Source organism: Agarivorans sp. DSG3-1 (genome assembly GCF_046774965.1).
Lineage (GTDB): Bacteria > Pseudomonadota > Gammaproteobacteria > Enterobacterales > Celerinatantimonadaceae > Agarivorans.
The window spans coordinates 4,261,366-4,319,036 of the sequence record NZ_CP177241.1; the positions used below are offsets into that span (position 1 = coordinate 4,261,366).

The following is a 57,671-nucleotide window of genomic DNA, read 5'->3' on the forward strand; positions in this document are numbered from 1 at the left end:
CCTGACATTTGCCAGTACTTGAGTGTATTGCGCCAAAAGTACCATTTTCGTTTTCAAGGTTTTAACGATATGAATGTTGCAGAAGTGCAACTTAACACTGGCCTACCTAAATACGATGCCCAATTAGCGAAACAAAGGATGGCCTCTGAGCCTTTGTTATGGAACGACAGCGACGAACAACTCGCCTTGTTTATTAAAAAGCTCGAAGCCCACAACTTAGCGGTGGTTAAAGGTGGGCGCTTTTACCACGTAAAAGCCAAGTTTGATAAAGCCGACGCCATGTTATGGCTAACCAGCACCTACCAGCAACATTACCAACGCAAATTTACCAGCATTGCGCTTGGCGACAGCGACAACGACCGTAGCATGTTAGAGCAAGCCGATGTGCCGGTGGTTATCCCTAAAAAGCACTCATCTGCGTTAATGATCAATCACCCAAATTCAAGCCTAGCGCCCTACCCAGGCCCTTATGGCTGGCATCAATCGATGCAACAGATTTTACATTCCATGATAAACGGAGCATAACCATGGCTGATTTCTATCAAAACGGTATTGTGACAACCTTACATAACTTAACCGATCGCCCACTCGAAGAGTTAGAGCAGGAGCTTATAGCGTTCTCAAAAGTTAGACCGATGAGTTTGGTACTTCCCTCCTTATTCTCAGAATTGGAGCGCCCAGCGCTAGCCACTATTGTGGAAGAGTTGGCTAAAGTACCTTATCTCAATGAAATCATCATTGGTTTGGATTGCGCCACCGAAGAACAATTTGCCTACGCCAAAGAGTACTTCTCAGGGCTGCCACAACATGTTCGTATTTTATGGAATGACGGCCCACGCTTACGCGCCCTAGACGCCCAATTAGCCGAGCACAACCTTGCCCCCAAAGAAGCTGGCAAAGGCCGTAACGTGTGGTACTGTTTTGGGTATGCGCTTGCCTCAGGCAAAAGTAAAGCCATTGGCCTGCATGATTGCGACATTACAACCTACGACCGCAGCATGCTAGCGCGCTTAATGTACCCCGTTGCTAATCCCTTGTTTAACTACGAATTCTGTAAAGGCTTTTATGCCCGCCATGCCGATGGCAAGTTAAACGGCCGAGTAGCTCGCCTGTTAGTGACTCCACTGCTTAAAGCCTTGAAGAAAATTGAAGGCTACGACGATTACCTAGAGTATTTAGATAGCTTCCGTTACTCCTTAGCAGGCGAATTTTCGATGCAGTCAGACGTACTTAATGACTTGCGGATCCCGTCAGATTGGGGATTAGAAATTGGCGTTTTATCCGAGATTTACCGCAACCATTCTACTAACCGTATTTGTCAGGTAGATATTGCTGATGTTTACGACCATAAACATCAAGACTTAAGTTTAGATAACCTTGATGCTGGTTTGGCTAAAATGGCCACCGATATCAGTAAAGCTGTGATTCGTAAACTGGCCACCCAGGGCCATACTTTTAGCCCCGGTAAGTTGCGTTCACTAAAAGCCACCTACTATAGAATGGCCTTGGACTTTATCGATAACTACCACAGCGACGCCTTAATTAACGGCTTAACCTTAGACCGCCACGCCGAAGAAGACGCTGTTGAACTGTTTGCCAAAGCCATTACTGTAGCCGGTGAAACCTTCTTGGAGAATCCGTCGGCGACACCGTTTATTCCAAGCTGGAACCGAGTACAAAGCGCCGCACCAGACTTTTTAGAACGTTTATACGAAGCCGTAGAGGCAGATAACTGCTAACTCCCCTTAATGCGCTCGGTAGGTCACTACCGAGCTGCTTTACTCCCCCTTTATCTTCGCTTGTCACTTGCTTCACTCAATTTAGAAAAACAACAATCCTGGCAAGTATGTGACATTTTTATTACATAGAGTTTACTTGGCATGATACTACTCACACTATCCTAAGGTCATACCAGCCTAAATAGGTTTCCCAATAAACGTTTATTAACATTTCGACGGAAATCTAAAAGGAATTTTATGCTGATTAAAACCAAACTATCTTTAGCCACTGCGGCTATTTTGACACTTAGTGCATGTGATAATGACAATAATATCCAGGCTGAGCCATTTCAACTCACCATTGCTCATATCAACGATACTCACTCTAATTTTGATCCCCGTTCCCTCGATTTTGTCAATGCGGATTTATCGACAGAGAGTAGCAATTTTGATGTTAGAACCAGCGTTGGGGGTTACCCACGTTTAGCCACTCAGTTAAAGGCAGCACGAGCGGCCGCCGCTGAATCGGGGATGCCGTTCTTGGCTCTACATGGCGGCGATGCTTTTCAAGGCTCTTTGTATTTCAACCTGTTAAAAGGCGAAGGTAATGCCCGTTTGCTGAGTCAAATGGGGCTTGATGCAATGGCGGTGGGTAACCATGAGTTTGACTTAGGAAACGACGCATTAATCGCATTTTTAGAGGATGTTAATTTTCCAGTGCTTGCTGCCAACATGAATGTTAGTGCTGACCCAAGTTTGGCCAACCAAACTAATCTGCAACCTTATGTAGTTAAAGAATTTAACGGCGTGCGTGTAGGTATATTTGGCTTAGTGTTAGAAGACATGCCCACCATATCTTCGCCGGGAGAGCTCCTTACATTTGAGTCTGAAGTAAGCTCTGCTCAAGCCACCGTTGACGCCCTGCACGCAGACGGAGTTAATAACATTATCATGGTCAGTCACATCGGCTTAGACCGTGATTTGCGTGTCGCTAATAACGTTAACGGCGTAGATCTCATCGTTGGCGGCCACTCTCATACTTTACTGGGCGATTTTTCTAACCTTGGTTTAGGTAATGGTGATGCCAATACTGATTACGCCGAGCTCATCACCAATCCTGACGGACAAAGCAAAACCTGTGTGGTTCAAGCTGGTGAATATGCACAAGCCGTTGGACAAGTCACAGTATCGTTTAGCGCCAATGGCGAAGTGATAAACTGTGAAGGCCGCAATACTCTGCTTATTGGCGGTGATTTCTTACATGAATATGTTGAAGACGCCGGTCGAATTGCTTTAAGCAGTGAAGACCAGACCGCAACCGAAAACTTCGTTAGCAAACAAAACAACATTGCAGTGACAACTGAAGATTTAACAGTGCGAACCATCATCGATACTGATTACTTGCCTCAAGTTGCTGCCTTCCAAGGACAGGTGATTGGCACAATTAACGATGCTAACGACCCCGTAGATACTCAGCAACTCGACCACGTACGTATACCAGGTAAAAACCGTGGTGGAGCCTCTTTGGCTGGAACTGGCTCCGAAGCAGGCGTTCACGTTGCTACATCAATGGTTTGGAAACTTAACAATGCAGGTTATAAGGTAGATATGGCAATTACCAATACCGGTGGAGTACGTGATCATATCATTGTGGAACAAGGTAACAGCGGCGTTACTGCAGGATACATAATGGGTAGCTTACTGTATTTTAGCAACCAGCTCGCGGTGGTTGAACTTAAAGGCCTTGATGTAAAAGATTTACTCGAAACGGCTATTGATTACGCCAGAACTACCTCATCGGGAGCCTTTCCTACCTTCGCCAATCTGCAGTTTACGTATAACGGTACCGCTGCTGAAGGCAACCGCTTAGAATCATTACAAGTGTGTCCCAGCGGTGTTGAGGCAGGCAACTGCGCCAACATAGAAGATGAAACCGTTTATCGCATTGCCACCAATGCTTATATTGCGGCAGGACGCGATGGTTACAGCATATTCTCCGAACGCGCACAAAGTGCTACGGTAAACAGTGGATTTGTAGACAATGAAGTAATGATTGAGTACATCCAATACCTCACCACAGAAGGCAAAGCCTTAGTGGAGCTTGCTACCGGCTTAACTTATATTCCAGTGGCAGGTGACTCTATCGATGCTCCTTTGCTAAAGACTCAAGACAACCTAAACCTTTAATCCCAACAAAGTACACAAATAGGCGAATATTCTTCGCCTATTTTTTGCCCTATCCAGTAACCGATTTATCAGGCCTTATCTGTTAACAAAGCACTTTTTGCCAGTAAGAGTTATCTCTAATGCGAAACGCCAGCGCGACTAATTCAAGTAATTAAGTAGAACATGCCTGTTTCAAGCTCTGTACTTAATTTCACTCACCGTCATTCGCAAAACATCAATTTTTATTTGAGAGCCTTGTAAAATGATCCCCTATCTTAATCACCTGTTGCTCGTATGAACCGTAAACGCATTGCTCTTATCATTACTTTTTTTGCCAGTGTGCTCGCCTTAGATTTTGAGCTTATGGCTGAAGAAATACTCTACAAAGAAGCGGTGCCAACTCAAAGCAATACACATCACTTTCATTTGAGGGGAACACACCTTGAGTAAACGACAAACCACCAATGACAGAGCGACCATTGTAAATACCTTGACTAAGTTTCGTCCGGGTACCATGGTAGACATACAGCTATCTGCAGGCGACAGTCAGCGAATAAAAGCTAAACTGGTGGGTTACCAAGAGGGTGGCTATTTTGCTTTTTCTATCCCCCAGCAAGTGTATGCAGAAAATATGCAGCGTGTTTTTGAAGGTAAAAGTTGTGTCGTAAGAATGATGGCTGAAGGCGACGTAGGGGTATGTGTAGCGTTCAAAACCCAGGTAATGACTCTAAATAAAAAGCCACAGATTTTGCTGTTTGTTCAATATCCACAGCAAATTGAGTTTTTTAGCTTACGCAGCAATAGTCGCATTAGCACTCACCTACCGGTACTTGTGAGCGAGCAACAAGACACCAATACCTTGCCCGAAAATATTACACAACGGCTTGAAGGCGTAGTGTTAGATTTATCTGAAGGGGGCTGTCGAATTGAGGTAGCCGCACCTGCAAACCAACATCGCTTAAGCATGGTATTTGTGCAACTCATTTTGCGCTTTCCACTAACCCCAGAAAAGCCGATTGTGTTAAATGGTCAAATCAAGAGCCAACAACATAGCGCTTCTAATACCTTACGTGTGGGTATTCAGTTTGAAACAAATAAGCATTTAACAGCAATGTTCAACAAACTAAATTTATTTACTCACCCTGGCTTTGCTGCCTAGCCTTTTGCTGCGCAGAACAGCGCCGCATGCTTTTTTACTGGGGAGTCATTTGTATCCACCAAATGCAAACCGCTGCTGAGCCTCAGCTTTTTTAGCATGTAACAACTTGTCTATTTGATAAATCACTTCCAGTTCTTCGGCGCTGCGCGAAAGCAATACATCCCACATTTTCAACATAGAGGCTTTTGCTGGCGGTTTGCCCCCCGCCACGCGCTCGGCGGCAGTTAGGGGTAAAAGCTGTATCACACTGATATCCATCGCTTTTGCGATTGCACACATATCTAATAACGTTAGCTGGCCGGTGCTTTCTCTGTCTAGCTTGGTATATATAGAGCTAGTGGGTAAACCGGCCTTATCGGCCAAGGTCTTTTTCGACCATGATAAGTTGGCCATTAAAAACTCTATTCGCTCAATCAACATACCTCTTATTTCGGCGTCTTTTAAACCAAAAAACTCGTAGCCTTCACTGTCTAAATTTGGCATTCCATAATCCGTAACATTGCCTTATCACTCTTCCAATATATAGAAAAACGCTTTGTTAAGCTAAGCCTAAGTTAACAAATCAGACCGAACTAACTGAGGCAAATACAATGAAAAATCTACCTTCGTATACACTAAAAGCAAGCGCAGCAATATTGCTCATGTCGGCTGCCAACCTTGCTTTAGCGGCTAACAAACCGGGCGACGATTTACCTTACTTTAACGCCCAACGAACAACTGCCCAGCCTAGTGTTGAGGTGGCAGACTTCACAGGGAAATCACAACAACAACTGGCTACTTACCTAGCGGAACAACCTAGAGAGCAAGCGCCTCAAAACATCATAAATAGCTTTAAAGTTGCGGTTGAAAACAATCGAAAAATTGCCCCTGAGTATACCGCAATGATGGAGCAACAAGCCGTTATCCGAGGCGTACCAGTAGAACAACTATTTGCTGAAGCCAGCATGACCGATTGGGCGGTGAACCAAAAAATCATTAAATCGATGCAACAACAGCAAACGGTTAAAGATATGAATGGCTGCACCACAGTAGCGTTTAAAAATGGCATCGTTGGCCAAACTAACGATTTAGCTATAGCTGCGTTAAGCGCAAATACCACCATAGTAAAAACGGATGACGTGATGTTTTTACCTACCGATGGCGCTCACTTTCAGGGCATGGGCAAACATGTAGGCATTGTGATTAATTTCTTAGGGGTAACCGCTGGCGAAGATGGTTTAGGTCGCAGTAACTTAGTCTCTACCGATGCAATATTTGCCGCAGCTACTGGCGCTAAATCTATTCAAGATTTTATTACAACCATTGAAGGGTACACTAGCATTACGCCGCTTAATTTCACTCTAGCAGATGACCAAGGTAACCACGCCGCTATTCGTATCCATGCCGACGGTATGGAACTGCTTAGCGGTAATGAACGCGGTATCGGCCATGCTAATCATACCGAGCAGTTTAAACAAACCATGCTAGACAACATGGGTAGCTTTAAAGCGAATCAAGCTTTCTTCAATACCTTCGCTCGTGAGCAAGCCGTCTTCACTTTCTTAGATTACTCACCTGAGCTCAGTGTTGAATCTATGCAGTGGTTGTTTAACAAAAAGCCCATTAACCTCTCTAAATATCAGGGTAAAGACTTTGTTACTGTAGAGGCGATGGTATTCGATGTTAAAAATGGCTGCGCCTATGTAAGCGGTGATAACCCTCGCTTTACCTCTTACAGTAAAACCTGTTTCTAATCGCTCTTTTATGGCACTGTCAACAAGCAGCGCTATTCTCCTGTTTGAGTAAGTGCTTGCCAATTTTCCACCCGCTTTTGTGCAACTCCCGATTGCTCTAGGGCTTTTTGTACCAAACCCATACTAAACAAAATGTCTAAGCCTTGATCAATGGCTTCGGCAATCTTTTTGCCGCTAGGATGTTGCTTCGACACCATAAAATGACGGCTTTGAGTAAAACTAACCTTGTAGTTGGGGATAGGTAAAAACACGCCATATTGATCATAAATGGCTAACTCAGAATTATTAGAAAACTCCAGAAAGGCAATGCTAATTCGCTCTTTACTCAACAAACCAAACAATGACTGATTACGATTAAGCTTCTTAATTTTAGTAAAACCAATTTGCTCAAGTTGCGCAATATCCTGATACCAGGTTTTACCAAGTGCAACCTGCGAGTCCAGAAGCTGCTCAATCTTTAGATCTTGCTCAAGTAAGGCCGAACCTTGTTTTACATAAAAGCCTTTCTCAAAGGTATTTTTAGCAATAACTGCCCGCGACTTATAAGTGCTTGTATCAAACTCACTCTCCCAAATATCAGATTGATAAACGGCCACACTTCCCTTTTTTACTTCGCGAAGGCTGCGGCCTGTGTTAGGGGAATAGGTAAATACTAATGAATGGTCTAACGAACTTAAACTCAGTGCTTGCACCATTAACAATAGGCTCACTGTTGCTCGGTCAGAAACCGCAGAACGGTAATCGGTGATTTTTGCAGGGTCTCCACCTTTCAGTTCCAACAGCTGTTGGTAGTTGCTGATAGTACCTATATCACCAATAATGCTTACTTCTGTTTCAGCCACAGAGTGTAGGCTAAGACAAACTAAAACACTCGCTATCCACGCTCTCACTTACTCCCCTTTCATGCTATTTGCATGCTTAAAGCCTGTAACTCACTCGCCACGGTAAACGACCTAAAACCTTTTAAGTGTAGTCAGCCTCACCGTCGGCATTGCGAAAGCAATAGCAAACTAGCGCTTTGATTGGTTTTTAGTTGCTCTAACACGTTCAATAATAGTCAGAATAAGCACCCAGGACGCAAGAATGAAAGTAATAACATTAGCCACAAACACAGCCAAATCTTGAATCAAGAAGCCGTATAACATCCATAAACCCACACCTGTAGTTAGAATGCTATACATCGACAAGGAAATACCTGAAACATTTTTGGTTTTAATAATTTGCAATACTTGTGGCACGAAAGAAAAAGTGGTGCAAGCGGCAGCAATCAGGCCTAAAACAGTCAGTGCGGTCATAGTCAGTACATAGAATAAAATTGGTAAACCAATATATCAAAATACCGTTAAATCAGCCGAGTATAAATGCCTATGCACGTCACACTCTTAAAACTCTTTAGTTTTTGCATACTGATAAACTGGCGTACGAGCATTCACCTAAGCTCCATTTATTGCACCACAATAAAACAAAGGCACCAAAACGGTTCGAAATATATATTAAAATATCATATGAAAATCTATCAATCCCACTATCACCACTAGCGAGCCCCAAATAGATGCAAGGGCATATTTTTTGCTTAATCATGCAAAAATAATATAAATGGACTTAGGCTCAATGCATTTAACATCACAAGAAAAACACTGGTTGCCCATATTTGGACAGACCGGAAAACTGGCCATGCGTAAAGCATGTTGGCTAAATAGAGAACGTAAAGAACAGCTAAAGCAAACCTTTGAGAGCATTTCTAGCACGCGGGTAAAACTGCTGCATAGTTGGGCAAATACTCAATGGGACTTCTTACAAGACGCGATGTTTTATTTGGCCACCAAACCGCTAGAACAACAGCCCGAAGTATTGTCTCAGCTGCTAAGCCGAAACAACGATTTTTCGGAGCTATTTATTGTAGACCTACAAGGTAAAGTTACCGCCAGCAGCTTCCAGCCACACACCGGACAAATAGCTGCCAGTAAACAAGCCCTAGAGCAAGGTATAGCAAAACAATTTCTGCACGGACCTTATCAAGATCCACGCACACTTGCTCCTGGCGCATCTAGCTCAAAATTCCATGACCAAGTCACCTTAATGTTTTACCAACCGCTAGAGGTGAATGGTCAAATTGCCGGTTGCTTATGCGGTCGGGTACCTAATGATGTATTAGGTGATTTAATTCAACGTGAAGCCGGACATATTTATAGCGAATCTGGCGATAACTACATCTTTATGGTTGATGCAAACTTCGACCGCTCTATAAAACCAGGCATCGCTTTATCGCGATCCCGATTTGAAGACAACACCTTTTCTCACGGCGAAAACCTTAAATCGGGCGTAAGTACCGATTGGGGGACAGTTAAAGTGGCTAAGCACACTGAGTTTGAGATCCGTTTTACCGATCCCGCCACGAAAGACCTACACCCTGGCGTGCGTGAAACCATCAAGAATGGCAACAATGTATTCATCGATTATCCCGGTTATTCTGATTACCGCCACATCCCCGTGGTAGGTAAAGGCATAACCTTTCAACTACGCGGTTCACCCGATGTGTGGGGTATGATGTGTGAAGCCGATTTGGAAGAGGTTTATCGTCACCGTTCACTCAGCCACAAGTTAAGTAATAAATATTTACTTAGCTCTCTATTTAGCATTGTGCCGCCGCTAGTAATCGCCAATCAATTCAGCTTAAGCGTGAATCAACTGGCCGGTTTACTGTTGCTATTTTCAGCCCTTAGCTGGCTAGCGTTTAAGCAAATTGTTGCTGCACCTTTAGCTAAGCGTTTAGAGAAAATGAGTGGCGTCATTCAAACCATTGCCGAAGGTGATGGCGATTTAAAACGTCGCCTAGATGCCAGCAGGTTTCGACCCGATGAAACCGGCGACCTAGGCCGCTGGATCAATAGCTTTATTGATAATCTAGAAGGCGTAGTAGGCGGTATTATCTATGCCTCAAATGAAGTAAAACAAGTGAGTAGCTCAATGCTCCGCCGCTGTGGAGTGGTAGATAACTGCACTCAGCAAACATCAAACTCTATCGATTCATTACTTAATCTCGCTCAACACCAACAAGGCGAAATTATCAAAGCCACTCAATCAGCAGAAAACCTACAACAAGTAATGAGCAATATGGTTGAAAGCGCCGAAACTGAATACCAACATGCAGTAGAAAATACCCAAGAGATCAAACGAATAGTTGAGGCGTCAGCCAAAAGTGTTAACCACGTAAACAACGAAATGAAGCAGATTGAAGACATCGTTAAACTGATTACGGGTATTACAGAACAAACCAATCTACTGGCCTTAAACGCCGCTATTGAAGCAGCCCGCGCAGGTGAACACGGTAGAGGTTTCTCGGTGGTCGCCGATGAAGTAAGGCACCTTGCCACAAGAACATCGGAAGCGGCCAACCACATTGGTAACACCATGGGTAAGCTGCGTTCACAAACAGAGACCGCAGTGGACTACATGGAGCAAGGCGTTAAAAATGTCGACCAAAGCTCTGCCCTACTCGATTCCGGCCAACGTAGCGAAGAACTGCAACACGCAGTGGAAAGCATGTTTAACACCATTAACCTGATTGCCGGAAACAGCGAGCGGCATAGCGAAACCGCAGAGCAGGCTCAAGTCACCACCTCTTCACTTGAACTGTCTTCGCAACAACTTACCCGCCGAACGACCTTGGTTAAAAACTCGATTATTCGCCTACATCAACTGGTGGAGCGTTTTGAGGTCACCAAAGCCGCTTAATGAAAACACACTAAAATGCTTCCAAATCCGGAGGCATTTTAGATTCTTGGCTTCTTAGCAGCTAGGCACCAACCAAAGCACTTGATAGGGTTTCAGTTTGCAACTGGCTAACTCAATAACGGTATCGCCCAACAAGTCTTCACACTCACCCAAATAAGCCTTTGGCAGTTGCGCATGATGCTCAACTTGTTGCGGGTACTTTGTTAAGTTAAATACCGCTAGGAGAGACTGCCTAGCAACAGTTTCGTTATCTCTTGGCGCATCGCCACGCTGCAATACAAATAAAGCATCGCCACAGTCGTAAACCCGTTGCGCCGATTCAGGATGAAAAGCCCCAATGGTTTTACGTAAGGCCAATAAGTCACGATAACGTTGAAACACTTGGGCTTGTGAGCTGTGCTCTTGAGCAAGTAAAGCTTCAAACTCTTCACGCTGCCAACGGTGGCGGTTAATCGAGCGAGTTCGGCCAGTTTGCTCAACCAAGGTATGGTCATTAGCCGTAGCGGTTAAACTATGAATATACACACCCGGTATGCCTTGCAAACTCAACAACAGTTTTTGGCTGCATAAAAAGCGCTCTACTTGCCATTGGTCTGAACCAGTACGGGTACCTTGCAGGGCATCAAATAATGAAATATTCAATTCATAAGGATTTTGTGTGCCGTCGCCGTTCGACTTCATACTCACAAAACCACCAAAGTTGTGAACCGATTCGGCTAAATCTGTAATTTCATGCTTAGGAATGATTTGCTCTACCGCTCTCACGCCAATTCCGTCGTGCGATGCAACAAAGTTAAAATAGTTACAGCCTTTAGGCAGTGCGACTAAATCACGCGCCCAAGCCGTAAGGTAGTGTCCATTACCACGGTTTAAGGCATGTAATAACAGGGGTGGCAGTGCAAACTGGTAAACCATATGCGCTTCGTCACCTTGGCCAAAATAACTGATGTTTTCCTGATGAGGCACGTTAGTCTCGGTAATCAATACCAAGTTGGGATCCAACTGCTGCATAACCCAGCGCAGCAACTTCACTACTGAATGAGTTTGCGGTAAATGAATACAGTTGGTACCCAGTATCTTCCATACAAAGGCCACCGCATCTAGGCGCACAAATCGTGCACCTTGTTCTAAGTAGTAAATAAAAATATCGAGAAAGGCTAACATCACTTTTGGATTAGAAAAGTCTAGGTCGATTTGGTCGTCACTAAAGGTCGCCCAAACGTGTTTCAAACCTTCGCGCGTATACACATCAACAATCAGTGGGCTAGTTCTAGGGCGGGTTACCGCGCTGTAATCTAGCTTAGGATCAGACTCTACAAAGTAGTCTTTGCCCTCACCCGACCCATTCACAAAATCGTTAAACCACAAGCTTTGGCGCGAGCAATGATTCATGACCAAATCAAACATAAGCTCAAAATCTTGGTTAAGTGTGGCAATATCACTCCAATCGCCAAGGTTGTAATTCACTTGTTTGTAGTCGATGACAGAAAAGCCATCATCTGAGCTAAATGGGAAAAACGGCAATATATGTACTGAGCTAATTAAACCAGATAGATATTCCCGCAAAAATTGATGCAAACTTTGCAAAGGCATTAAACCCTTGCTGAGCACGCTATCGCCATAAGTAATGAGAATGAGATCTTGCTCAGACCATGCTTGATAACGAGGAAAGCTTGGTTTAACCCGCTCCACTTTACTCAAGATTTGTTGGGCTAAATTTGTGTCTAGTTCTGTTCCGTAGATTTTAGTAAGCAGCTGCTCGAGTTCATCCATGTAGGGTCCTCAATAATGGCTTTTGATTCTCATCTAAGAACGTTTCCAATTACTGTGCCAATCACTCAATAATCAAACTCGATTCGCTGCACAATCATAAGTGACTGTATAAAAAGACCTTTAATCAAATTGATTGCACTTAAAGCAACACTTATCTCTAAACCGCAAGGCGGGTCATCCGGCATCAATGCTCGCTTTTAACGCAAGCTAATGATGCATTCATCTATTTCGCACCAACAAGGTGCAAATACAACCTAGGTAACCCTTAAGTGATATCAAAGGAAAATCTATCATTCATCATTAAAACAAACACTTAGCACTATAGTGGCCGCTTGCTGGCATCGCTCTTGCTGGGTAACAGCAGACGTTAATAAACCCGCACTCATTAAGAATGTAAGGTTACAAGGAGTTCCAATGACCATGATAAAGAAATGTTTATTTCCCGTAGCTGGCTATGGTACCCGCTTTTTACCGGCCACTAAGTCTATGCCGAAAGAAATGCTTCCTATTGTAAACAAGCCACTCGTGCAATACGGCGTGGAAGAAGCGGTTGCCGCAGATATGAGCGACATGGCTTTTATTACCGGTCGAGGTAAACGCGCCATTGCCGACCACTTCGACATTAGTTATGAGTTAGAGAACGAGATTGCAGGCACCAGCAAGGAAGAGTACTTAAAAGAAATCCGCCACCTGGTCGACAATGTTAACTGTACCTACACTCGCCAAAAGAAAATGATGGGATTAGGCCATGCGGTTCTTTGTGGCGAAACACTGATTGGCCAAGAACCTTTTGGCGTAGTGTTAGCCGACGATTTATGTTTTGGTGATGACGGTGGCGTATTGGCCCAAATGACCAAACTCTACGAACAATTCCGTTGCTCAATTATTGCCGTAATGGAGGTGCCCCTTGAAGAGGCTCATAAATACGGGGTCATTGAAGGTGAAGCCTTACGAGACGATTTATTCCGTGTTACTTCAATGGTAGAAAAACCCGCCAAAGGCGAAGAGCCCTCTAACCTTGCGGTAATTGGCCGCTATATTCTTACTCCCGATATTTTTAGCTTAATTCGCGATACCAAACCAGGGAAAAATGGCGAAATTCAATTAACCGATGCGCTGTTAACCCAGGCACAAAATGGTTGTGTAATGGCGTATAAATTTAAAGGGAAACGTTTTGATTGCGGCAGTGTTGAGGGCTTTGTTGAAGCCACCAATTACTGCTTCGAGAACTTATACGGTAAGTAAGTACTAACACCAGTGCCAGCGTTAAGGCGTTGGCACTGGTTCTACCAAAGCCGGTTGTAAATTAAACCCCATGTGAACCAGAGTATAACCGGTATAACGCTCTGGCCTTTTCCACACTACCTCAAAACGATGGCGCAAATAAAAGCTAAAGGCTTCCGAATTATCGGCAAATAAATGTAGAACCAATCGCGAACGCAAACTCTTAGCTAGCTCTAATAGCTGTGAGCCAATGCCTTTACGTTGCCAACTTGGCGACACAAATAATGCGATGAGCTTTTCGTCCATCAGTGCTAAAAAGCCGCAGACCTGTCCTGCCACTTCGGCAACCCAAACCTCAGATTTAAATTGGTACAAACGCTGCAGCGCGTCTTGTCGCTCCCACCAATATTTGCCGGGCAAAAAATCATGTGCGCGCAAACTGGCAGCAAGCCAAATATCGCCAATTTCTTCGTAATCGTTTTGCTCGGCTTTGCGAAGTGTTAATCCCGCAGCGTTAGTAAAAGAGTTCAAAGGACTTGCTTCACTTTCTGTTCATAGATTAATCATTATGGGTAATAAGGAAAAATAGCAGTGTGAATTAGATCTTGTTCTCCTTGCTCATGCCCGACATAGATCACAAGGTGTTAACAAAATCACAAATGATTCGCTTAACACCTATCAACGTTTACTGGTTTCAGGTTTACAGAAGCCATAACCAAATGACAGTTTGACTCTGTGATGCTGCTTCAGTTAAGGCTTACGGTACTGGGGTAATAGTGGAGATGTCACAAAAGCTATTATATTGACGGGTTTGGGCTTCCAGTTTTACTTTCTTACCTGAACCAGCCAATTGGGTTAGCAATAAAGAGTATTCTTCAAACTGCGGGTGCTCATTAAGTAAATACAAGCCCCCTTGGCTTGCGGGACAACTATTGATGCTAGGTGCAGGTAACACTGCAACCAAAAGGCCTTGTTTAACTTCTTTCACGTTTTCGATACTTAACTGCGAAGGCAAATTAGCTAATTCAGCATGTGACGTTGATATAAACAGCAAGGAGGCAAACGCCAAAACAATTTTTCTCATAAATATCTCCAACAACAACGAGGTTAATAATGCACTTAACCAACTTAGTTTACGCCAAACCAGCAAGCCGCCCTAGGTATTCACTGCATTTTTGCTAAACCAGCCACAGCAAAATAACCCTAAGAAAAAATTCATTACCGTTAGCAATAAAACATGAGGGAAATAATCGCCACCAGCTACAGTTACTTACCGAGTTCGCCACTTTACAAGGTAGCTAGCGCGATACGCTTCAATATCTCCTAAAAGCCGATTTAAAATGCATAGATACAAAACATCAGCAGATGCTATATTTTTTGTAAAAGTCTCTGGCAAATACGCTTAATATTATTTACTATTCGCTCAATTAACTCATAACCAACTGTAAAAATAGAATTGTGGTTAAGATGTAGAGTTTTTGCTCTTTTGATAATGTAGCCATCAAGGTGGTTTACATTTGACAAAAACGAGAAACCAACATGATTTTTTATTCTAGATTTACGCATATAAGTGACTAACCGACACGTCACCTTCTGAGCGTTTTTCAGCAAAATATATAATCGCAATCATCTATCGATTCACCCAAATTTAAGTAGCACAAGGAGTGTTTTTATGGGCTTTAACAAATTGTCATATTATATTGTTTTATCGGTGGTTTGTGGCAGTGTTTATTACATCAGCTCTAACGCCCGCCAACCAGGACAAGTCCATCATCTTCACCCAGACAATTCCTTAGCAGAAACAGTTACTCAACCCAAACCAACCCCACCCAGCGCAAATGAGCCATCGCTTTCTCAAACAACGCTACAGCAGCCTAAATTACCGGAAAACATCGCCGAGCCTAGCCTCGTTCCCCCCTCTGCCATTACCGAAACCGCAGACCTAACACTATGGCGCGGTTCAGAACAAGGAGTTCCCAGTGATTATCAGGACATTGAGGATCCTCGAGTAAATCGAGCGTACTTTGAGCTCAACTCATTAGCATTCACATCGATTACCGATGGCAAACAATTTGACCTGCATATTCCACAAATAGATCAACATTTTGAAGTGTTAGGTACCCAAGTAGAATTTCACCAAAACGGTGACCGAACGATTACTGGCAAGATACTTGACCTTGATGGACATAGTTATTCAGTGGTATTCACCCACGGCGAACATGGCACCTTTGGCAATATCACCACACCGCAGGGGTCATATGTAATAGAAAGCAATAACGCTGACGGGTGGATAGCCTCGGCGACTGACTTACACAATCTACAAGACTTTTCTAAACCTGATTACATCGTGCCAAATCCAAATAACCATCTGCAACCAACACCAGAAATCTAAATAACAACAATAAAACATACTTACACAGCAAGGATGCCGCGAGCTTAGTGGCGAATCAAAGGAAATGAGATGAAAAAAATAATTAAGTCATCGTGGTTAAAATCACTCTCAGGTGCAGCATTAACTTGCACTATTGCGCTTAGCGCTAACCAAGCGCTGGCGCTAGATACCATTGATGTAATGGTGCTTTACGATGATGTAGCAGAAGTTGATCGCCGCGGTGCGATAGAAACCTACATCAACCAAATAGTCGCATATAGCAACTCAGCATACGAAGCCAGTAACATGAGTGTTCGGATGCGTTTAGTACATCAACAAAAATTTACCGGCGTAAACGCTACCGCATTAGATGGAACAGCCTTAGACAATTTAGTAAATAACGCCCAAGTAAAAGAACTGCGCGCCGAATATGGCGCTGATGTAGTGGCCATGCTAACCAAAGCCACGGGAGGCATTTGTGGTTTAGGTTATGTTGGTACTGGTAGTAATGGGAAAATGAACGATTGGTTCAAAAACTACATGTATTCTATCTCAGGCTCTAACTGCGGTGGGGCAACTTTTGCTCACGAGGTTGGCCACAATATGGGCCTAGCCCACGACCGCAAACAAGACACCGCTGGTGGCGTTTTCCCATATGGCATGGGCCACGGCGTAGATTATAGTTTTGCCACTATTATGGCTTACGCTCACTTATATAATGCGCCATCGGTAGACGTATTCTCTAATCCACGCATTGCCAGTTGTAAGAACCAACCTTGCGGGGTAGACGCATCCTTCTCTAACAGCGCAGACTCAGCCTTAGCGGTAAACCAAATTTCTGCACAAATGGCCGCCTTCTATCCTTCTAAGATTGTCGACCCTACTGATCCGGTAGACCCGGTAGACCCCGTTGACCCGGTAGACCCAGTAGACCCCGTTGACCCCGTAGACCCTGTTGAACCGATAGTGCCAGATCCAATTAACCCAGTACCGGTTATCGACGACAACATCATCACTAACGCTAGCTTTGAAGAAGGCTTAACGCCGTGGTTTGGTCAATATGATTCAGCGGTAGCCCTTAACGATGTACGTCGTTTTACCGGTGAGAAAAGCTTACGTTCATACGACCGAAAATACAGCTATGCAGGCCCAGCGTTTCAGTTAAACAACAAATTACAAGCGGGTGAAAAATACAATTACTCAGCAGCGATAAAACTGCTTGGTGAAGGCAGTCAAAAACTAAATGCCACGCTGTCGGTAGAAGACCAAAACGGACATCGTTTTCAATCAATTGGCGCAACAATGATTAACCCAGATGGCTGGGTAACGCTTGAAGGCACTATTGATTTAACCACTAGCACAAACCTAAAAGGCGCTTATATATTGTTCTACGGCCCAGAAGTAGGCCGTGAATTCTACTTAGACCAAGTTAGCTTAGTAAACCAAAATCCTAATGGCGGTGAAGAAGCCGACCCCATCAATCCAGTGCCAGAGATTGAAGGCAACTTGGTAAGTAATGCCAGTTTTGAACAAGGATTAGCACCTTGGCTTGGTCAGTACAATTCACAAGTGAGCGAATCGGCGATGGCCCGCGCAACTGGCGAATACAGTTTACGCTCGCATGGGCGAACGAAAAACTACGCGGGCCCTGCTATCTACTTAAGCAAGGAGCTAACACAGGGGCAAAAATATCAAATTAAAGGCTCGGTTAAACTGCTGGGTACAGGCTCTCAACCCGCTCAGGCTACTTTAGCAATTACTGATAACAATGGCTTCCGCTTCATAAGCCTTGGCAAAAGCGCGATGAACGGTGAGCAATGGAGCGAGTTTGTTGCAGAGTTAGATTTGTCTAGCTCCACCAGCATCGAGTCAGCTTATTTGATGTTCTATGGCCCAGAAGCGGGTCGCGAATTTTATTTAGACCAAGTATCGGTAGTGAGCTTAGGAGCAGACATTCCGCCTCAAGAGCCAGTAAACCTATTAGGTAATGGTAGCTTTGAATCAGGCAACGCTGCGAGTTGGCAGTCGGGATATTCGGCCACTACTCGCGTTACAGATACCGCCTATTTAGGTAACTATGGACTATCTAGTAGCAATCGAACCGAGTGGTATCACGGCCCTAAACAGCTAATCACCACTAAACTTAAAAACGGCGCTACCTACCAATTAGACGCTTGGGTTCGCATGGCATCAGGTTCAGATAAAATTGAAACCCGCCTTTACTACCAAGATAGCAATGGTTACCACTGGGTACGCCTTGACCAAGTAACTGGCACCACGGCATGGTCGTCACTTAGCAGCCAATTTACGCTTAATTATACAGGCACCCTAAAAGAAGCCGCCCTGCACTTCTTTGGTCCCGCTAGCGGAAGCTCTTTTATGCTAGATGAAGCGGTATTAGTCGAGCAATAAAAAGTAATAACTAAGTGACCCGTCCTGATATGGGTTGACACTTGATTAACTAAAACGCTCGATGCACTTCATCGGGCGTTTTGTATTTTAGTGCCTCGTGAGGCCTATATTCATTGTAGAGCTTAACCGATTCATCGACCATTTTTCGTGCCTCATTTAAGTCTGTAGGTTTATTCAGCAAGTACTCCATCTTTAGTGTTCCATTTATTCTCTCCGCAAGGGCGTTCTGATAACAGTCATAACCGTCTGTCATCGAACAAGATACATTCTGCTGACGGTGTATCGCTTGATATTCACTGGAGCAATACTGAACACCTCGGTCCGAATGATGAACAAGCTCCCCTATAGACCTTCGTTCCTTCAACGCATTTAAGAATGCTTGTTTGACCGTGTAAGCTTTCATATCCTTACCTAGGTGATATCCCACTATTTTTCTTGAGTAAGCATCCGTCACGAGACTGAGATAGGCTTCACCGCTTAGCGTTGCCAAGTAGGTGATGTCAGCCACCCATAACTGTTCTGGTCTCTCTGGTATTAGGCCTTCTTTTATGCGGTTAGGGTGGCAGTAAAAACGATGATTGCTATTTGTAGTTCGATGGTAAGCCCTTCGATTATGAACTAATAATCGATTCATTCTTAGTAAAGAAAATAAGCGGTCTCGGCCAATATCGATATCATTCTGGGCAAGTAGGTACTTGAGCTTACGAGCCCCGATACGAGGGTGCATCATTCTTTGTACTTTCACAAAGTTGAGCACTGACTCATCTTTTTGTATTTGGTGAGCCTGGGCAATACCGCGCTTGTAAAAAGCTTGCCGTGTAATACCCATGAAGTGACAGGCTTTCGTTACAGTTAACTTTCGGACCGCTTTTTCCTTAATAACTCGGCCTTGCGCTTCTTTGAGAGCCGAACTCCGAAGTCTCTATCCATGACTTTTACCACCGCTTCAAAGAAATCAGCTTTCATCTGAGAGTCTTCTAGCTGCTTCTCTAGCTCTTTAATGCGTTGCTCTGGGGTTTGAGGCGAAGAAGAATTTGACATAGCAGTAACTACCATTCTCGTATGCTCTATTCCTTTAGACCAATCTAGTCGACCATGTTTGCGAAGCCAAACTAAAACGGTAGAGCGACCTTGGATCCCATAACAGTCCTGAGCTTGTCGATAAGACATTTCGCCTTTTTCAACTTGGTCTACCACTGCCAATTTAAAGGCAAGAGAATAATTTCGTTGGGTACGTTTACTGGTTGTTTTCATGACACTCTCCAATTTCATGTTGGATATGTGTCAACCTTATTTAGGACGGTACAAAGTAACAAAAAAAGGCCTCTGTTTGAGGCCTTTTTTATAAGACAGCGCTTTGCGCAGTCTCTAAGTAAGGCTTTCAATTTTACCTTAGGCTGTAGTTATCTGATAATGCCTTTCAAGATCTTTGGTTACCTCACCCCAATAAGAGGCTTTAACCCTAGCTTGGTGATAGTCAAATGCCGCTTGGCTAATAAACACTTCATACACATTAAATTGCTTAGGATTAATCTCATCAGGCTCAACCCTAAACACCAAACAGCCTTCCTAGGCTAAGGTGAGTTGTTTGTGATGAATCAGCGCACATTTTACCGTTTCAAGATCGGCGTCGTTAACCATGATAAAGCCTTGCAGAATGACTGTAGACAAGCAGCTACTCCTGAATAACATAGAATGGTTAATCGCTAGCGACAGCACTATCGCTTATACAAAGTAAAAAGAACCTAACTCACTCCGCCCTATGCCAAACCAAGCGCTAGAAAGAACGACGACTGTAAAGCAGTGCATCCTCAGCTGAGTACTCGCCCGTTAGTTCGCGTTTAACGTCCTTAGGGTTTATCTGCTGTCTAGGTTTACCATAAGCATATACAACAAACTGGTCATTGCTAACCTTACAACGAACACATATCTCAACCCTGTTATAGCCATCTGGCTCGGTAATACGTTCCAATTTATCCATTACAGCGAGTGCTTCATCAGAGACTTGAAATACCTGCCCTGAAACTCGACTTCCTGAACCTTTTTGCAAAATCAACCAAGGTGAATAGCGATCTCCCACAAGATACAAAGGGTAGCGCTCTATTGTTTCAAACTCACTCCGAAATCGAACGCCTCTATTCGACCGATGGTTAGGGAATCCTTCTTTCAATGTTCCAAACACAAATACTTTAGGCAATTTATCTCCTTTGTTTACTCAAATAGCACTAAGCAATAGCGGAAATATTCGACGGTGTAGTTATTCACTAATTCACTCTGCAACCTGGCGCTAATATATTGATAATAGGTAGATTACTCTGCTCTCTCAAGATCAAATACATTTAGGAAATATACAGTTACGGCATCTTTAAAGGCGTACAAGAAAGCACAATAAGCCATGCTTTTGATTTACCGCTCTTGTTAAAGCCCCAAGGTTAATTTTAAATCCACATTCAGCGCCTCAAAAAAACCAACATTGCCGCCTGACAAGTCAATCAGTTTTGGTAGAATAGCGCCCCTAATTTATCAAAGAGCTATTCCGTTATGTGGTTTAAAAATCTAATGCTGTTCCGAATTACCAAAGAACTGGAACTTGAACCAGAAAAGCTAGACGCTACGCTAGACGAGCTAAGCTTTAGCCCTTGCGGAAGCCAAGACATCAGCAAATTTGGTTGGGTAACGCCAATGGGCAAATTTGGCCAAAGCCTTACTCACGTTATCGGTAACGAATACTTGGTATGTGCCAAGAAAGAAGAAAAGATGCTACCGGCATCGGTGATTCGCGATACCTTAGCCGACAAAGTTGAGTTAATTGAGCAAGAGCAGCAGCGCCCACTTAAAAAAGCGGAGAAAGACGCACTAAAAGAAGAAATTGTGATGACGCTATTACCGCGCGCATTTTCTCGCACTAGCCTAACTTACGCTTGGGTAAGCCCAGATAACAACTTAATCGCTGTTGACGCAGGTAGCGCCAAAAAAGCCGAAGAAGTGATTTCATTATTGCGTAAGTCTTTAGGCAGTTTGCCGGTTACCCCGATTAAGTTAGCCAACCAAGCAGACGTAACCATGACTGATTGGCTAAATGAAAAAGCCATTCCCGCTAACTTTGAACTAGGTGAAGAAGCCGAGTTGCGCAGCGCGCTAGAAGGCGGCGGTATTATTCGTTGTAAAGAACAAGACTTATTCAGCGACGAAATCAAAGTACACCTAGATGCCGACAAATTCGTGACTAAACTAGAGCTGACTTGGGCTGATTCTATTCGCTTTTTAATTAGCGAAGACATGAGCATTAAAGGGGTTAAGTTTACAGATACCATCACAGAGCAAAACGAAGACATCGACAAAAGTGATGTTGCCGCTCGGTTTGATGCCGATTTCGCCCTAACCAGTGGCGAGCTGACTAAAATGATCCCAGATCTCATCGCAGCCTTAGGCGGCGAATTAACCAGCTAAGTCCCCACAGTTACTTACCTCATTCACCAACCATTAACATAGTTTCAAGTACTTATTAATTGGTTGGTGATTTTTTAGCCAAAAGCATTGCAAGCCCTGTTCTCTCCGCGTAAAATGCGCGCCCTTATTGTGCTGCTCGCAGCCTTCCTCAATGATTCGACTCAGACCCGGAGCTTTGATGTTTACACCAGAATTACTGTCACCTGCTGGCAGCTTAAAAAACATGCGTTACGCTTTTGCCTACGGTGCAGATGCGGTTTACGCTGGCCAACCTCGCTATTCGTTACGCGTTAGAAATAACGAATTTAATGCCGAGAATTTACAGCTAGCGATCAACGAAGCTCACGCGCAAAACAAAAAACTCTACATGGTAAGTAACATTGCCCCGCACAACGCTAAGTTAAAAACTTACCTGCGCGATATTGAGCCAATTATTGCCATGAAGCCTGATGCCTTAATTATGTCTGATCCAGGCATGATTATGATGGTGCGAGAAGCCTTTCCAGACCAAACTATTCACTTATCGGTTCAAGCTAACGCGATTAACTGGGCCACCGTTAAGTTTTGGCACCAGCAAGGGGTTGAACGGGTTATTTTGTCGCGCGAGTTATCGCTAGACGAAATCGAAGAAATTCGTATGCAAGTACCAGAAATGGAACTTGAAGTATTTGTACACGGTGCATTATGTATGGCCTACTCTGGCCGCTGTTTGTTGTCTGGCTACATTAACAAGCGCGATCCTAACCAAGGCACTTGTACTAACTCTTGCCGCTGGAAATACAACGCACACGAAGCCAAAGAAAACGAAGTGGGCGACATTATTGCCGCGCAGCCACAAATAGTAGAGCCAACTTTGGGTTCAGGTACGCCAAGTGATCAAGTGTTCTTATTACAAGAACAAGGCCGCCCTAACGAATACATGCCCGCTTTTGAAGACGAGCACGGCACCTACATTATGAACTCAAAAGATTTACGTGCCATTCAACACGTAGAGCGCTTAACCAAAATGGGTGTGCATTCACTTAAAATTGAAGGCCGTACTAAGTCTTTCTATTACTGCGCCCGTACCGCTCAGGTTTATCGCCAAGCGATTAACGATGCAGTTGCAGGCAAGCCTTTCGACCCAAGCCTAATGGGTACCTTGGAAAACCTTGCCCACCGCGGCTACACCGAAGGCTTCTTGCGTCGTCATACTCACGACGAGTACCAAAACTACGACTATGGCTATTCGATTAGCGATACTCAACAGTTTGTTGGAGAAGTAGCGGGTCGTAACGCTGCTGGCCTTGCTGAAGTCACCGTTAAGAACAAGTTCTTATTAGGTGACACCCTTGAGTTAATGACGCCACAAGGCAACCTTAACTTCAAACTAGAGCACCTAGAAAATAAGAAGGGTGAGCTAATAGATGACGCTAAAGGCAGCGGCCACACGGTATTTTTACCAGTGCCAGAAAACATAGATTTAAACCACGCCCTGATCATGCGTAACTTACAATCTGGCCAAGATACGCGTAACCCGCATCAAGCGAGCGAAGTAAAAGCTTAATTGGTGGCTTTGAAATAAACTAAAAAAAGCCGATAGTTTTAACTATCGGCTTTTTTAACCTTAACTATTAGCTTTAACTAAGAGGCGTCACGCACTAAACGTACGAAATTATAAAAACGCTCGCCCCCTTCGCCTAAGGGTCCATCTGCATATTTTGTATCAAAACGCATTCCACCCGCCCCATGAAAATCATTCCCCTCATCATCTGGAGCAGTACCAAAAGCAACATACCAAGCATAATAGTAATCTAAGCTGTCGCCGCCAAAGTAAGCACTAGTACTTGACCAAAAGTAGCCATAATCAGTGGAGGTATTTGTTACATCTGATGTCAGCACCGTTATCTCAAAAAACTCGCTATCAATGGCGGGGCCTAAATTGGCTTCATCTTCAGCACTAGGCGACTTACTGTAATCAACAATGCTTTGTAGCTCTTTAATGTTAGGTAAGCGCCAGTCGGTAAAGCCAGCAAGATAAGACTCTTCAGCGTAAGCTAAAGCACTTTGCCAATTCATTCCATACCCGCTATCGGCCTGCGCCCACATTAAGCCCGTGGCATTATCTGTAATCGTTCCATCCACATTATCTACAAACTCATTCTCACCGTAACTCCCTCCACGTACAGCGCGAACATAGTTACCCATTGCGCCAGACACGCTAGCAGGGTAAGCCTTAATGTGACCGGTTGCGTGGTTCACCCCAAAGGCGGCTTCAGTCCCCCCGTCTGCTGTGGTACCTACATAACGCTCTGTCCAGTACTGCTCATCTTTACTCACCGTATAACTAGCAATAGCGAAATACGCCGTATCCAAATAAGGCCAACCAATAGAAAAATCACTGATCGAAAACAACTCTTTGGTATTTGGAATACGCCAGTCACTGAAACCGCCTAATTCAAGCTCGTTACAATAATCCACCGCTTCTTGGTAACTAAAACTTTCATCACTGGGCACTTGTTGCCACATTAAGCCAGTTACACTATCACTCACGGTGCCGTCATTATTGTCGGTAAAGCTAAAGGCACTTCCTGAATACTGAGCGTCTTGCCCAAAAAAGGCTGCATCACTACTTGGGCAATCGATGATTTCTCCGTCGTTATCGGAGCAATGTGTCTGTCCAGTATCTACTAGTTGAAAGCCCAAACTCGCTTCTTCTTCCTTGGGGCTTAAAGGATTGTCGATACTGTTACAAGCATTGAGTAATACACCCAAGCCGAACAGTATTAGCCATTGAGACTTCGTTAACGGGTGTAAATGGCGTTCGCCCAGCATGCCTTATCCTTTCTAATTGCTGATTAAGCGTCTAGTGTTATGCGCAAAAATGCAGATAACGTGGAGTAAGTAGGGAAAAAGAATGCAGTTACTAGAATATGCGAACATTGACTTAAGCAGATTTTTCTAAGGCGAGAAAGTGAATCTGCATGTTTTATCCATTTTTCATTACAAAAAATTTGGCATAATTAACCCACAAAGCTTAATCCTTGCGGTGTACAGCAGTAGCGCTATTATGCGGCTAAACTCAACGACAATGTCCTTAACTCAAAAACTCAGCACAGCCTTTATTGGGCTTACTCTCTTTATCCTTTGCGTAACCTTGCTATTGGCTCGTTGGAGCTTTGAGCGCGGATTTCTTGATTACGTAAATGCACTAGAACAACAGCGCTTGCAAAGCTTGGCCTCGGCCTTATCGCTCGAATACCAACAAGCCAACAACGATTGGGCCTCCCTACCGTCAGATACCTTTGAAGAATTAAGCATCCACTCTTTCACCAAGCAGGGTACAAAGCCACGCGGCCCAAGACACCCGCCGCCTCATTTCGACGAAGCATTTGACCCATTTTCGCCACCACCGCATTTCATCACTCCCACGTCGCTGTATAACCAACAAGGGGAGCGCTTAGCTGGCCCTCAAATTGCTGCCAGCCCGCAACCTATTAGCGTAAACGTTTATTCTAACCAGAAAATAGTAGGGGAGCTTCGCAGTACACCAAGGCGAGAGTTTCACTCGCCACAGGAAACCGCCTTTTCCCAGCATCAAGCCAGAGCTAGCATCGCTATTGGACTTATATGTTTGGCGATGGCGGCGTTAGTATCGGCACTTTTAGCCAAAATGTTGCTAGCACCAGTAAAACGTTTATTAACCGGTATTTCTGAGTTATCTAAAGGTAATTACTCCAACCCCATCAGCGAAAAACGTCACGACGAATTAGGCCTGTTGATGAGCGATTTGGATAATTTAGGACTTCAGCTAGAGAGCAATCGTAGCGCGCGCCGCCGATCCTTAGCCGATATATCTCATGAGCTGCGAACGCCTATCACGGTACTAACCGGAGAAATTGAAGCTATAAAAGACGGTATTCGCCCACTAAACATGTCTCAAGTTAACTCCATAGACAACGAAGTCTCGCGTCTACGGCGGCTCATAGAAGACCTTTACTTACTCTCGCTATCGGATATTGGTGGCTTAGAATATCATTTTGAAACACTCAAGGTATCAGAGCATCTAGAGCAAATCGTTGAGTCAGTGACCACAAGAGCCAAACAAAGCGGATTAAACATTACATTAAGTTGTAGCAACAATAATGAGATAAGCGCTGACCCAATACGGCTGCAACAGCTACTCACCAACCTAGTAGAAAATGCTCTCGCCTATACGGCTGCTCCCGGCGATATAGATATACAGCTCAGAGCTACAGCCAGTGAAGTCATCATTTGTTTTAACGACACCGCCCCAAGTATAGATAGCGGTGCATTAGAACTGCTCTTCGAGCCGCTTTACCGACCCGATGCTTCACGGAGCCGACGGACCGCGGGTGCTGGCTTAGGCTTGGCGATATGCAAAAACATTGTTAACGCCCATAAAGGCAATATTACAGCCAAACAATCTCCCTTGGGTGGCTTAAAAATAGAGGTCCGTTTACCCCTCATAGCCAGAGAAAATAATGATTAAACAGCATATTCTGATCATTGAAGATGAACAAAAAATCGCCCAGCTATTAGCAGACTATTTAGAGAATGACGGCTTTCAAGTGAGCACTCTTAACGAAGGCAACCACGCAGTAAGCGCAATTAAAGCCTCACAACCCGCCTTTGTTATCCTAGACCTCATGCTACCAGGGGTTGATGGTTTAACTATATGTAAACAAGTGCGCGAATTTAGCGATGTGCCCATAATGCTGCTGACCGCACGGGTAGATGAAATTAGCCGCCTACTCGGTTTAGAGCTGGGCGCTGATGACTACGTATGTAAGCCCTTTTTACCACGTGAAGTGGTAGCCCGAGTGCATGCAATATTAAGACGTGTTAATGCCCCCAAAGAGCGTCATTCTTCTGTCAAATACCGCAATGTAGAACTCAGCCCGAATGCCTTTAAATGCCGGGTGAATGGTCTCGATTTAGAGCTCACACCAGTCGAATTTAAACTACTACAGACTTTAATGGAGCAACCTGGACGAGTTTATTCACGAGAACAACTCATGCAGCATTGCTACTCAGACAATCGAATTGTGAGCGAGCAAACCATTAACAGCCATATTAAAAACCTACGCAAAAAAATGGCAGAACAAAACGATAACTGCGACATCATCCACTCTATTTACGGACTGGGGTATAAAGTTGAGTAAATAAAACCACCGTGTTTACACCATTCCTGCATGGTTTCTGCACTTTGTATTTATACACTTATGCACTCTCATTTAAGAATAGGAAACGGATATGTGGTTTAAAACTCACCTTGGAAAAGCGGTATTCTCCACGCTGCTATTTGTTTGTATTACCGGCACGGTTAATTTAGCCGAAGCAAAAGAAAAGCGTCAGCCACCGAAAGAAGCGGTAGAAGCCTGCGAAAGCGCTAACGATGGCGACAGCTGTAGCTTTTATGGCCGCGATGATGAAGCGCTTAATGGTATATGTGGTTCGCCACCAGACAACGACGAACTTAGCTGCATGCCCGAAGGTGGCCCAAGGCGAGACTAAGCAATACTATTTGTAGCATTACCGTAGTGTTTCACTGCGGTAACTACCCCGGTTCACCCTTTCTGTATTCTTCTGCTCACCCACTCGTCCACTTGCTTCCTTAAAACATGACAAATTGTGTGACAATATTGGTTTTTTTTTAGCTTGTGTTAGAATGCGCGCAGCTTGCCCCTAGCGTGATCATAATTAAAACATCGTTGACTTAAGCTACACTCATTATAGTCAACCACTACACATCATCTTTGGTATTAAGCAGCTTAACCAGCTTGGTTACTTAGCCTCACGGACAGTTTAACCACCTTGAATAACACCAGTAACAGATGAAGATAGTAAAAATATTATGGCCTTAAAGATCAGCAAAAAATGCATTAACTGCGACATGTGCGAGCCAGAGTGCCCCAACCAAGCTATTTCTTACGATGGCATTATTACGGTTATCGACCCAGAGCGCTGCACCGAATGTAAAGGCCACTACGAGCGCCCTACTTGCATTGATGTATGCCCAATAGATTGCATTGCCGTAGACCCTGCACACAAAGAGACCGAAGACCAACTTTACGATAAGTTTGTGGCGCTGCACGGCGAACTACTTATTGCTAAAGGTTCCGCTTAGGCTTAATTGCCCACTGCTAAACTAACAAGCCGCAGCTAACCGTTGCGGCTTTTGTTTATCTACTGGTGCTTAGCAAACACTATAGTTTAGCTACTTACAGCAAAGCTTGTTAACACGCTCCAGCGAAAGAAGAGCCAGCCGACTATCAAAAGTCTTTAAAGTGTTGCAACCCAAAGTGCGTTTTAGAGTTGATACCCAGCTATGTCTGCTTAAATCAAAGCGGAAGCTTAAATGGGGTCTAAATAGACGCTAAATGCTCGGAAATAACCATAAAATAACGCATACTGAGCCAATCCAATAAAAAGAATATAGCAGTAACAACCAGCATGAATGCAATTAAGCTCAGTGAACCTTTTTCCCTTAGTAATGGCCAAGTGATTAAAAATCGCCTGTTTAAATCAGCGATGAGTGAACAGCTCGGCGATAAGCAACATAACCCTACTACCGGCGTAGTAACCCTATATCAGCGTTGGGCAAAAGGTGGAATTGGTTTAGCGATTACCGGTAATGTAATGGTGGACAGATCTGCACTGGGTGAACCCAAAAATATTGTTTTAGATGAGCAAAGTGACTTAGCGTTATTTAGACATTGGGCTGAGGCAGGAAAACAAAATGGCTCACAAATATGGATGCAACTTAACCACCCAGGTAAACAAATCCCGACATTTTTATGCGAGCAGCCAGTTGCACCTTCTGCTATATCGTTAGGGCATGGATTAGAAAAAAGCTTTAATACTCCGCGTGAACTAAATGATACCGAGATCCATGAAATTATTAATAAATTTACCACCAGTGCCAAGCTTGCAAAACAAGCCGGCTTTACTGGGGTACAAATTCATGGCGCTCATGGTTATTTAGTTAGCCAGTTTTTGTCCTCTAGGCACAATCAACGCAGCGATAAATGGGGTGGTTCATTAAACAATCGACTTCGATTTGTGCTCGAAGTCTATCGCGCAATCCGCAAAGAGGTAGGTGATGACTTTTCGGTTGGTATTAAGCTTAACAGCGCCGACTTTATGAAAGGCGGCTTCACTGAAGAAGAATCAATGCAGGTTGTGCAAACACTCAGTGATAACGGTATCGATCTAATCGAAATATCGGGTGGCACCTACGAAAGCCCTTCTATGATGGGATCTAAAAATAAAAGTGACCCAGTAAAGGCAAGTACCATAAAACGTGAAGCCTATTTTATGGATTACATGGTAAAGGTTAGATCATTGGTTAGCACACCATTAGTGGTAACGGGTGGCTTTAGAACTGGACCAGCAATGAATGAAGCACTAAGTACATCGGCCACAGACTTTATTGGCATTGCACGAACCATGGCTGTTGACCCCGATTTTCCTAATAAGTTAATAGAAAACCCAAACCACGGAATGCCGCTAATTGTGCCTACCACTGGCAAGCCTGCGCTAGACAAAATGGCAATGGTAGGGCTGGTATGGTACGAACACCAAATGTGGCGTATTGCTGCAGGTAAAAATGCCGATCCTAAATTAAGTGCACTTGGTGTGGTATGTAAAACCATCTTAAGTGCCGGCTGGCTGGCGTTTAAAAAGCGCAGGGCTTAGCCAGTAAAACCGATAAAGAAACAGAACGTAATTAATCCACGTTCTGTGTCTTCTTGGGAATGGTTTAACTATTAGCTTACTGGGCATGTTTAACTAACAGAGCCATACCACAACTGTCAGCGTGTTAGCTCATCGCCCCAAAGCTTGTTAACTTGATGCTGCTTTCCCTTGGCAGCTGTATTGGATTTCACCTCTCGGCGACGTCATTTTTCTTTAGCGACCAAAGATAAACGAAGCAAAAAGAAAGGTCGCCCTGCATTATCTTTATCCTACGTTCCTCAGTGCCAAGCGCACCTGCGCAACTCGCTACGCTCAATCAGTGCTCGGCTTAATTGCTTGTCACTTCCGCGACTCGGCGATAATGAAGGAAAGGGGCAAGTGAAATCTGGCATGCTCATGCCCCAAAGTTTGTTACGCCCTCTTACGAATTACACGGTTACACACGGCTTTTTTCATACCAAAACTAATGGTTTTGAATCTCGACTTTGCTAGTTGGTAACGAGGGAATCTTGGAATTAGTTTAGCTTCCAAGGTTTGCGCACTTTTTAACTGTGTATTTGAGGCTCTTCACCGTTCTTGGTGGAAAGTCATATCAAGCCCTCCAAAGTGAAATAAAATGGCTTGTTTAAAGCGCTCTTTATTTCTAAAGCCCATTGCGCGTATTTTTAGTCGCTGGATGTTTCCATTTATCGCTTCCGCCAAGCCATTTGATACCTTATAACGCATCGCATTGATGATGCCGTTTAGGTGCGTTTTCACTGTTTCTGCTGCTGTCATCATAGGTCTGATTTGACTGACCTTTATGAGTGCTAACCAATCATTCCAAGCCGCTTTGGCGTTAGCTGCATTGCCATACCAAATGGCTCTTGCTTGCTCTTTAAATATCCAGCTCAACCCTGTGTTTTGCATCATTTTGGCTAGCGTATTCACTCTTTCTCTCAATGTCCCATGCAGGTGGCTGTTTCGTTTTAACCATCCATACCGTGTTTGGTGGCACTCTCTTTTTAAGTGGTGGGGCAACTCCATGAGTTCGCTTTTTCTTACGTCATTTACCGCTTTAGTGAGCACCTTTGCGATATGAAAATGGTCTATGGCTATCATTTGCTTAGCCCGTTCACCGAAGTAGCCATATGCTGCATTTATATACGCTCTACTCATGTCCATCGATATGGAACGTGTCCCCATTTTTGATTCAAGGGGCAATGCCTTAAAGCAAGCTGATAAACTCTGACCTGTTCGTCCATCCTCAACCGATATCTGTAGTTGATCCGATTAAGTAGACACTTCACTCAAACAAGATGAGGTGTTTATGCCAGCTTATTGACCCGTCCTAAAATAGGTTGACGGTTTTTAGGCCAGCTCCAGTAGCTGGCCTTTTCTATTATGCACCTGATTGGGCGTTTCCATATTTAAACTCAGGTGCGGTCTCATCGTGTTGTATATCGCTATCGATTCTTTTACCAGTCTCTTTAGTTCTTTCAGTGTCTTACATCGGTACAGTAAAAACTCTTGCTTCAGTATACCGTTTATCCTTTCCGCCAATGCGTTTTGGTAGCAATCATAGCCGTCTGTCATCGATGGTCGAATTTGGTTTATCAATAAATAGTTCATCTTGATAAACAGCCGAACAGTATTGTGAGCCTCGGTCTGAGTGGTGTACCGCGTTAGCGATATAGCGCTTATCTTTAACCGCCATCTTTAGCGCTTTCACTACGCTGTCAGCTTTCATGTCCTTACTCACGTGATGACCGACTATTTTACGAGAACCCGCATCGGTGACCAGCGACAGATAATGCACACCTTGGTCTGATTCAAGGTAGGTAATATCACTAACTAGCACATGCTCTGCATCATGCAGTCCTTCCTCTTTCAGCAGATTCGGATGTTTCTTCATCCAGTGCTTACTGAACGTCGTTTTGGTGACGCTTCTTTTGGGTTTAACCAGCAAGCCCTCTCGTCTCAAATAAGCAAAGAACTCATCTCGGCCAAGTTTAATGTTGTGCTCAAGCAGTGTCGGTTTTAACAACGCGTAGAGCTTGCGCCCACCCAATCGCGGCATATATTTACGCCAGTACGCTACCCAGTCTTTGATGACCGATAACGTCGCTCTACGGTTTTCCATTCGGGCGACCGCCTGATAAATAGATTGCCGTGAAATACCTGCCGCGCGACAGGCAGCAGCGAGGTTTATTTCGCTGTCGGTTTTCGCTTGCCAGACGTACCGGATAAGTACTTTTTTCTGAGGCCCGCTCCGTATTCATTGTCCATGATATCGACCATACCATTGAGGATTTGGTTACGGAGCTTCTCTTCGGCTAACTCACGCTCAAGGCGCTTAATGGTTTCTGCTGGCGTTTCTTTTGAATTAGGCATAAGGGGATGCTGAAAAGGTTTTGACCAATCAAGCCTACCATGTTTTCTGAGCCAAACCAGTACGGTTGAACGCCCCTGAATGCCAAATCGGGCTTGTGCTTGTTTGTACGTCATTTCGCCTTTTTCGATGCGCGCTACGACACCTAATTTAAAGGCTAAGGTGTAATCTCGTTGTGTGCGCTTACGGCTTGAGTTAATGAGTGTTGTCATAAAGACGTCCTCTTTATGTCAACCTATTTCCGGACGGGACATATAAAACTAAAAAGCCGAAGCGAGTAACTTCGGCTTTTATATTGTTAATTAAACCACTAGAACAATTTGAAGATCTTGCCTGCTGTATCGGCAGCCTTGCCAATATCATCCATATCAATGCCGCCCGACTTCTCTTCAGATTTACTGCTCGTAGAGGAGTTGTTAGAGCTTTGGTTAGAGCTAGCTATTTGAGCGTTATCTTGTTGTTGCGCTTCTACAATAACTTGTGCATTTAAGGCGCTAATTTCTACTCGGCGGTTTAGCGCACGGCCTTTATCGGTACCGTTATCGGCAACAGGCTTAGTTTGGCCACGACCAATGGTGTTTAGGCGGTCTTCACTAATGCTATGTTCATCAATCAAATAGTCCATTACCGCCTCGGCGCGGGCAGCCGATAATTTACGGTTATCACGTTTAGAACCCACGTTATCGGTATGGCCAACAATATCTATTTCAAGCTTGGGGTAGTCGGTAAGCACTTGGGCTAAATCGGCCAATTCACCGGCAGAATCAGGCTTAATCTCTGCCTTGCCGGTATCAAATAAAATGCCGTATAAATCGATTTTACCGCTTTCAACTAGGCTAAGAGCGATGGGTGAGATTAACGAATCGTCAAGTTGTTCTTCTTCAATGACATATTGGAAAACGCTAGTGTTATTTAAATCATTAATAAAAATAACTACATTTAAATTGCCCTTACGTGCCACCAAATAAAATAAATTACTGGAGCCATTTAGATAATTATCTCTACCATCATCAAATATATTTATTATCTTGTGAATCGAAAAATCCTTACTACAAGTTCTATCGCACTCAAACAGCACTTCCATCCCTTGTTGTTTAACGAGTTTTTGATAATTGCGAAATGCCTGAATAGTTGAGATATTAGAAGGCAAGTCGTAGTGTATGTAGGTATATACTCCGCCAACACGCTCTGTTTCATCCACTTGCCACTTACCTTGTAAACGGTAAGGCTTGCTCAACAATAAGTTAATTTCTTCATAATCAACTTTATCGTACCCTTTCATCTGGGCACCGGGAACCCGGTTAAATGCATGATGGTCTTTACCTTGCCCAGCTACCGCCAAGCAGCTACTCAAGCCAATCAGAGCGCTTAACCCCAAAACGAAGCTTCTACGCAAACACTTACTCAACAACATTCTTTTAACATCCTTATCAATAACCTAGAAGGGAAAGTACCAAAAATGGTAAGTGCTTTCTATACAATTAATTAGCCCAATAACATTTATTAACAATAATATGACTAAAGGCAAAGATTACGGGGCTGTTAGAGAAACTCTAAACGGGTGAATGCGACATAAGGCCATATGCAAGGCTGGCTTAACGGCTATTTTCTAAACAAGGTTAAACAAACAGCCGTACAATTAGCGGGCAAAGCAGCGCACTAAAGGTGGCACTAAGTACTAAAGCCAATGCGCCGTAAGCGCCATGTTGGTGGCCTTCTTCGGCGATTCTTGCGGTGCCTAAGGCGTGGCAAGCGGTGCCCATAGCAATGCCTTGCGCTTTGCTTGAATGCACACCACACAGTTTTAGCACAGGGATCCCCACCACTGCCCCTACCAAGCCAGTTATTAGTACTGCAATAGCGGTGAGTGCTGGCTCGCCGGCCACTTGCTCGCTAATTAATACTGCAATGGGCGTTGTCACCGATTTGGGCGCGAGCGAAGCGGCAATTTCTGGTGTGGCGCCTACCAACAAGGCCATAGCTACGGTAGTACTAATGGCAATACCAGCCGCTATTAAAATGGTAATCGCAATTCTTGGTAGTTCTCTTTTTATCTCGTAAAGCTGCTTATATAAGGGTACGCCTAAGGCGACCACCGCTGGCTCTAACAGTTTACTTAACCAACCGCTGTACTGGTTGTAGTCGTTAAAGGGAATATCTAAGGCTAATAAGGCAATAACTAAAATCGTGAGTGTAATCAGTACTGGGTTTAGCCAGGTGACCGACAAGCGTTGCTGTAAGTGTTTAGCGGCAATAAATAAGGCAATAGTGAGTGGAAGATAGAGGAAGTTAATCATTATTTAGCATCCTCATTTACCGCTGGTTGCTGGGTATTATTTGAGTCGCTTTTTAGCTCCCAATGCTGGTAAAGCTTACCAATTACCACTAACAATATTAAGGTAGCGAAGGCACAGGTGACCAACATTGCCGGCAGCGCCTGTAATAAAGTTTCAATGTGCTCCACTAAGCCGATGCTAATAGGCACAAACAACAGGGACATCCAGCGCACAAATTGATTAGCGGTACGCTCTACCCAAGCCAGCTTTACCCAACGGAGTTGCAAAGCTGTAGTAAGCAGCAACATACCCATAATGCTTGCAGGGAGAAGGTTTCCGCTAAGTTCGCCCAGCCAACGACCAAGCCATAAAGCGGCATAAATAACCAATAGGCCGGAGGCAATTTCTAGAACAGCTGATTTCTGAAACTTTCTCATAACTTCTGTCGACTTTTGTTATTCAATGACGCTATTATGTAATAAAATTACAAAACAAGCTATCGTTAGCTACTATTGTTTTAGGAGCCGCTATGAAGATCAGTTTTTTCAGCGCTAAGCGCTACGACCGTGACCATTTTGATGCACAAAATACTTCTTCAGCCATTAGCATAGAATATTTCGACATCGCCTTGTCTGCTAAAACGGCGCGTTTAGCGCATGGCGCAGATGCAGTATGTGCCTTTGTAAACGATGACCTGTCGGCAGCAACCTTAGAAGAGCTGCACAATCACGGCATTAAATTGGTATTGCTGCGTTGTGCCGGTTTTAATAATGTTGATTTAGCTAAAGCAGAACAGCTAGGCATTACCGTTTCTCGAGTACCTGCCTACTCGCCAGAAGCTGTGGCCGAACACGCCATAGCATTAATGATGACGCTAAACCGCCGTATTCACAAAGCCTACCAACGAACCCGCGATGCCAACTTCTCGTTAGAAGGGTTAACCGGCATGAACATCTTCGGTAAAACCGCAGGGGTAATAGGTACCGGCAAAATTGGTTTAGCTACTGCGCGTATTTTAAAAGGCTTTGGCTGTAAAGTTATCGCCTTTGACCCTTATCCAAACCAAGCAGCAATTGATTTGGGTATTGAATACGTGACTATGGCAGAGCTTTTGGCACAATCACAAATCATTAGCTTGCACTGCCCACTTACCGCCGAAAATACTTATTTAATTGGTAAATCTGCCTTTAGCCAAATGCAAAAAGGCACCCTGCTTATTAATACGAGTCGCGGCAAGTTAGTGGATTCTACCGCCTGTATTGAAGCGCTAAAAGACGGCACCTTAGGCGGCTTAGCTTTAGATGTGTACGAGCATGAAAAAGAGCTGTTCTTTGAAGACTTGTCAGCTGAAGTGATCCTTGATGACGTATTCCGCCGCTTGTCGGCTTGTCATAACGTTATCTTTACTGGCCACCAAGCCTTCTTAACCCAAGAAGCCTTGCAGAGCATTGCCGACACAACTTTGCTTAACGTAAAAGCATTTAGCGAAGGCCAACGTAGCGGAAATGAAGTCACCGCTGAAGTGATAGATAACAGCTAACGCGCCAAACGCGACGAAACAAACCGAAAAACAAAAGGCAGCACAATAAGTGCTGCCTTTTTAGTTATTAGAGAAGCAAGTAACGGCTAACCTGCTGTGCGCTCATCTTTGAGCTTGCCGCTATAAATACACATGGCCGAATTATAGTCGTTGTAGGCAATCGCATAATTAAAATCACAATAATAAGTTGGCTCTTTAGTGGCAATGGCATCGCCGGCTTTACACTGATTATTTAAGCCCTCTACCAATGAGCCGCCTCGCGATCCCATACAGGCTTTGCCAGTGGGAGTCGCTTGAGAATTGCATCCGCTTAGTGCCAATACGCCGATGATTAATAGTACTGCTTGTTTCATTAAAATCCCTATTTATCAAATAAAAGCCGCACTACTTTAGCAACAAACTTTATTGGTAAATAGAAACTAAATCAATAAGTTAAGCGAATGATTAAAGCGTGCTCAATCGGCTCATGTCTGACCCGACAACAAGCATTGATCTCTTAACCAGCGATGCGCAGGGTCATTCGTACGTGAAGGATGCCAATACATGCTCACCACTATTTGTGCAGGCAAAAAGTTTGCATGTAAGGGCTTTAAGCCAAAGTGCTGGCAATGCCGAGAGGCTAATCGCTCAGGTAATATGCCCATGCAATCACTTTGGGCAATAAGCGGTAACATATCCATAATGCCGCTCGCCTGCCAGGCAACCCGCCTCTCTGTTAGGCCCGCTATTCCCATGTCACCGAGGTAGCCGAATTTTTGCTCCGGCTGGGAGTGAATGACATGTTGCTCACTCAAATATTGCTCTAGATTAATTTCACTACCACTTATTCTTGGGTGCTGCGCTCTGCACACCACCGCTAACTTATCTTGCATGACCACTTGCGAGCGTAAATTGGGGTAGCGGTTTGATTCAGCTTCAATCAGCAAATCACATTGATGGGTGCGCAATAAGCTGATCATATCCTGCCCAAACAAAGGTTCGGTTTTTACCGAGGCCAACGGAGCTTGTTCAAATAAGCGTTTTGATAACTGCGGAAATAACGTGAAACTGAATACGCTTAAAGCCGCAATAGTAAACTGACGTTGGCATTTGGCCGGATTAAAGTGGCGTTGCTCTGGCAACATATGAGCAATACTCTCTACCGAGTTGGCCAAGGCAGGATAAATATCCATGGCATACGGGGTGGGCTCTACACCGTGGCTACCGCGAGTAAATAAGTTATCCTTAAAAATGTCGCGCAAGCGAGTCACGCTCTGGCTCACAGCCGATTGGCTAATGCCCAAGCGTTTAGCGGCCTTACTGTAATTTCGCTCTTCCACTATCGCCACAAAAGTAGGAATGAGACTGTAGTCTGAATGTTTCATAAGTTAAGAATTCTGCTTTTTACTCATCAACTATTAGATATCTTATATCACATATCAGCAAAGCGATAACGCTTTGGCGTAGCGTAGTGCCAACTTAAACGTAAACAAGGCCTAGCTTCGATATGAAAAAAACAAGCATTGCTTTATCTGTACTTATTGCCTCTGGCTTAGCAAACCTAGCGGTTGCGGGCGACAACCATAGTCACCGTTTTGATGACGTAGAAATTACCATTCCTACTCTTTCACACGATTACTACTTAGGTGAAGACTCTGGTGCAACTCACTACTGGCATGGTGAAAACCAAGACATGAAGTGGATCCCTACCGGTGGCAACGATGCCTTTGATGCTAAATCAGACAAAGTTCACCCACAGTTAACTGCACACTCGCAGAAAATGGATAAGGGTTTATTTGCATACCAAGATAAGTACTTTCAAGTTTACGGTTACGGCTTAACCTCTCCAATGATTGTTGACGGTTCCGACGGCCTTATCATTCTTGATCCGGTTGAGTCAGTAGACAAAATGCAAGACGTAATGGCTGATTTCCGTAAAGTAACCGGCAACAAAAAGCCTGTTGCAGCTGTTATGTACTCGCACTGGCACCCAGATCACTACGCTGGCGTACGTGGTATTGAAGGCGCAGAAGACGCCTTAATTATTGCTCACGATACCTTTATGAGTAATGTAGTTAAAGGCTCTATGGGCGGCACTGGTCCGGCACTTGGTTTCCGTGTTGACTACTCATTAGGAACTCTACTTAGCGTAGAAGAAGGTGGCCGAATTAACGGTGGCCTAGGTCCAGATTTTGAAATTCGCGAGCACAGCCTTATTGCCCCTAATACTCTAGTTGAAGGTTTTAACGGCGTATTAGAGATGGACATTGCTGGTGTTAAGGTTGAGTTCAAACACGTTCCTTCTGAAGCATCTGACGAAATCACTGCCTACTTCCCAGAAGCTAACTTACTGTTTGGTTCTGAAGTAATCCAAGGCGAAAGCTTCCCTAACTTGCACACCATTCGTGGCACTAAATACCGTGACCCAAGCATTTGGTTCCCTGGTATCGACGTACTTCGTGAATACCAAGCAGAAACAATGATGTTATCTCATGGTCGCCCAGTGGTTGGTGCTAAGCACGTAGACAACACGCTAACGGCATACCGAGATGCGATTCAGTTTACTTACGACCAATCAATTAAAGCGATTAACAACGGCTCTACTCAAGAAGATTTGATCCGTGAAATTAAGTTGCCTAAGCACCTTGAAAACCACCCATGGTTAGGTGACTTCTACGGTTCTATTCGCCATGCTGCTAAGCAAATCTTTGTAGGTGAAATGGGCTGGTTTGATGGTGACCCAACAACACTAAACGCGACCTACTCGGTAGATGCGTCTCAACGCTATGTTGAGATGGTGGGCGGCAAAGCCAAAATGATGAAGTTCGCTATCGACGCATTTGACAATGGCGATTACCAATGGAGCGCAGAGCTTACTACTCACGTCATTCGTGTAGACCTTGATGACATGCAACCTCGCCTACTTAAAGCTAAAGCCTTGCGTGAACTAGGTTACCGTGAAACCAATAACAACTGGCGTAACTGGTACCTAACCTCTGCTCAAGAGTTAGACGGTACCATTGATTACTCGAAGAAAATCAACCTTCAAGCCCCTGATTTAATGGCTGAGTTTGAACCTTCGCAACTTGTTAACGCACTTCGCTTTAGCTTAAACGCCGAGCGCAGCGCCGACCAACACTTCACCATTGCGTTTAACTTCTCAGACACTAAAGAAGTTCATGCACTAGAAGTTCGTCGCTCTGTGGCGCAATTCCACAAGAGCTATAACGGCGAAGCGAAAGCAACAGTTAATCTTACTAAACCAGTATTCCTAGGTTTATTAGTAGGTAAAGTAGATTTTGCTGAAGCAGTGAAAGCGGGCTATATCACCTTAGATGGTGACGCAGCAACCGTTCCTGCATTCTTTGGCTTGCTAGACAAACCAGCAGAAAACCCAAAAATCACTTTGCGTTAATCGCTTAGGTAGTGACTTAAAGAGCGCCTTTGGCGCTCTTATTTATTTCAATCACATCCCCAGAGGCTAATATGAGAAAATATCTGCTCGTTGCATTTATCGCACTAAGCCCAATAGCAAGTTACGCCTGCAGCCACGATATGTTGTTTTCGGCTCCACACATGCACAATCACGAGGCCTTGGTAGACGCGTTAAATCAATCTCAAGGTAAGCAGCCTAAACCTTTTAATTTAAATGCATTGCCCGCTAAGCCTACTAAAAACCAATTTCAGGCGAAGGGTTTTCGAAAACTACCGGGTTACAAAATGCCCAACACGAAAGCAAAAGCGTAAACACCGATTATTCAGCAACTCAGCAAAGCTTAAAGTAAGCCAATGAAAAATTGCTTACAGCCTCCGGCTTTGGTAAAAAGCTCTGTCATACCCCCAAATCACCGACACAAATATACTAAAACATGTTTCAGCATCGTATTTTATCTATAGCGCTTATTATTTGGACAGTGGGTTTAGGCCAAACCACTAGTCTATTGGCGCTTGCCGAGTTAATGCATGAAGCAGGTCACCACTCCCATGTAAACAGTGGCAGCGTAGAGCAGCATAAAAATGGCCAATGTCACTCGCAATCACTATTGCACAGCTGTGCTATAAGCTTGCTCGTCAGCCCACCCGCTCATCGAGTAGAAGCCAACTATTTAGACATTAGCACTGCCCAAGCAACCTTCTATTCCCCATTATTTTGCCACGGGAAAAGCATTCGCGCGCCCCCGGTTCTTTTTGTTTAAGCATTGACGACTACGCTTAGTGCTTTAATTAAGATTTAAGCAAGCTTACTTATTTGGTAACTAGCCTTGGCTAGGGCGAAGTATTCGCCCAGTAACAATGGCTGAAGCCGAACCCGAAGCCGAACACAAAACGAAAAGAATTAATGAATACACACACAGTGACTCCCCAAAACAGCCCAGTTAAAGGGCCAAGGCTCGCCTCCATCGACATAATGCGCGGTTTGGTCATGGTATTTATGCTGCTCGATCACTTACGCGAGCGCTTTTATTATCAGCATAAAATCACCGACCCTATCACCATAGAAGACACCGAAGCAGAGCTATTTTTCACTCGTATCTTGGCTCACTTATGTGCGCCAATATTTGTGTTTCTTACCGGTGTTTCTGCCTGGCTCTATGCAAACCCCGCTAACAAACCACCGCGCTCTGCGCAGCAGTTTTTGTTAAAACGAGGGCTATTTTTAGTCCTGCTTGAAGTAACCTTAATTAACTTCTCTTGGTTTGGTGCCTATAACGCGCTTTACCTGCAAGTTATTTGGGCGATTGGCGTAAGCATGATTACCCTAGGTTTGCTAAGTAAACTGCCACACAAGTGGATTGCCGCCTTAGGGTTAGCCATTGTATTTGGCCATAATAGCTTGGAGTTTATTCAATTTTCTCTCGGTGAGTGGGGTTACAGCTTATGGACTATTTTGCACGACCGTGGGCCACTTTATAGCAGCGACTCATTCACTGTGTTTGCTTCTTACCCAGTACTGCCGTGGATTGGTGTAATACTGTTGGGTTATGCCATTGGCCCAGTATTTAGCCGTAGCTTTAACAGTGAGCAACGCCAAGCTTTTTTAGTAAAACTGTCATTGCTGGCATTGAGCTTAATGTTAGTGTTGCGTGGATTTAATATTTACGGGGAAGACTTGCCGTGGCAAGCAGGTGCAACTTGGTTAGAAGGCGTGATGTCATTTCTAAACTTCACTAAATACCCGCCGTCTTTAATGTTTATATTGCTCACGCTAGGCATAGCCTTAAGTTTGTTAGCGCTTTTTGAAAAGACCCAAAATAAACTCACAGACGCGCTAAAAACTTATGGTTCAGCGCCCATGTTCTTCTACATATTTCATTTATACGTATTGTTAATTGGCTACAAGCTAGCCATGTGGGGGATTGGCCCGAACGCTGGAGATATATTTGGATTTGCTGCGCTTTGGCAAGTGTGGTTACTCACTGCCATACTGGCTGTGTTGCTGTACTTCCCTACTCGCGCCTTTGCTCGCTATAAACATGCCAGTAAACAAGCTTGGGTAAAATACCTGTAAAATCGCAGCCGTTAACTCGGCTCGCTTGCGCTAAATGACCAATAAGAAAGCCGACTCACAAGTCGGTTTCTCTTTAGTTGCAGCAGTGCCCTAAAACATACTATTGCCATTGGCAGAGCCTTCTGGCACTTGTTGAATACTGTCCCAGTGCTCCACTATTTTACCGTTTTCATCAAAGCGGAAAAAATCCATGGTGACATATTGATCGTTACCCGGCCAAGTTTGATGAGTGTGCAGCGCAACCATGTCACCCTCAGCAATGGTGCGCAAAAATCGAATCTGTTTGTCTGGGTAGTCACGTTGCATCTCTTCAAAATAATCAATGAAGCCCTGCAAGCCATTTGCCACTAAGGGATTGTGTTGAATATATTCATCACCCACATACAGCTCAACGGCTTTTGCTGGCTCTCCTAAATAAGCCATTTGGTAAAATGCTACGGCGTTCGCTTTGTTTTGTTTTAGGTGCATACCCATTATTGTCCACTACTCTGCTAAAAGTTACCTACTAGATATAATAGAACATGGAGCTTGAAGTAAGCCCTAAATAGCTTAGCTATCAAAAGACACCCATAGTACCAAGCACTCTTGTTGACTCCTAAAAGGCTCATTTAGCTAACCCAGTTGCCGGCTTGCGTAGTGGCAAGCTTCAGGCCTTACTATATTTCAGGTGCTTTAATGATGTACATTTCTTGACCACCCGATTCCCAATGTGAAATCCATTGTAAATGTATAGTTTATTGGGGCTATTGGTTCACTCTGGGATTATCAGCATTTATACCGGTATTTAGTTTGATTTGGCGATGCTAAAAACACATAACAATCGGATCAAATACACTACCATCATTCATCTAATTCCATAGGCACTTCATTTAAACAAGATGAGGTGTTTATGCTAACTTATAAAATGGTTAACAAGACTCAGCAATACTCGCTTGAATTTTGTAACTCTCTAAACTCGCTCTTGTTGAATTAGCACAGTACCATAGCGCTTTAATCCAATTTCAGAAGTCGAAAACCATGTCATTCCCACCTTGCCCAAACTGTCACTCCGAATATGTTTATCAAGATCAAAGCCAGCTTGTATGCCCTGAATGCGCTTACGAATGGAACCCAGCAGAAGCAGCCGAAGCTGAAACGATTAACGTAAAAGACGCAAACGGGACGCTGTTGTCTGAAGGTGACAAGGTGACATTAGCCAAAGACTTAAAAGTTAAAAGCAGTTCTTTGGTTTTAAAAATTGGCACAAAAGCCCTTGTCAGGCGCATAGTCGATGGCAAAGACCATCAACTAGACTGTAAAGTTGATGGCGCAGGTGAAATGATGATAACGGCGCAGTTCGTAAAGAAAGCATAAGACGCACCAAGGCTTGCACTTCTAATCCAATTGCTCGGGTTTATTCGCCATTTTGCCTTAGCACTTCTGAATCAGAAAAGGCCTCAATCGAGGCCTTTTCTAATCAAAAGACCTAGTTACTTGTAGGTAATTTCGCCTTTATCATTGTAGTCAGCTGCATTCACTGGGCTTTGCTGCTCTAGGTAGGCTTTAAGTACTTCGGCATCTACAAAGCCAGTATCAACAAAACCACTGTGGCCGGTAATTTTCGGGTAGCCGTCGCCACCAGAAGCGTTGAAGTTAGGAATAGTAAAACGGTAACTGGCTGTTTCGTCTAAAGGTTTACCGCCAATCACCACTTCGCTTACCTTGCCAGCAGCTACTTTCATACCAATCCCTGAGAATTGCGCATAAGCGCCAGTATCCACCGGCATGGCAGCCACTACCGATAAATAGTCCATCACCTCACTGCCGCTCATGTCTACATAGGTAATAGTGTTTGAGAAAGGTTGTACCGTGAGTACGTCTTTATAGCTTACTTCGCCTTCTTCCATTGAGGCGCGCACACCACCGGAATTCATCACAGCGAAGTCGGCATTCACTCGCTCTTTGTGCGCGGTGGCAATAAGACGGCCTAAATTAGTTTGGCCAAAGCGAACCTTGTTGCGGTCCCCTACTAGGCGGCCGCTTAGCTCGGCAATGTTAACCCCCAGCTGTTCTTGACCTTGCTCTTGATAAGGGCTGAGTAGCGCCAGTACCTCAGGATTTTGGGGTATTTCATCCTGCACAAATACCCGCTGTTTTTTGCCATCTACTGTTATTTTTTTCTTTAAGTTAACCGGCACTAACTTATAGCTATCGAGGGTGAACTCACCGTTCTTAAAGCTATAATCGGCGCGGCCTACGTACTTGCCCCATTCATAAGCTTGTACTATCCAGGTGCCGTTTTGTTTATCGGGTTTACATTCGTCACCCGGCTTAAACGTTTGGGTGTACATGTTGGGGCCTTCCATGCACACAGGCTCTTGTGAATGACCACCAACAATTAAATCTAATTCACCTTCATTAAGTGAGCGCGCCAAGCTCACGTCGCCCGGCGCATTTACCCCATGTTTAGCATTGGCGTAATGCCCCATATGTGTCACCGCAAACACCAAATCAGGTTTCTCTGTTTGATTTAGCTCTGCAATAACGTGTTTTGCTTCAAGCTTCGGATCGCGAAACTCTAAATCGGCGACATTATCTGGATGTACAAGCTTGTAAGTATCTTCGGTAGTAAAGCCAATAACCGCTACTTTTACCCCTTGCAGATCAAACATGTGGTAAGGCTTAAATTTACGTTCGCCGTTAGATTTTTGGTAAATGTTCGCGGATAGAAAAGGAAAGCCTGCCCATTGTTGCTGCTTGGCTAATACTTCTAGGCTGTTATCAAATTCGTGATTTCCCAAGGCCATAGCGTCGTAACCCAACATGTTCATGCCTTTAAAGTCTGGCTCGGCGTCTAACAAGTCGGACTCTGGCACGCCGGTATTAATATCGCCGCCCGACAGCAACAGTACGCTGCCACCTTCGGCGGCTACTTCTTCACGAATACTATCAATCAAGGTTTTGCGTGCGGCTAAGCCATATTCACCGTATTTGTTTTGCCAAAAACGACCATGGTGATCGTTAGTATGCAACACGGTAATTTTGTAACTTTGGTCAACCTTCCAAGTTTGTTGTGGGGCTGAGCTACAGGCTGCTAACAAACTAGCAGCTAATAAAGTAGGGACGAGGGCAATGCCTGAATGCAGGTTCATCTTTCTTCCTTGATGATGAAGTGAATAAGCTAATCATAGTTCAACAACAATCGCTTACAACCAGTCTACGCGAACAAATAGCTAAAGCCTAAAGCCGCTAAACCATCCTTGCCAAAAGTGTTGATAGCCAAAATTATCTAACAAAAGCGAAGCAAAAAGAAGAATACTTGGTTTAGATCAAACAAACACAAATGATAATGATTTACATTTAGATTAAATAACTTTTTGAGCACACCATGTCTACTGCCATTCCTGTAAATTCTGCGCACCTGTCGGAAGCGTTAACGGGGCAAGCTAGCCCCTCCCCGTTACAATTTGCCTTCACTAAAAAAACAGGTGCTCATGCCAACCATGGCAAACGCGAAGCCTTAAGTGGTGAGCAAGCTCGTGAGCAGCTCACTAAACAATTAGCCAATAAAGATGCAAGCCCTCGCCCGCGCGCTATCTATATTCATATTCCATTTTGCCGCGTTCGCTGCACCTTCTGTAGTTTTTTCCAGTACGCCAGCAACCAGCAAATGATGGATGATTACTTTACTCTGCTAGAGCAAGAGCTAATTGCTAAATCACGCTACCCATGGAGCCAAGCTAAACCATTTGATGCGGTGTACGTAGGCGGAGGCACCCCAACCGATTTAAACCCCGAGCAGCTAAATAGACTAGGCCAGCTAATTTTCACTTACTTTCCGCTCAGCGCTAATTGCGAAATCACCTTAGAGGGCAGGCTCAATAAGTTTAGCGAAGACAAGTTTCAAGCGGCGTTAGCAGGCGGCTTCACCCGCTTCTCCTTTGGTGTGCAGAGCTTTAACTCAAAAGTACGCAGAGCAGCCAAAAGATTAGATGACCGAGAATACATTTTAGAACGCTTGCAGCAACTCACCGCCTCAAATAGCGCGACAATTGCTATAGATTTGATTTATGGATTGCCACATCAAACTCCACAAAACTGGCAGCAAGACTTACAAGATGTAATTGATAGCGGCGTACATGGTGTGGATTTATACCAATTACTCACCTTTGGAGGCAGTGGCCTACAACGCAATATTGATGCAGGGCGCGAAGCGGTGCCCTTAAGCTCTAGCGATAAAGCGTTAATGTACCAACAAGGCCACCAGTTTTTTAACCAACGAGATTTTAAGCAACTAAGTTACTGCCACTGGGCCAGTCATTCTCGCGAGCAAAGCCGTTACAACTCTTTAGTCAAACAAGGCGCAGAAATCCTGCCTATTGGCGCCGGTGCTGGCGGCAATATAAACGGATACGCCCTAATGCAAACCCGCGATATTGAGGCTTGGAAAGCAGGTATCCAACAACACAACTGGGCGTTTGAGCAGTTGAGCTTACCTGCAGAAAATGCCGAGTTAAAAGCAGCGATAACCAGTGCCTGCGACAAAGGTATAATAAGCGCTAAGGTATTACCTAACGGTCATGAGCTCTTTGCGCATTGCTTACCTTTGTTTGAAGCATGGCAAAAGAATGGGCTAGTAAATAAAGAGGATAACAGTGTGAAGCTAAGCTTAGCTGGACAGTTTTGGTCGGTAAATTTAGCCAATGCAATGACCAGCTACTTACAGCAGTATCCTTTAAGAGAGTTAGCGCTTACTGAGTAAAACATTGATGAAACTATAAACTACTGCCATGATGCTTGTTCACTTTTTAGAATAAACAAATAGGCAACAAATGTTTGGCACGGTAAGGACACTGTGGGCGTTAATGGTGGTATTTGGTCACTTATTTTGGCTTAGCGACTTCGGTCGCTTTGCTGTATTTGGCTTTTACATTCTAAGCGGTTATTTAATGACCTACGTTATGCATAATAGCTATGGTTACAATGCCAGCGGCAGAAAACGTTTCGCACTTAATCGCTTTTTAAGGCTCTACCCACCCTATTGGTTTGCTTGTTTAATCAGTTTTGTGTTGTTGCTAGTATTTGCAACTCAAATGCCTAGAGGTGGCTTTTCTACCATTGCATTGCCGAACAATATGTTGAGTGTTTTTGGCAATATCACCATGGTATTCGCTCATTGGATCCCCCACTCCATTACACCAAGGTTATCACCCGCTGCGTGGGCGCTTACCGTTGAATTGTTCTTTTATGTTGCTATTTGTTTAGGTATTTCTAAAACATTTAAACGCACCATAATATGGTTTAGCTTGTCGCTGCTGTTTATCGGTTTTAGTTACGCAGCCAACTTATATTGGCATGCTCGTTACTTCTCTATTCCAGCAGGTTCTTTGCCCTTCTCTATTGGCGCGCTTATCTATTTCATCGTTAAGCTTGAAAAGGTACCGCAGGGCTTACAATGCCTATTAACACGCCCAGCCCTTATCCTGATTAGCATGGTGAGCATTTCAGCAATTGTGGCTTGGTTAATCCCTCAGGGCATTAATTCAACGCTTGTAGAGTTGATGTTTTACCTAAACATGTTGGTAAGTGCGCTGTTGGTATTGAGCTTAGCCTTGGGTAACAGCATTAGTAACAAAATAAGCAAAGGCTTTGATAAGTTTGTCGGTGACTTCTCCTACCCCATTTATTTACTTCACTACCAAGTAAGCATGGTAGCCAGTGTATTGCTGCTGGGAGAAGTCTCTAAATTTAAAGATGCCTTTAGCCTAGAGGCTCTGCTCCTCGTTTGCTTAGGTCTAATTGCCATTTCACTGTTCGTGATTAAGTGCATAGACATGCCAGTAGAAAAAGTTCGCAATGCCGTTCGCCAAAATACCGGCAAGCCTTCTCCCTCTACTAAGGCTACGTTGAACTAAGTTTTTTGGTGTCGTAACCTTGTTTTGGCATATGGCTGGCAATTAACGCTAAGCTAAGTATCACAACAAAGGTTGCGGCATTGGCGGGTGCCTGCAAATTAAAATCAACACTGATGTGAATAAGCATCGCCGTTATCGCCATAAAACATCCTAGCGCTGTGCCTTTCATTAAGGGATCGTTGCGTTTATTCAAGGTAGTTAAACAGCGATAAGCAACCCATAACACTGCAGCACCTAACAGCAGAGTGATAGGCAGCCCTGATTCAATAGCAAATTGTAGGTAATCATTATGGGTATGATCGAAAAACGCGCTAATTGGCTGAGGTAAGTAGGCCTGAAACACTGAGTAAAAACTCCCCGCTCCGCTGCCAAATACCGGGAAATCTTTAAACATATTTAGCGCCCAATCAAATATGTATATTCGCCCCTCGTCTACCAGTACGGTAGAACTCAAACGCTCTCGTACCTTGCTTAAACCAAACATAGAACTCACGATTAATACGTCAATCAACAACATACTGACAATTAATACCGTAAGTGTTTTGGGTCGCTGTCGGTAAAGCAGCAAAGCCAGTACACCACCAATAAGCGTTGTGGCAAAAAACGCGCTGTTGCCCATGCGCGAGCGAGACATCACTAAGCCAATAACCATAATGATCATGCACATACGCACTAACATTTTGGGACTTAAGGCGGCGTCTAGCAGGCCAGATAACTGCACTCGCCAAGAGTTGGCAGTATTCACTTTTAAATCAGCCACAATCAACGCTAGCCCCATCATTAAGCTAAGCAATAGATAATTAGCAAAGTGATTTTTATACACATAAGAGCCCGTTGCAACGGGACCGATGTCCATGCCAAATACAGGGCTTTGTTCAGTATTGCTTAACAGCAACATCGCACCGTAAAAGGCCTGAAAAGTACCACTCACCACAATAGCAACCAGTACAGTGCGGATCCGCTTTGGTCGATTAACCAGCAATAGCGTATTTAATGCCAACAGCAAATAGCTTACTCCCTTTAGCAAACTGATTTTGGTTTGCTCTGGGTCGAGGGATAAGGGCTGTGCAGCAGCGTTAGCCGACGCATCTAACAATACTCGGTGACGTAGCTCTGCATTATTAGGTGCTAACCACTCTAATAAGCCAGCGGGCAGCGACACCAACTGTAATACAGTAAACAGCTGGAACAGCGCTAACGCCACCAGCAAGAACACACCGGGTCGTAGGTAATGCCAAGGAATGTTATGACGAAAGCAATACACTAAACCCAAGCTTTGCATGGCAATCAATAATTCCATTATTGACCAAGCCCATGGTCGATTACTGCCTAACGGTATTGGCAGCCATACCAACAAAAATATGAAACTAGCAAAAATTATCGCTTCTAATTTCGCCGACGCTACTCGCATTTCAACTACTTCCTGTATTTTGCTTGATCATAAATGTAATACGCCACTCGGGTTAGCTAGTGTTCTGGTAAACAGCCAAGAGATACTTAGCTAATACCCAATATTTGAGCCGGGTTGTCCCACAACAAACGCTTTGCATGCTCTTCATTGCTTAAGTGCTTTATACGTTCGAACGCTGGATTTAAGTTTGTGGTGCGCTTTTCTATATCGTGAGCGTCGCTGGCCAAAATATGAATAGAGCCTGCTTTTAATAAACTCTCAGCAATAGATTGCGCTTGTTGGCGAAACTTACCTAAGAACGAATCTGCAGTAACTTGGAACAAACAGCCGAGCTTAATCAACTGAGACAGCTGATACGGGTTTTTCCAGATCCCATGGTTACGTTCAGGGTGAGCGATCATCACTTGAATACTGTTCTTTTGTAACCAACGAATAAGCGTGCTGGTACCTTGTGGCACACTGCCGTGAGGAAGCTCCAACAACAACAAAGGCTTTTGCTGATACTCTCCAATAAAAGGCAGCTTTTCTTGCATTGCCCATTGCATCACCTCTGGGCACAAATGAACCTCGGCCGCGCTGCGCAACTCGACATCAATGTCTCGTTGCGATAGCGCTATCTGTAAGGTATTAAAGGCGGCTTCTATGGTTGCAGGGGTATTGTTGTAAGTGCCCGGATGCATGTGTGGTGTGGCCACCATTACCTTAGTACCATTGGCTTGCGCCATGCTTACCATTTCAATGGCTTGCTGAAGGTTTTGCGCACCATCATCAATGCCTGGAAGAATATGGCAATGTAAATCAATGAACATTTTCACCTCCTGCTGAGTCCCACGTAGAAGGTCGTTTTAAGAACATAACCAATACGCTGGCAGACAATAAGCCTGCGTAATTAAAGCCAAGATCACCCCAAGAAAACTGGCGATACACCGAGAATGCCTGCAAGCCTTCATCGACAGTAAATGCTAAGCACAACAGCAACATAATTGCCCGAATACCCGCAAATTTAACCGCGTAAATACGCTCACTCACCGCCATCATTAACAACGTACTGCAGGTTAATGCCGCCACAAAATGAACCACCGTATCGCCACCTAAGTAGATTTCTAAGCGTGCAAAAAACACGCTGTAGTTACCGGAGCTTTTTAAGCCTGTGGCCACCAGCAGCGCTATACAAACGCAGCCGCAAGCAATTTGCCAAAGTCGCTGATTAAGCCTTTGCGCAAGCGGCATAATCTACTCCAGCTAATAAATATAAGGCACAAGCGCGTTGCTTAAACTGCGGTTTTAACATTGCTTGGCTAAGGCCACGATGCATAAAATCATGTTGCTCAACTTTTAGTAGCGCCTCCGCCACCTGAGTACGCTGGGCGACCGTTAATTCAGGCCACAGGCTTAAACCAATTTCTAGGTAGGCAAACAAGGTAACAGGCGCGTTCTCTCCCACTTTGCGGGCCATGCCTAAATAATGCATTGCTTCTTGACTATCGGCTTTTCGATACAAGGCATTTTTTGCTAAATCAACATAGGTATTAGGCCAAGTTGGTCTGAGTTCAACCGAGCGCAAATAGTACTTTTGGGCTTTTAGTAAGTTGTGCTTTTTAAGTATGGATTTATTGGCTGTTTCAGAGGCTAAAACCAGCTTGAAAAAATTGTTCCATTCTACTTGTTTAGCCGCCAGTACTTGGTAGTGAGGATGAGTATTTTGCCACGCTAACATGTCGTGGGTAACTTGTTCTGCAACGTCTAGATTATTCGCGGTAAGTTGTGAACTTAGGTTTTGTTGCCAGCGTTTATGCCAAGCATCAACGGCATAACTATTGGCATTGGCTAAACCATATTGCACCGACACAACCGCTACCCACAGTGACACCAGCAGCACTCCTAACAAACACAACTTGTCTCTAACTTGCGCCATTACTACCTTCTCTTTGGTTTACCGCTTTCGGCTATTACATGCATCGCGGCTTTACTCAGCTGCGTACAAATCACTCAGTTGGGCGTTTAAGCGCTTCGCTTCAAAACGACTAACAAATACCTCTCGACACTGTTGAGACATCGCCTCAAGCGTTTCACGGTTAAGCTTGCAAATCACTCTGGCTAATGCATCGCTGTTACTGTTTTCAAATACGTAACCCGTGCTGCCTTCGGTGACTAAACTTGGTAAAGCTCCTGCATCACTCACCACTACCGGTAAGCCTTGGCGAAACGCTTCAATCACAACTAAACCAAACCCTTCCCAGCGCGACGGCACCACTAAGGCATCCACCGAGGCGTATAAATCGCGAAGCTGTTCTTGGCTACACCAACCATGCTGAACCACTCGGCCATCAGACAGGTTAAGCTGCTGATTAGACACCACACTCGCACCCGCAATATGCAATTCAACCTCACTATCTACATGAGCGATTGCGTCAATCAGCAGGTCGACGCCTTTTTGTTTATCTAGTCGCCCCACAAACAATAGCTTTAACATGCCTTGCTTGGTGGTACTTTTCTTGGCAAGTTCTAAGTCATTAAGGGCGTTTTCAAACACCACCATTTTGTGCTCAGGAATGCTTTGTTGCAGTGCGCTTTGATAGTCATGATGAGAAATATTGATGACAGAGCTGACTCGGTAAGCCAGTACTTTTTCAATCAAAGAAAAAACTTTGGCTTTAACGCCGGTATAGCCGTCGAAGCACCAACCATGAGGGCAATACACTACCTTGCGCTGATTGCGCTTTGAGATTAAGCCCGGTATACGGCACACCACACCGGCAAACGTACTGTGAATATGAATCACATCGGGGTTAAAATCGATAACCGCTTGTTTGAACAATTTAGCCAAATTAGCACACGAACCTAGGCTGCGGCTTGGTCGTTCAAAGCTTTGATAGTAAGCCTTTAACGGCGCATCTTCGGCGATGTGCTGTTTAGGCGCAATAACCTGAATATTCTCCGAACCATAACGCTCAACTTGGTAGGGAATAATAGTATTGAGGTAGGTTTCCACTCCGCCCACCAGAGTCTCGGTAACATGTAGTATTTTCATGATAACTGGCTCTCTGCTTGGTATTTGTCTAGGCGTTGCAACATATCTCGAAATTCAACATCCCACGCACTTACTACTTGATGTCGAGCTTGAACAACCTGTTCCTTAAGTTCACTCATATCCGCTAGCTGTATTTGCTCGGCATGTTGCTTCATCCCCTCTGTGGAAAAATCAAACAACATGCTAGTGGGCAGCTTAGCGGCAGCAACAAACGAGCTCACTTTACTGTCCCAGCTCATCACCGTAAAAGGCACCGAAAACGAGAATGCGCTAATGGCAGAATGTAAACGGGTGGCAAATACACATTGCGCTTGGCTAACCACAGAGACTAAATCTTCTACCTTCTCGGTATTCACCACTTTGGCATCAGCAAGCTGTGCAGCAATGTGGCTCATGTATTGCTCGTCTTCCTGCGCGCCGTTGGTATATAACACCGGTACTAATCCCGCCGCTTTAACCTTATCTACAGTCGTCTTCAACCACTGCAAATAGCTCTGTTCGCTAAAATTAACATCGTGATCAGAGTTCACCATTAGCACCGTGGGATTCACAATATTAATGGCCGCATAGGGTGTTGAAGAGAGTTCAGAACTCGCTAAATCACTATAAGTGAGGTTTAAGTTCACCGCGGGATCTATGCTCACTACCACTTTGCTCGCCAGTTCAGCACCAAATAGCTGCTCTATGTTGGCTTTGCTAGCGGCGTCCCTCACTGAGATATAACGACATTTTTTGGCACTAAACAGCTTTTTAAACAACCAACGCCCTAAACCCGACATGCGCTTAGCCACGCCGACATAGACCACGGCGTAATCAGTATTTGAGAAGTAGCAAAACAGCGATAAAAAATACAACTTTAACGGAAAGTTTAAATACACATCGCTAATCAAATTGCCGCCACCAATCAATACCACATCGGCCGCTTTAATTTTTGCCATCCATACGCGGTAGTTTTTTAGTGCCACCAGCATGCCATTCAAAGGAATAAATACTTGTCTTACCCATTCAAAACGACTTTTTAGAATCTTATCTTTAATCGCATTTTGCGATGCGCTGCGCGCGAAGTCGTGTCGCCCAGCAATATCTAAGGCGTCACTTGAAATGTCATAATTACCTAGCTTCCATGCTAAAGAATGATGAATGAGCGCATCACCATAATTGTCACTGTAGGGCACAGCCGCAATCAGATAATGGATATCCTTATTGGTCATCTAAGACTCCTTGTCGTGAACTTCCAAACAATAATGAATAGCTAGGAAGCAGGTAAATTGCTGCTGATAAGATATGCCTGAAATAACTTCCTTGGTCTGGTTCAAACAACAACAGCACAAACATATGAGAACAAAATAAGGTCAGCAGTAAATCGCCTTGTTTGCGTTTAAGCATTTGGCCACAAATGACTATCACGCCGACACTGAACAGCAATAACAACAGTTGGTTTAAGCCTTGGGCAAATAGCAGGGGTAAGCTAAGTTGCAATAAAGCCCAGCCAAAGTTGATGATAAAAGGGATCCCGCGGGCAACATCAACCAAGTTATCAAATGCGGTCACATTGAAACTGCCTTCTAACTTTGCGTAGTTATTGGAAATGTCTCGTTGCCCTTGAGACATTTGATAAAAGGCATCGGGAAGCAAAAACGCTAAACATACAAAAAATGCTAAAAAGTACCAAACGGGTTTAAAACTGGCTAATTGGAAGGCGGTACGATTAAGGCTATTGCGTATTGGAAATCCCTTATCACTAAAGTATTGAATCACATAACCCGCAGCAAACACGCCTAAGATTAAAAAGTAGTAGGAACGCACTTGCACTGCATAGGCAATGTAGAACACGATTACGCAAACCAGAAAAGCTTTTCGACTAAAATAGGTGGAGTAGAAAACCACTAAACATAGCGCCATTACTATGGTTTCTTTAGCTGGCCAAATAACATTAAGCAACATACTTGGTAGGGTAAATAAGCTAACAATAAGAAAGTCTTTCAGTGTGACAACAAACTTTGAAATCACCAAAATCCATAAAAAGCCGATTATCGCTGTAGAGGCGACTGCACTCTCTCTACCAAGAAAATAAAGCAGTTCACGAGTTGCCTGAAAGGAGCCGTCTAATTCAAAGAAAACAAAGCGACCTTCGATTTTCATCGCGTCGTAGCCCCACTTCCAGGGCAAAAAGTCTTTACCGACAGTCATCAAAAACAGCAGCATTAGCGACCAAAACAGTAAGTAGCAAACACCCAACTTGGTGCGTCTAAATTCGAGCATATGATCCGCCCGAAGACTGTTTATCGGCATACGTTAACGAGACTAACCAAGTGGCCAAATAACAAACTGCTAAGCCCAGCACTCCAGCTGAAAACTTGAGTGAAACAGCCGAACACACTAGGCACACCAACAGAGTAAGCAAACAGTTTGTGTAAACCTGCTTATCAGCGGAAAACTTGACGAAAATATGATAAACCGGTCCGAAATAAAGTCGCACGCAAGCGGCCAATGCAAATAGACCCCATACTAAAATTGTTGACCCAGCCAACTCTGAAAACTGAAAAAGTATCAGTACAGCAAGCGCCGATAAAGCCAATCCTGCAAAGCTTAAAAACACCCCGTCTTTACGTACTTTTAAATAGCTTTTCTTAATGTCTTTGGAGGCAAGAATTTCTGGAACCTGCACACTGTTGCGTATTGCTAAGATAAAAACGAACAACTGAAAAATTCGCCCTCCCCATGCAATCACCCCGGTGTCGTATTCACTTAAGGTGTAACCACTGATTAAAATGATGCCCCAAAATAATACGTATTCACTTAAAGTGAACGCAAGAAACTTGGAGTCTTGTTTAAGTTGCTGACCCAAAGCGCCTTTTGGCTGCGGGTCGTGTTGCTTAAAACCTTGTAGCAATTTACTTAGCCCAAAAATAGCGAACAAAACAAAATACGCCATTAAGCACACGCTAAGAACAACAAACACATTACTTTGTTTAAACCACAGTGCCGCAAGTAAGAAGATGAGCGAGCTAAACACAAAAAACACGCCAGCTTCAAACAGGTAGGAACGGTAGAACTCTTTAATCACTCGATGTGATAAAGACACCATTTGAACAATAGAAAAGCCTGCTATATATAAAAAGCAGAACAACATAACCTCAGGTTGCTCAAAGCTTAAGGGAACAATAATCACCGATAAAATTAAACTTAATACCAATGATAAACGGCATTTTTCAAATAAGACTCTAGAGGCTTTTAACGTTTCCCCTTGGGTTGAGAGGTCAAAATACTGGCCGAAGAAAGAATACTCAGAGCCATAACGTCCAATCACCAGAATCAGGTTAGCGATAGAAATAGCAAAAGAAACCTTGCCAAAACTGTCCATGCCGTAGAGCCAAGTAATCACCGACGAAAACAAGATTAAGCCTGTTGCACTAAAGGCGCGCAGCAAGGTAATACTGCCAAAGCGTTTCACTAAGGACTCTATTCGCTTAAAGCCATTCATGCAGTAGTACCGTATTCGCGGTAATAGCCGTAGCGGGTTTCATGTTTTGGATTTACCCGATTAAGGATAACGCCATCGACCACCACGTTGTGGCTAATCAGTTGCGACAATGTATGCTCAATTTGGCTTACTTTAGTACGGCCAGCATTCACCACAACAATGCTCGACTTAGTAATTTGCCCCACAATTAAGGCGTCACTCACCGCGGCAATGGGCGGGGTATCGATAATGATTTTGTCGTAATGTTGGCTGAGATCGTCAATCAGAGCTTTAAACTTCACCCCGGCTAACAGCTCCTGCGGATTAGCGGTTTGCATACCGGCCGGTAATAAATCTAAGCCAGAGCGCTCGTGATGCACAATACAATCATCAAGCTCAGCTTCCATCACCAACAAGTTACTTAAACCAGGATGGGCACGGTTTAAATTAAAGCGCTCACCTAACGAAGGCTTACGTAAATCACAATCAATGAGCAGGGTTTTTTCCATACCCGCCATTGCTACGGCCAAGTTTAATGCGGTGGTGGTTTTACCTTCATTAGGTACCGATGAGGTAATAGACAACAACTTACGTTGCTGACTCATCATGCTTAGCATGACCGAAGTTCGAATGCTTCTCACTGCCTCACTAAAGTTGATTTGCTTCTCGTCGAAGAACTGCTCTAAAGGCAAGGTGTCTTTATTAAAACGAGAACCTTTAACTAAAGGAATCACGCCTAATGGGGTTAAGCGTAACTTATCTTCGATACCTGAGGCACTTTCAATAGTGTTGTTTAAAGACTGGCCTAACAAGGCTAAAACGATGGCCAACATCATCCCCATCACCGAGGCCAACAAAATAATAATGCCTTTTTTAGGTTTTGCTGGAAATAATGGGGTAACGGCACGGTCAGCAAAGCGGGCAACCGCAGCTTGAAAGTCACTGGTCGCGCTGGTTTCTTTTTGTCGAGTAACAAACAAATCATAGAGATTTTGGTTACTATCCACTTCGCGCTTTAAGGCATTGTAGGTTGCGCGTTTTAAGGCAATATCTTGAAATTCTGCTTTCTTGTTTTCCATTTCGCTGCGAATCGCATTTTCTTGGCTTCGCGCACTACGGAGTTCTTTTTCTACGCCAGATGCTAGCACCCTTAATAATACTTCAGAGCGATTTTTAACAGAGGCTAACTGGGCTTGAGCGCGGATCATTTTGTCATGCTTTGGTCCGTAACGCTTACTCAGTTCAGACACTAAACGCTCGGCTTCTATTTGCGCTAAACGTATATCACGTAACTGCGGGTGGTTAGAAATAGCCGTAACCGACGACAACTCAGAAATAGCAGTATTTTTGTTATCTTGTAATAGGTAATAAATTGACTCAGAAGCCGTACGACGGTCTTGAGCGTCAGCTAGTCGACGACTTAAATTACCCAACTCAGAGCTGGCTAAACTGTCGATTCCGCTAACATCAACTAATTGCTCTCTTTGTAAAAACTCACTTAAGCGCCCTTGTGATTGAATAACCGCCGCTTGCAATACGCCAATCCTATCAGCCAGCCAGTTCGTCGCCTCTTGGTTAGCGATAATACGGCTTTCGCGATTGCTGTTAATGTAAGTTTCGCCCACTGCATTGGCTATTTTGGCCGCCAACTTAGGGTCTTGAGAGTCAAAACTAATATTAACCAGTTGGGTTTTTTTAACCGGGTTTATATGAAGGTTATCGCGAAATGTCTTCATTACCTTTTGGCGAGCAATTTCTTGCTGTTGCTCTAAATTTGGAAGTTCATCCACTGGCATAAAACTTTGGATTAATGGCACAGATTGTAAGATGGCTTTTACACCACCAAGGCTTAAACCTTTTCCGTCGTTTTCACCATTAAACTCCGGATTATCATAGAGTTTAAACTCATCAATAACTCGCTGGGCAATACTGCGCGATTTAAGGAGTTCAAACTGCGTTAAATAGTATTCTTGTTTTGACGTATCAATACCAATCACATCGTCGATGGATACTGCTTTTCGTTGCTCTGCCTCAATTAGCAGTACAGCAGTTGCTTGATAGGTAGGTTTAATGGCAAATACCACTAATATCGCCAGCAAAACGCTAATGAAAGTAAACCCAATAATCATTAACCAACGCGATTTTAATATCACAAGGTATTGCATCACATTGATAAACTCATCATCGTTTCGATTATTGCCACGAAATGTCGATGCACCATTCACTGCTGTTGTCATTAACTACCTACTTCCCTGTTGGTAAAACCGTCTAATATGTTTAACTGACCGAGCTTAGAAAAAGCTCGCTTTCACCACGATAATATCGCCGGGTGTGATTTTGTGTTTCAACGCGGCTTTAACCAAATCATTATCACCATCACCCGGTGTAATATTGATGTTGGTTTTAGATGCTCGCTCGGTAAAGCCTCCCGCTAAAGCGATAGCTTTTTCTACCGTTAGCCCTGGTTGATAAGCGTAACCACCGGGGTGCTCCACCTCACCATTAATAAAAATCTGACGGTAACCAATAATATTAACGGCCACCTTGGGATTAATAAGGTAATCACCAAGCAAACCGCGCTCGATACTCTCTTTAAGCTGCTGAGCAGTAAGATTATTTACCGGAATACGGCCTAAATAGGGGTAATCGATTTTGCCACTGTTAGTCACCAGTAGCTCCATCGACAAGTCGCTCTCGCCGTAAACCACAATCTGTATGCGATCACCAGCGCCCAAGCGGTAACTCAGATCTAAGT

The 57,671-nt window shown here is 44.1% G+C and carries 52 protein-coding genes and 1 pseudogene (2 of these 53 only partly in view); 24 read left to right on the forward strand and 29 right to left on the reverse strand.

The features are described from left to right. The 4 genes from ACLD71_RS19745 to ACLD71_RS19760 all read left to right on the forward strand — a co-directional run. On the forward strand, positions 1 to 525 hold the 3' portion of the coding sequence (locus ACLD71_RS19745) for an HAD-IIB family hydrolase (RefSeq protein ID WP_411991748.1). Its footprint begins 357 nt before the window's first position; the window shows 525 of its 882 coding nt (coding positions 358-882); the start codon falls outside the window, past its left edge; it ends in the stop codon at positions 523 to 525. Between the two features lie 2 nt (positions 526 to 527). Continuing rightward, positions 528 to 1,739, forward strand: a complete 1,212-nt coding sequence (locus ACLD71_RS19750; RefSeq protein WP_137671461.1) for a glycosyl transferase — start codon at positions 528 to 530, stop codon at positions 1,737 to 1,739. A gap of 237 nt (positions 1,740 to 1,976) precedes the next feature. Continuing rightward, positions 1,977 to 3,905, forward strand: coding sequence for a bifunctional metallophosphatase/5'-nucleotidase (locus ACLD71_RS19755; protein ID WP_411991749.1), 1,929 nt, complete (start codon positions 1,977 to 1,979; stop codon positions 3,903 to 3,905). A 421-nt stretch (positions 3,906 to 4,326) separates the two neighbouring features. After that, on the forward strand, positions 4,327 to 5,043 hold the full coding sequence (locus ACLD71_RS19760; protein ID WP_411991750.1) for a flagellar brake domain-containing protein: 717 nt from the start codon (positions 4,327 to 4,329) through the stop codon (positions 5,041 to 5,043). A 45-nt stretch (positions 5,044 to 5,088) separates the two neighbouring features. Here ACLD71_RS19760 and ACLD71_RS19765 read toward each other — a convergent pair whose 3' ends face one another. Beyond that, positions 5,089 to 5,526, reverse strand: coding sequence for an XRE family transcriptional regulator (locus ACLD71_RS19765; protein WP_411991751.1), 438 nt, complete (start codon positions 5,524 to 5,526; stop codon positions 5,089 to 5,091). Between the two features lie 107 nt (positions 5,527 to 5,633). Here ACLD71_RS19765 and ACLD71_RS19770 point away from each other — a divergent pair, with 107 nt between their 5' ends. Then, the gene (locus ACLD71_RS19770; RefSeq protein WP_411991752.1) at positions 5,634 to 6,776 is read left to right on the forward strand and encodes a hypothetical protein; all 1,143 of its coding nucleotides are present in this window, start codon (positions 5,634 to 5,636) and stop codon (positions 6,774 to 6,776) included. Positions 6,777 to 6,808: 32 nt separating this feature from the next. Here ACLD71_RS19770 and ACLD71_RS19775 read toward each other — a convergent pair whose 3' ends face one another. Together ACLD71_RS19775 and ACLD71_RS19780 are read right to left on the reverse strand one after the other, a co-directional pair. Continuing rightward, positions 6,809 to 7,666 carry a hypothetical protein gene (locus tag ACLD71_RS19775; protein WP_411991753.1) on the reverse strand — a complete coding sequence of 286 codons (858 nt, stop codon included), beginning with the start codon at positions 7,664 to 7,666 and terminating at the stop codon, positions 6,809 to 6,811. A gap of 120 nt (positions 7,667 to 7,786) precedes the next feature. Continuing rightward, entirely contained in the window at positions 7,787 to 8,071 is a 285-nt protein-coding gene (locus tag ACLD71_RS19780; protein WP_137671467.1) for a SemiSWEET transporter, read from the reverse strand. A 316-nt stretch (positions 8,072 to 8,387) separates the two neighbouring features. On the opposite strand from ACLD71_RS19780, the gene ACLD71_RS19785 reads away from it, so the two are divergent. Next, positions 8,388 to 10,511 carry a methyl-accepting chemotaxis protein gene (locus ACLD71_RS19785; protein ID WP_411991754.1) on the forward strand — a complete coding sequence of 708 codons (2,124 nt, stop codon included), beginning with the start codon at positions 8,388 to 8,390 and terminating at the stop codon, positions 10,509 to 10,511. 54 nt (positions 10,512 to 10,565) lie between these two features. On the opposite strand, the gene ACLD71_RS19790 is transcribed toward ACLD71_RS19785, so the two are convergent. Further along, entirely contained in the window at positions 10,566 to 12,284 is a 1,719-nt protein-coding gene (locus tag ACLD71_RS19790; protein ID WP_411991755.1) for a sugar phosphorylase, read from the reverse strand. A gap of 420 nt (positions 12,285 to 12,704) precedes the next feature. Here ACLD71_RS19790 and galU point away from each other — a divergent pair, with 420 nt between their 5' ends. After that, positions 12,705 to 13,529, forward strand: a complete 825-nt coding sequence (gene galU, locus ACLD71_RS19795; protein ID WP_137671928.1) for a UTP--glucose-1-phosphate uridylyltransferase GalU — start codon at positions 12,705 to 12,707, stop codon at positions 13,527 to 13,529. A 21-nt stretch (positions 13,530 to 13,550) separates the two neighbouring features. Here galU and ACLD71_RS19800 read toward each other — a convergent pair whose 3' ends face one another. Continuing rightward, complete coding sequence (locus tag ACLD71_RS19800) at positions 13,551 to 14,039, reverse strand: GNAT family N-acetyltransferase (RefSeq protein ID WP_137671470.1); 489 nt, start codon at positions 14,037 to 14,039, stop codon at positions 13,551 to 13,553. A gap of 226 nt (positions 14,040 to 14,265) precedes the next feature. Beyond that, positions 14,266 to 14,592, reverse strand: a complete 327-nt coding sequence (locus ACLD71_RS19805; protein ID WP_411991756.1) for a hypothetical protein — start codon at positions 14,590 to 14,592, stop codon at positions 14,266 to 14,268. Between the two features lie 588 nt (positions 14,593 to 15,180). Here ACLD71_RS19805 and ACLD71_RS19810 point away from each other — a divergent pair. Together ACLD71_RS19810 and ACLD71_RS19815 are read left to right on the forward strand one after the other, a co-directional pair. Continuing rightward, the gene (locus tag ACLD71_RS19810; protein ID WP_411991757.1) at positions 15,181 to 15,900 is read left to right on the forward strand and encodes a hypothetical protein; all 720 of its coding nucleotides are present in this window, start codon (positions 15,181 to 15,183) and stop codon (positions 15,898 to 15,900) included. A 69-nt stretch (positions 15,901 to 15,969) separates the two neighbouring features. Further along, on the forward strand, positions 15,970 to 18,291 hold the full coding sequence (locus tag ACLD71_RS19815) for a carbohydrate binding domain-containing protein (RefSeq protein WP_411991758.1): 2,322 nt from the start codon (positions 15,970 to 15,972) through the stop codon (positions 18,289 to 18,291). Between the two features lie 49 nt (positions 18,292 to 18,340). Here the strand turns inward: ACLD71_RS19815 and ACLD71_RS19820 are convergent. The 3 genes from ACLD71_RS19820 to ACLD71_RS19830 all read right to left on the reverse strand — a co-directional run bounded on the left by ACLD71_RS19820 (position 18,341) and on the right by ACLD71_RS19830 (position 20,488). Next, a protein-coding gene (locus tag ACLD71_RS19820) for an IS3 family transposase (RefSeq protein WP_411991759.1) occupies positions 18,341 to 19,545 on the reverse strand; the annotation gives its coding sequence in 2 pieces (ribosomal slippage) (positions 18,341 to 19,158 and positions 19,158 to 19,545; 1,206 coding nt in all). A 138-nt stretch (positions 19,546 to 19,683) separates the two neighbouring features. Continuing rightward, complete coding sequence (locus ACLD71_RS19825) at positions 19,684 to 19,848, reverse strand: hypothetical protein (protein ID WP_411991760.1); 165 nt, start codon at positions 19,846 to 19,848, stop codon at positions 19,684 to 19,686. A 220-nt stretch (positions 19,849 to 20,068) separates the two neighbouring features. Then, complete coding sequence (locus tag ACLD71_RS19830; protein WP_411991761.1) at positions 20,069 to 20,488, reverse strand: gamma-glutamylcyclotransferase; 420 nt, start codon at positions 20,486 to 20,488, stop codon at positions 20,069 to 20,071. A 344-nt stretch (positions 20,489 to 20,832) separates the two neighbouring features. On the opposite strand from ACLD71_RS19830, the gene rdgC reads away from it, so the two are divergent. Continuing rightward, positions 20,833 to 21,741: a recombination-associated protein RdgC gene (rdgC, locus tag ACLD71_RS19835; protein ID WP_137671476.1), complete on the forward strand. Its 909-nt coding sequence runs from the start codon at positions 20,833 to 20,835 to the stop codon at positions 21,739 to 21,741. A 178-nt stretch (positions 21,742 to 21,919) separates the two neighbouring features. After that, entirely contained in the window at positions 21,920 to 23,287 is a 1,368-nt protein-coding gene (gene yegQ / locus ACLD71_RS19840; protein ID WP_137671477.1) for a tRNA 5-hydroxyuridine modification protein YegQ, read from the forward strand. 77 nt (positions 23,288 to 23,364) lie between these two features. Here the strand turns inward: yegQ and ACLD71_RS19845 are convergent, their stop codons facing one another. Further along, positions 23,365 to 24,555 (reverse strand): DUF1566 domain-containing protein, encoded by a 1,191-nt coding sequence (locus tag ACLD71_RS19845; RefSeq protein WP_137671478.1) that lies wholly within the window; start codon positions 24,553 to 24,555, stop codon positions 23,365 to 23,367. 139 nt (positions 24,556 to 24,694) lie between these two features. Between ACLD71_RS19845 and ACLD71_RS19850 the strand changes: the two genes are divergently transcribed. The 5 genes from ACLD71_RS19850 (at position 24,695) to ACLD71_RS19870 (ending at position 29,442) form a co-directional block, all read left to right on the forward strand. Next, positions 24,695 to 26,233 carry an ATP-binding protein gene (locus tag ACLD71_RS19850; protein WP_411991762.1) on the forward strand — a complete coding sequence of 513 codons (1,539 nt, stop codon included), beginning with the start codon at positions 24,695 to 24,697 and terminating at the stop codon, positions 26,231 to 26,233. Continuing rightward, on the forward strand, positions 26,226 to 26,906 hold the full coding sequence (locus ACLD71_RS19855; RefSeq protein ID WP_174235912.1) for a response regulator: 681 nt from the start codon (positions 26,226 to 26,228) through the stop codon (positions 26,904 to 26,906). The genes ACLD71_RS19850 and ACLD71_RS19855 overlap by 8 nt, the downstream gene beginning before the upstream one ends. Before the next feature lie 91 nt (positions 26,907 to 26,997). Then, a complete protein-coding gene (locus tag ACLD71_RS19860) occupies positions 26,998 to 27,258 on the forward strand; it encodes a hypothetical protein (protein WP_137671481.1) in 261 nt (86 codons plus the stop codon). Between the two features lie 340 nt (positions 27,259 to 27,598). Continuing rightward, the gene (locus tag ACLD71_RS19865) at positions 27,599 to 27,871 is read left to right on the forward strand and encodes a YfhL family 4Fe-4S dicluster ferredoxin (protein WP_137671482.1); all 273 of its coding nucleotides are present in this window, start codon (positions 27,599 to 27,601) and stop codon (positions 27,869 to 27,871) included. 326 nt (positions 27,872 to 28,197) lie between these two features. Then, complete coding sequence (locus ACLD71_RS19870) at positions 28,198 to 29,442, forward strand: NADH:flavin oxidoreductase/NADH oxidase family protein (RefSeq protein ID WP_411991763.1); 1,245 nt, start codon at positions 28,198 to 28,200, stop codon at positions 29,440 to 29,442. Positions 29,443 to 30,009: 567 nt separating this feature from the next. Here the strand turns inward: ACLD71_RS19870 and ACLD71_RS19875 are convergent. From ACLD71_RS19875 to ACLD71_RS19895, 5 genes and pseudogenes are all read right to left on the reverse strand, one after another. Continuing rightward, positions 30,010 to 30,699, reverse strand: a complete 690-nt coding sequence (locus ACLD71_RS19875) for a transposase (RefSeq protein ID WP_411994888.1) — start codon at positions 30,697 to 30,699, stop codon at positions 30,010 to 30,012. Between the two features lie 93 nt (positions 30,700 to 30,792). Further along, positions 30,793 to 32,025: pseudogene (locus ACLD71_RS19880) on the reverse strand (IS3 family transposase). 98 nt (positions 32,026 to 32,123) lie between these two features. Beyond that, positions 32,124 to 33,227, reverse strand: a complete 1,104-nt coding sequence (locus ACLD71_RS19885; protein WP_411991764.1) for an OmpA family protein — start codon at positions 33,225 to 33,227, stop codon at positions 32,124 to 32,126. A 205-nt stretch (positions 33,228 to 33,432) separates the two neighbouring features. Continuing rightward, positions 33,433 to 34,110 carry an LrgB family protein gene (locus ACLD71_RS19890; RefSeq protein ID WP_411991765.1) on the reverse strand — a complete coding sequence of 226 codons (678 nt, stop codon included), beginning with the start codon at positions 34,108 to 34,110 and terminating at the stop codon, positions 33,433 to 33,435. After that, entirely contained in the window at positions 34,110 to 34,526 is a 417-nt protein-coding gene (locus ACLD71_RS19895; RefSeq protein ID WP_411991766.1) for a CidA/LrgA family protein, read from the reverse strand. Before ACLD71_RS19895 ends, ACLD71_RS19890 begins: the two co-directional genes overlap by 1 nt. A gap of 92 nt (positions 34,527 to 34,618) precedes the next feature. Between ACLD71_RS19895 and ACLD71_RS19900 the strand changes: the two genes are divergently transcribed. Then, the gene (locus tag ACLD71_RS19900) at positions 34,619 to 35,629 is read left to right on the forward strand and encodes a 2-hydroxyacid dehydrogenase (RefSeq protein ID WP_137671487.1); all 1,011 of its coding nucleotides are present in this window, start codon (positions 34,619 to 34,621) and stop codon (positions 35,627 to 35,629) included. 86 nt (positions 35,630 to 35,715) lie between these two features. On the opposite strand, the gene ACLD71_RS19905 is transcribed toward ACLD71_RS19900, so the two are convergent. Further along, positions 35,716 to 35,982 carry a hypothetical protein gene (locus ACLD71_RS19905; RefSeq protein ID WP_411991767.1) on the reverse strand — a complete coding sequence of 89 codons (267 nt, stop codon included), beginning with the start codon at positions 35,980 to 35,982 and terminating at the stop codon, positions 35,716 to 35,718. Positions 35,983 to 36,093: 111 nt separating this feature from the next. Next, positions 36,094 to 36,993, reverse strand: coding sequence for a LysR family transcriptional regulator (locus ACLD71_RS19910; protein ID WP_411991768.1), 900 nt, complete (start codon positions 36,991 to 36,993; stop codon positions 36,094 to 36,096). A gap of 122 nt (positions 36,994 to 37,115) precedes the next feature. On the opposite strand from ACLD71_RS19910, the gene ACLD71_RS19915 reads away from it, so the two are divergent. The 4 genes from ACLD71_RS19915 (at position 37,116) to ACLD71_RS19930 (ending at position 41,117) form a co-directional block, all read left to right on the forward strand. Then, positions 37,116 to 39,023, forward strand: coding sequence for an alkyl/aryl-sulfatase (locus tag ACLD71_RS19915; protein WP_411991769.1), 1,908 nt, complete (start codon positions 37,116 to 37,118; stop codon positions 39,021 to 39,023). A 71-nt stretch (positions 39,024 to 39,094) separates the two neighbouring features. Further along, the gene (locus tag ACLD71_RS19920) at positions 39,095 to 39,355 is read left to right on the forward strand and encodes a hypothetical protein (RefSeq protein WP_411991770.1); all 261 of its coding nucleotides are present in this window, start codon (positions 39,095 to 39,097) and stop codon (positions 39,353 to 39,355) included. Positions 39,356 to 39,477: 122 nt separating this feature from the next. Further along, positions 39,478 to 39,804, forward strand: a complete 327-nt coding sequence (locus ACLD71_RS19925) for a hypothetical protein (protein WP_137671491.1) — start codon at positions 39,478 to 39,480, stop codon at positions 39,802 to 39,804. Positions 39,805 to 39,947: 143 nt separating this feature from the next. Then, complete coding sequence (locus ACLD71_RS19930) at positions 39,948 to 41,117, forward strand: DUF1624 domain-containing protein (RefSeq protein WP_411991771.1); 1,170 nt, start codon at positions 39,948 to 39,950, stop codon at positions 41,115 to 41,117. A gap of 90 nt (positions 41,118 to 41,207) precedes the next feature. Here the strand turns inward: ACLD71_RS19930 and ACLD71_RS19935 are convergent, their stop codons facing one another. Beyond that, entirely contained in the window at positions 41,208 to 41,591 is a 384-nt protein-coding gene (locus ACLD71_RS19935) for an ester cyclase (RefSeq protein WP_174235913.1), read from the reverse strand. Positions 41,592 to 42,134: 543 nt separating this feature from the next. On the opposite strand from ACLD71_RS19935, the gene ACLD71_RS19940 reads away from it, so the two are divergent. Next, positions 42,135 to 42,470: a zinc ribbon domain-containing protein YjdM gene (locus ACLD71_RS19940; RefSeq protein WP_137671493.1), complete on the forward strand. Its 336-nt coding sequence runs from the start codon at positions 42,135 to 42,137 to the stop codon at positions 42,468 to 42,470. Positions 42,471 to 42,586: 116 nt separating this feature from the next. Here ACLD71_RS19940 and ushA read toward each other — a convergent pair whose 3' ends face one another. Further along, positions 42,587 to 44,248 (reverse strand): bifunctional UDP-sugar hydrolase/5'-nucleotidase UshA, encoded by a 1,662-nt coding sequence (gene ushA, locus ACLD71_RS19945; RefSeq protein WP_411991772.1) that lies wholly within the window; start codon positions 44,246 to 44,248, stop codon positions 42,587 to 42,589. 236 nt (positions 44,249 to 44,484) lie between these two features. Between ushA and hutW the strand changes: the two genes are divergently transcribed. Together hutW and ACLD71_RS19955 are read left to right on the forward strand one after the other, a co-directional pair. Beyond that, complete coding sequence (hutW, locus tag ACLD71_RS19950; protein WP_411991773.1) at positions 44,485 to 45,858, forward strand: heme anaerobic degradation radical SAM methyltransferase ChuW/HutW; 1,374 nt, start codon at positions 44,485 to 44,487, stop codon at positions 45,856 to 45,858. A gap of 70 nt (positions 45,859 to 45,928) precedes the next feature. Continuing rightward, positions 45,929 to 47,011 carry an acyltransferase family protein gene (locus ACLD71_RS19955; RefSeq protein ID WP_411991774.1) on the forward strand — a complete coding sequence of 361 codons (1,083 nt, stop codon included), beginning with the start codon at positions 45,929 to 45,931 and terminating at the stop codon, positions 47,009 to 47,011. Here the strand turns inward: ACLD71_RS19955 and ACLD71_RS19960 are convergent. The 10 genes from ACLD71_RS19960 to ACLD71_RS20005 form a co-directional block, all read right to left on the reverse strand. Continuing rightward, positions 46,998 to 48,422: an O-antigen ligase family protein gene (locus tag ACLD71_RS19960; RefSeq protein WP_137671497.1), complete on the reverse strand. Its 1,425-nt coding sequence runs from the start codon at positions 48,420 to 48,422 to the stop codon at positions 46,998 to 47,000. The genes ACLD71_RS19955 and ACLD71_RS19960 overlap by 14 nt on opposite strands. An 86-nt stretch (positions 48,423 to 48,508) precedes the next feature. After that, positions 48,509 to 49,231: a tyrosine-protein phosphatase gene (locus ACLD71_RS19965; RefSeq protein WP_411991775.1), complete on the reverse strand. Its 723-nt coding sequence runs from the start codon at positions 49,229 to 49,231 to the stop codon at positions 48,509 to 48,511. Then, the gene (locus ACLD71_RS19970; protein WP_411991776.1) at positions 49,221 to 49,652 is read right to left on the reverse strand and encodes a hypothetical protein; all 432 of its coding nucleotides are present in this window, start codon (positions 49,650 to 49,652) and stop codon (positions 49,221 to 49,223) included. The genes ACLD71_RS19965 and ACLD71_RS19970 overlap by 11 nt, the downstream gene beginning before the upstream one ends. Beyond that, positions 49,630 to 50,337, reverse strand: coding sequence for a hypothetical protein (locus ACLD71_RS19975; protein ID WP_411991777.1), 708 nt, complete (start codon positions 50,335 to 50,337; stop codon positions 49,630 to 49,632). Before ACLD71_RS19975 ends, ACLD71_RS19970 begins: the two co-directional genes overlap by 23 nt. A 51-nt stretch (positions 50,338 to 50,388) precedes the next feature. Beyond that, positions 50,389 to 51,453, reverse strand: a complete 1,065-nt coding sequence (locus tag ACLD71_RS19980; RefSeq protein WP_411991778.1) for a glycosyltransferase family 4 protein — start codon at positions 51,451 to 51,453, stop codon at positions 50,389 to 50,391. Continuing rightward, on the reverse strand, positions 51,450 to 52,664 hold the full coding sequence (locus ACLD71_RS19985) for a polysaccharide pyruvyl transferase family protein (protein ID WP_411991779.1): 1,215 nt from the start codon (positions 52,662 to 52,664) through the stop codon (positions 51,450 to 51,452). The genes ACLD71_RS19980 and ACLD71_RS19985 overlap by 4 nt, the downstream gene beginning before the upstream one ends. Continuing rightward, positions 52,654 to 53,715, reverse strand: coding sequence for a hypothetical protein (locus tag ACLD71_RS19990; protein ID WP_137671503.1), 1,062 nt, complete (start codon positions 53,713 to 53,715; stop codon positions 52,654 to 52,656). Before ACLD71_RS19990 ends, ACLD71_RS19985 begins: the two co-directional genes overlap by 11 nt. Next, complete coding sequence (locus ACLD71_RS19995) at positions 53,702 to 54,937, reverse strand: hypothetical protein (protein WP_137671504.1); 1,236 nt, start codon at positions 54,935 to 54,937, stop codon at positions 53,702 to 53,704. Before ACLD71_RS19995 ends, ACLD71_RS19990 begins: the two co-directional genes overlap by 14 nt. Next, positions 54,934 to 57,153, reverse strand: a complete 2,220-nt coding sequence (locus ACLD71_RS20000; RefSeq protein WP_411991780.1) for a GumC family protein — start codon at positions 57,151 to 57,153, stop codon at positions 54,934 to 54,936. The genes ACLD71_RS19995 and ACLD71_RS20000 overlap by 4 nt, the downstream gene beginning before the upstream one ends. A 54-nt stretch (positions 57,154 to 57,207) precedes the next feature. Beyond that, positions 57,208 to 57,671, reverse strand: partial view of a polysaccharide biosynthesis/export family protein gene (locus ACLD71_RS20005; protein WP_411991781.1) — the 3' portion only. 112 nt of this gene lie beyond the right edge of the window; the window shows 464 of its 576 coding nt (coding positions 113-576); its start codon lies beyond the right edge, outside the window; the stop codon is at positions 57,208 to 57,210.

Excerpts from the sequence above, each read along its gene's own strand:
- ACLD71_RS19960 (WP_137671497.1), bottom strand. The coding sequence starts at position 48,422 with ATGCGAGTAGCGTCGGCGAAATTAGAAGCGATAATTTTTGCTAGTTTC.
- ACLD71_RS20000 (WP_411991780.1), bottom strand. The coding sequence starts at position 57,153 with ATGACAACAGCAGTGAATGGTGCATCGACATTTCGTGGCAATAATCGA.
- ACLD71_RS19925 (WP_137671491.1), top strand. The coding sequence starts at position 39,478 with ATGTTTCAGCATCGTATTTTATCTATAGCGCTTATTATTTGGACAGTG.
- ACLD71_RS19975 (WP_411991777.1), bottom strand. The coding sequence starts at position 50,337 with ATGGCGCAAGTTAGAGACAAGTTGTGTTTGTTAGGAGTGCTGCTGGTG.
- ACLD71_RS19780 (WP_137671467.1), bottom strand. The coding sequence starts at position 8,071 with ATGACCGCACTGACTGTTTTAGGCCTGATTGCTGCCGCTTGCACCACT.
- ACLD71_RS19935 (WP_174235913.1), bottom strand. The coding sequence starts at position 41,591 with ATGGGTATGCACCTAAAACAAAACAAAGCGAACGCCGTAGCATTTTAC.
- ACLD71_RS19995 (WP_137671504.1), bottom strand. The coding sequence starts at position 54,937 with ATGAATGGCTTTAAGCGAATAGAGTCCTTAGTGAAACGCTTTGGCAGT.
- ACLD71_RS19785 (WP_411991754.1), top strand. The coding sequence starts at position 8,388 with ATGCATTTAACATCACAAGAAAAACACTGGTTGCCCATATTTGGACAG.
- hutW (WP_411991773.1), top strand. The coding sequence starts at position 44,485 with ATGTCTACTGCCATTCCTGTAAATTCTGCGCACCTGTCGGAAGCGTTA.
- ACLD71_RS19845 (WP_137671478.1), bottom strand. The coding sequence starts at position 24,555 with ATGCTGGGCGAACGCCATTTACACCCGTTAACGAAGTCTCAATGGCTA.
- ACLD71_RS19855 (WP_174235912.1), top strand. The coding sequence starts at position 26,226 with ATGATTAAACAGCATATTCTGATCATTGAAGATGAACAAAAAATCGCC.
- ACLD71_RS19890 (WP_411991765.1), bottom strand. The coding sequence starts at position 34,110 with ATGATTAACTTCCTCTATCTTCCACTCACTATTGCCTTATTTATTGCC.
- ACLD71_RS19910 (WP_411991768.1), bottom strand. The coding sequence starts at position 36,993 with ATGAAACATTCAGACTACAGTCTCATTCCTACTTTTGTGGCGATAGTG.
- ushA (WP_411991772.1), bottom strand. The coding sequence starts at position 44,248 with ATGAACCTGCATTCAGGCATTGCCCTCGTCCCTACTTTATTAGCTGCT.
- ACLD71_RS19865 (WP_137671482.1), top strand. The coding sequence starts at position 27,599 with ATGGCCTTAAAGATCAGCAAAAAATGCATTAACTGCGACATGTGCGAG.
- ACLD71_RS19815 (WP_411991758.1), top strand. The coding sequence starts at position 15,970 with ATGAAAAAAATAATTAAGTCATCGTGGTTAAAATCACTCTCAGGTGCA.
- ACLD71_RS19805 (WP_411991756.1), bottom strand. The coding sequence starts at position 14,592 with ATGAGAAAAATTGTTTTGGCGTTTGCCTCCTTGCTGTTTATATCAACG.
- ACLD71_RS19765 (WP_411991751.1), bottom strand. The coding sequence starts at position 5,526 with ATGCCAAATTTAGACAGTGAAGGCTACGAGTTTTTTGGTTTAAAAGAC.
- ACLD71_RS19810 (WP_411991757.1), top strand. The coding sequence starts at position 15,181 with ATGGGCTTTAACAAATTGTCATATTATATTGTTTTATCGGTGGTTTGT.
- ACLD71_RS19885 (WP_411991764.1), bottom strand. The coding sequence starts at position 33,227 with ATGTTGTTGAGTAAGTGTTTGCGTAGAAGCTTCGTTTTGGGGTTAAGC.
- ACLD71_RS19870 (WP_411991763.1), top strand. The coding sequence starts at position 28,198 with ATGAATGCAATTAAGCTCAGTGAACCTTTTTCCCTTAGTAATGGCCAA.
- yegQ (WP_137671477.1), top strand. The coding sequence starts at position 21,920 with ATGTTTACACCAGAATTACTGTCACCTGCTGGCAGCTTAAAAAACATG.
- galU (WP_137671928.1), top strand. The coding sequence starts at position 12,705 with ATGATAAAGAAATGTTTATTTCCCGTAGCTGGCTATGGTACCCGCTTT.
- ACLD71_RS19930 (WP_411991771.1), top strand. The coding sequence starts at position 39,948 with ATGAATACACACACAGTGACTCCCCAAAACAGCCCAGTTAAAGGGCCA.
- ACLD71_RS19965 (WP_411991775.1), bottom strand. The coding sequence starts at position 49,231 with ATGTTCATTGATTTACATTGCCATATTCTTCCAGGCATTGATGATGGT.
- ACLD71_RS19750 (WP_137671461.1), top strand. The coding sequence starts at position 528 with ATGGCTGATTTCTATCAAAACGGTATTGTGACAACCTTACATAACTTA.
- ACLD71_RS19980 (WP_411991778.1), bottom strand. The coding sequence starts at position 51,453 with ATGAAAATACTACATGTTACCGAGACTCTGGTGGGCGGAGTGGAAACC.
- rdgC (WP_137671476.1), top strand. The coding sequence starts at position 20,833 with ATGTGGTTTAAAAATCTAATGCTGTTCCGAATTACCAAAGAACTGGAA.
- ACLD71_RS19905 (WP_411991767.1), bottom strand. The coding sequence starts at position 35,982 with ATGAAACAAGCAGTACTATTAATCATCGGCGTATTGGCACTAAGCGGA.
- ACLD71_RS19920 (WP_411991770.1), top strand. The coding sequence starts at position 39,095 with ATGAGAAAATATCTGCTCGTTGCATTTATCGCACTAAGCCCAATAGCA.
- ACLD71_RS19860 (WP_137671481.1), top strand. The coding sequence starts at position 26,998 with ATGTGGTTTAAAACTCACCTTGGAAAAGCGGTATTCTCCACGCTGCTA.
- ACLD71_RS19900 (WP_137671487.1), top strand. The coding sequence starts at position 34,619 with ATGAAGATCAGTTTTTTCAGCGCTAAGCGCTACGACCGTGACCATTTT.
- ACLD71_RS19990 (WP_137671503.1), bottom strand. The coding sequence starts at position 53,715 with ATGCTCGAATTTAGACGCACCAAGTTGGGTGTTTGCTACTTACTGTTT.
- ACLD71_RS19790 (WP_411991755.1), bottom strand. The coding sequence starts at position 12,284 with ATGGATGAACTCGAGCAGCTGCTTACTAAAATCTACGGAACAGAACTA.
- ACLD71_RS19770 (WP_411991752.1), top strand. The coding sequence starts at position 5,634 with ATGAAAAATCTACCTTCGTATACACTAAAAGCAAGCGCAGCAATATTG.
- ACLD71_RS19755 (WP_411991749.1), top strand. The coding sequence starts at position 1,977 with ATGCTGATTAAAACCAAACTATCTTTAGCCACTGCGGCTATTTTGACA.
- ACLD71_RS19915 (WP_411991769.1), top strand. The coding sequence starts at position 37,116 with ATGAAAAAAACAAGCATTGCTTTATCTGTACTTATTGCCTCTGGCTTA.
- ACLD71_RS19940 (WP_137671493.1), top strand. The coding sequence starts at position 42,135 with ATGTCATTCCCACCTTGCCCAAACTGTCACTCCGAATATGTTTATCAA.
- ACLD71_RS19970 (WP_411991776.1), bottom strand. The coding sequence starts at position 49,652 with ATGCCGCTTGCGCAAAGGCTTAATCAGCGACTTTGGCAAATTGCTTGC.
- ACLD71_RS19895 (WP_411991766.1), bottom strand. The coding sequence starts at position 34,526 with ATGAGAAAGTTTCAGAAATCAGCTGTTCTAGAAATTGCCTCCGGCCTA.
- ACLD71_RS19985 (WP_411991779.1), bottom strand. The coding sequence starts at position 52,664 with ATGACCAATAAGGATATCCATTATCTGATTGCGGCTGTGCCCTACAGT.
- ACLD71_RS19955 (WP_411991774.1), top strand. The coding sequence starts at position 45,929 with ATGTTTGGCACGGTAAGGACACTGTGGGCGTTAATGGTGGTATTTGGT.